This is a genomic window from Rhizobium sp. Leaf311, from assembly GCF_001423445.1.
GTDB lineage: Bacteria > Pseudomonadota > Alphaproteobacteria > Rhizobiales > Rhizobiaceae > Agrobacterium.
Map to the genome: position 1 here is coordinate 1 of NZ_LMNZ01000017.1, position 57,671 is coordinate 57,671.

A 57,671-nucleotide genomic window follows, 5' to 3' on the forward strand; every position below is an offset into this window, starting at 1 on the left:
GCAAGTCATCATTGTTTACGACCGCTTTCAATTTGAACCCACTCCGCATCGTAACGCCTTGAAAGGGCTCGAACCAGCGACCCCGTTAATAGGTAATTTTGCGGGATCAAATTTTCTAAACAGGCCGTAAACTTAGCTTCTCGCGAGCGATTGAATTTGAGAATGCAGGCGGAGCTTCCGCTATTGAGGCGGTTATCGGTTTGCAAACTCAGGATTATAAAGCGCCCTTTTCGCAGGGGCCAATTCTATGAGATCTTCCTACAACTCGGTGTTGAATCTGACATTGCAATAGTGATTAAATGTGAAGAACAACGCGAGTGTAAACATGAACCCGATATGGCATATTGAGCAGCTCCAGCACATTGAGCGTATTGCCCGCCGCTACAACGTATCGATACGCCTGCGGGGTGGCGTCGTTTTCAGATACCTTCTCTCCAACCGGCGACCATCATACAAAGGCGAACACGTTGATCTGTTTGGTCTGACGCCATTTACCGCCGATGTGGATCTGACGCATTCCGGCCATCCTGACCTAACGCAACGCTTGTTGGACGCGATTCTGGACGAAGGGCAAGCCTCTGAATGTTTTCGTTGGGAACTAAGAGCGGATAGCGCTCCACCGACCATTTCGGCAGTCTCCGCCACAAACGTCATTCCGGCACGCTCAATTCAAATCTCTCAGTCACCCCATGATGGCATCATCGACCTCGCGGGCGGGGTGCGAGATATCAATGAGGGCCGCTTCCGCTACATCAGGAATCCATTGTTCAAGCAGTCTCCGCTCTATCTCCAGAGACGCGACCTGGAGTTGTTTTCCGCACTTCTGTATCTTCAGACCCTAGCGGAAGCAGGCGTTTCTGACCCTCGGCAGCAGCCTGGATGGCAAATGGCACGGCAGGTGTTTGCCGAAGCACAAACTGACTTCGATCTGCCCCTACTTTTGCAGGAGCATACCTACCTACGTAGTCGGCTGAGGCACTTGTTGCAGGCACTCAGTTCCGTGTTCTTCGGTCGAGAAGATTATGAAGGTATTGCGCAAGACGTGGGGCTCCTCGCCTTGGTGGCAGGACTCCACTTAAGCTCAAACAACACTGCCCTTGATAAAAGCGTTCTCGCATTTCTAAGCCTTGACCGACCGGACGCCGCGGGCTCTCTATTCACGAGCGAGCGTGTTGGCGGCGATACCCATCGACTCGGGAAGTCGGGTTCAAACTGGACGCGTTCGCTACCGGTAGGAGTTCCTCAATTGAGCTTCGAAGAATCGGAAGAAATCGTACTTGTTTCGCCTAAAATCCCGGTAAACCGCGGCTCTAGCGAAAACACCTACTTCACATCGCTTGGTCAGTTGGAGCTAAAACCATTCCGCCTCAACCAGAACTTCATTTATGCCAGCATCGATGCAGCTTTATTTAAGCAAGATCAAAATAGTGCGTCTTACATCGAAAAAATAAAGGACGAAGACATAAGCGCTATTGTCCTAATTTGCGACCTGAATGAGAAATGGTCACACTTCTCATTTCCCGTTTCTGCCACAACAAAACGCGACAAAAACAACAAAATTGTCCGTCTCCTTCTCAGGATAAACTGCCTTGGAGTTCTTGATTCTGACAATTCCACGGCTATCCACATTGCTATAGTTATTTATAAGGACATACGCTCGTGATCGAACGCTCGGCTAGGCTCGTAGAATGGCCACAAAGTGGCAAGGTGCGCGCGTCGGAGAACGATACTGACCATGGCGGCGTAGCGCATCGTCGTCAAAAGGTTCGACGGCCTCGTCAGGCTGTTGTCTTCATCCATGGGATTTTCTCTTCCCACTGCACGTTCAAGACGGCGCGCGCTCTAATGGGAAAAAATGCAGACTTGGGGAATATCGACTACTACTACTTCGATTATCCGTTCAACGATTCCATTGAAAGGAATGGACGCCTGCTCGCTGAGTCTCTCGAAGACGAGGGGTTCGGCGCTGACGATCGTGTTGCTCTCGTTGCCCACAGTATGGGCGGCCTCGTTTCCCGTTTTGCAATACTCACTAAGCCATTGAAATTCATTCGAATTTTGTTTCTTCTTGGGACCCCAAACGCCGGTGCAATGCGGTTGTCGCAATTGAGCGTCCTGACCCAATTGGCTCACCAGAGCACGAACTACGCCTTCGCACTCTTCCCTCGCCGATCAGGAATCGTAAGCCTGAGCAAGGTCGCTTCCCTCATTGAGGAACAGCGCGCGAGTTTCAAAAATGCTATTGATGTCGACTACGTCTCGATCCCAGGACGCTTCTACCATGAGGACAGAAGCGTGTGGGAATTGCCTCGCCGCGTTGATGGGGCATCGTTTAGCGTGCTTGAAGGCGCTCTACTGCGAACATCCTTAGCAAGGATCAAAAGACCGCACGACGGCATAGTCGAGGAATCCAGTAACAGCCTGATGCAATGCCCAAGAGGGACAGAGAAGCAGGATAGTTATGGTGGGCCGAAAGGTTCGCGGCGAGCAACCTATGCGCATGTTGGCCTCGCAGTATGTTCTGATTTGAACCACGTTGAAATTCACAAAGATGACGTAGTAATCGACGTTGTAAGCGACCTAATTAGTAGGAAATTCGCCGACAAGACAAATTCCGCGCCTGTCCTTGAGAACTGGTATGATAATATTCCACCCGATACGCGGCTGGACTATGGTGTCGAGATAGCGTTTCGAAAATAGTCAACACGGTGACCCCGATGATGGGAGGCCCGAGCAATGGTACACAGCAGCGCATATCGGGGATATCTCCGTCGGTAATTCTTGACGCTCGAACGCAAGTGCTCTTGAAAGGCTTAGAACCAGTAGTCCCAAGCGCGATTGATAATTAGTCAACAATTAGGAGATGCGATGGTCTACTGCTCAATCCAAATGCAACTTCGATCTGCGATATCAGGCTATGTGTCCACTATGGAGTGCGCTCACGCCCAAGTCTGACAAAATGTACATAAAAGAAATTTGCTGAGAAAAGCAAAAGGTGGATGCGGGGGTAATCTGACCAAATCCGCCGCTTTGAGCAGTGTTAATCATGTCGGACGAATTTTGTTCCCGGCGACGATGGCTTTGAGTTGCTCAATCGTAAGCGCGCTGACAGTCCGGTGTGCGAAATCATTGACAGAGGTGCGACGGCTCTTACCCGCCCTAAGATGCAGTGGATCGATGTGATGAGCATCGACGAAACCCCGCCCAATTTCGCCATAAACCTCTCCAAAATCAAAACTGCAAACCTGACATATGCTGCCAAACTGCCTCTTTGCTTTTGCTACAATTCTGGCATCCCGTTTTGTCGTTTCTTTTTGTATGAGGAGCCTTTCACCCTCCAAAACATATTCATCAATAATGCTGTCAAAGATGGGCTTTCGCTTAACTGTCTTGTGCTTATTGCTGTCGTTCCCATGAAGATCGCTGTTTTGTGCATGTTGTTTATTATCACGCTTGGTAGAAGCGGATTTGCCAGTGAGCCATAAGATGAAACGGGCTGTGTTCTTCCACGAGCGGGGCGATATCCGCGACCGGTCGTTCGAGAGCCAAGCATTCCGCGCCTCAGGGCTCAATCTCGTCGTCAGTGCAATCGTGCACTGGAATATGGTCTATCTTGATCGCGCGGTCACACAGCTGAAACGAGTGGGACGAGACTTTCCGATACTCTGTTGAAGCACATCTCGCCGCTGAGTTGGGAACATATCAACCTTACAGGCATCTACACCTGGGATGCCGAACATCAGATGAGCAACGGATTTCGACCGCTCCGCCTGCCAATTGGGCTACGGCGGGTAGCATAAGTTCTCAGTCCGTTCGCCCCTAGCGGACGATTTTGCACTGCTCTTGTTCTGACTCCAAGTTCACCACCTTAGCTCGGACGGAATTATTCCTCGCGGAATGCCCTGTTGAATTGATCCGTGAGCGGTTTGGCCAGGAACGATATGGCGGTTCGCTCCTCCGTGGAAACGAAAACCTCAACCGGCATGCCGGGAAGTAGTTTGTTGACGCCGAGTTTGGCGATCTCGGTAGCGGGGACGGCAACGTCGGCGAGATAGAATATCTGGCCCGTCGCAGGATCGGTGCTGGTGGCAGCGGAGATGTAAGCGATATTGCCGTCAAGCTCCGGCGTCGCGCGCTGGTTGAAGGCGGAAAATCGCATCCTAGCTTCCTGACCGATGGAGACCTGGTCGATGTCGGTGGGAGACAGTCTGGCTTCTATCTTCAGTGCAGCGTCAGCCGGCACAAGCGTCACCAGTTTCTCCGCAGGCGTAATGACTCCGCCGATGGTGTGTACGAAAAGCTCGTTCACAGTTCCCGATAGTGGTGCCCGGATATCGGTTCGCGCCAGCCGATCCTCGACAGCTATGCGCCGCTCGCGCAATTCGGATAGTTTCGGTTCGACGACACTGAGCTCGCGCTGAGCCTCGGTGCGCGCGGCTTCGTCGATGGCGATAATCTGAACCTGGATCTCGCTCATCCGGGCTCTCGACCGGGCGATATTAGCGTGAATCTCTCCGCTCTCGCCCGTCAGTTTCGCCAGTTCGCGGTCAATAATATATTTGCGCGAGGTATCGATGAGCTTCTTTTCCGCGAGGCCCTTAATCTTGTGATGCTCGGTTCGCACGAGGTCCAGTTCGTCGTCCTTTGCATCATACTGTGCGATGAGGCCTTTCAGCTCTTCTTCGAGCTGAGATATGCCATACTGGAGCTGTTGTTTCTGGTTTTGCCTGTTGCGGCGGTTCCCATCAAAAAGGCGGCGCTCACCGGATGAGATGAGCGCAAACTCGGTGGAGAAATTAGGCTCAAAGGTGATTTCGTCCTGATTTTCCCGCTCGGCGATCAGCCTTGCCTGCCGTCCCGCCAGCTCGACGAGTTGCGTTTTGACGATCGAGAGTTCGGCGCGCGTCTGCGCATCGTCAAGGCGCAGCATGATCTGCCCCTTGGTGACGATGTCACCTTCCTTAACGGCGATCTCGCTGACGATGCCGCCATCGCGATGCTGGATCGACTTCAGGTTGCGATCGACCTTGATGACGCCGGACGCAATGATTGCGCCGCGCAACTGTGTCGTCGCTGCCCATCCGCCGGCTCCCGCAAAGAGCAGGAAGCCAAGCGCAACGCCTGCAAGAACACGCGTTCCGACAGGAAACATATTGTTCGTCTCGGACGATTGCCCAAGCTTAGTGTCCGGTTCTTTTTGAAGCACGCCTTTTCTCCCCCCAGCCATCAGGTATTCTCTACGATCACGAGGAGATGGTGTCCTGTCAGATTGATCGTCATTTCGTAATATTCATCCCTGTCCATATCGACTTCGATGAAGGTACGGCTCATCTCGTCCGTTCCCTCATGGCGAACGCGGATCGGCAATGGATCAGCATCGGCTTTGTCGCCGTAGACCTCCTCGAAGTGATCCTCCAGTCCGTCCATAACCTCTTCGAAGATCTTGTATTTGGACACGTCGATGCGGTCCCCGACCATGAAATCCAGGATCTGATGGACCACGGCAGCGCTGCTCTCGCCGGCAGGGACGCTGAACTCGAACGTGTCCTCGCCCGCGCCTCCTTCGACGACAGCAGCCACCGGACCGGCACGGATGACGTCGTTACCGGCTCCGCCAAGGACCTTTTCAAAACCATCGATGGCATCATGCCCTACATCGAAGCCCGTGGCCGTGCCCGTGTTCAAGTCGATGAGCACGGCATGGGCGGCCTGCGAATAGTCGATCGTATCGACACCATCACCTCCCTGGAAATCATCATCCGACGCATCGGCCGCCGCGACGATGATGTCATCGCCATCGCCGGCCGAGAGGCATTCGGCGGCGTCTCCGTCGCGCAGGATATCCTCACCGTCGCCGGTCTTGATGATTTCGAAATTGCTGATCGCGTCGGTTCCAATCTCCTGACCAGTTGCATTAGCAGCATTGAGATCCACGACAATGGACATGACAGCGGCGGAATAATCCAGCGTGTCTATGCCGCTTCCACCGTCATAGCTGTCAGCCACGCAATCGAGGTCGCCGGCAACGACGTCATCACCATCACCGGCTTTCACAATATCCGTACCGTCACCGCCGCGAAGATAATCATCGCCGGCGTTGCCATGCATTTCCTCGGCCTCTGCACTGCCGGTCACCGAATCGTCGCTCGCACCGGCGCGAACGATTTCGAAATTCAAGATCTTATCCGTGCCGATCTCGATGCCGGAGGCGCTGGCAGCAGCCAGATTGATTTCTACCGCCTCGGCAAGCCCTGAATAGTCGAGGGTATCTGTCCCCGTTCCACCGTCATAGGCGTCGTCGAAGCGGTCGGCATCACCGGCAACCGTGTCGTTACCATCGTCTCCCTTGACGACGTCCCGGTCGTCGCCGCCGCTCAGAAAGTCGTTACCCATACCGCCATTGAGGTTGTCGGCGCCTGTTTGTCCAAGAAGAATGTCGGCGCCGTCGCCGCCAAAGAGGCTGTCATCACCAGCTTCGCCTTCCAGAACGTCATTGCCGGCGTCGCCGTTCAGGGCGTCATCGCCGTCACCGCCATGGAGGATGTCGCTATCGCCGCCGCCGCTCAGCAGATCGTCGCCAGCTTCACCGAAGAGGCTGTCGCGGCCGTCTTCGCCGTAAAGGCTATCGTTGCCAGTGCCTCCAAAAATGTGGTCGTCGCCCAGGCCGCCGAGAACGATATCATTGCCGCTACCCGCAAAGACCGTGTCGTTGCCGTTGCCGGCGACGATGTTATCATTTCCATCGCCGCCATTGACGGTATCGCTGCCATCTCTCGCGTCGATATTGTCATTGCCGGACAGGCCGTCGATATCATCGCCGCAACTGGTGCCAACCAATAGGTCGTCGCCATTTGTGCCTACAACAGGCGCAGCCTTGACGACAGAGAAACTGGCAGTCTGGCCGACGGAGGCCATGCCATCGGAGATCTGATAATTGATGGTTACGGGGCCAAACCCCTCGGCTTGATATGTCCATCCGCCGGCCGTCTGTACAAGCTTGCCGGAAGAAACAGTAATATTCTTGACCGACATCACATCGCCATCGGGATCCACCGAGCCGCGCAAGAGATCGGTAAGACCGATCAGGGCGATGGCGCAACCGGAAACGTCGGCGAGTGTGACCGAACTGCCGGCACGCGGTGCGCGGTTAGGCGCCTTTTCCGGGACCGGCGCTGATGGAGGCTTGAAGTCACCTGGGTCAGGAGCCGAAGTTCGACTCGGGCCTGTCCAGGCATTGTCATCTGACATGTGGAAGCGGGCGGGCGATATTGGCTTTGAAACCGTCCAGGCATTATCGTTTGAGGCGTGGAAGGACACCGAAACTCCAACCGATGTTTTCAGGAATGCCAGACTGGGCAGGTTGAGCCTGTTGAATTCGATCGGCGGAGAATCCTCCAGAGGATGACTTATGGCGTTCTTGTAGTTGGAGAGGTGAATACCACCCTTCTTTGCGGGTTGCGCCTTCTCTCCCTCTTCGGCCTCTGTTTGCATTATGGTGCCGGTGGTGACGGGATCGATCGACGGCAGCTTTTCTGCAGGATCCGTGGGTGGCTTAGGTTCCGTCTCTTCTAGGGGCAAACCCTCTTGCTGGTGCGAAAGTGCACTCTTCAGATAGACTGCAAATCCCGTCAGAAAGAGTGTCATGAACATCGGCACTTTGGAGAGCTTGTCCTCATTCCTGAAGACATAGCGATCGTGCGGATCATCACTTTCCTTTGCGGTTTTTGTTCCCTTTACCTCGATCATTCCGACATCCTCGCTATGATACGCGAGCCGACCTGTGTTGCGGCCGCAGGTTTGCTGCTAGTGTCCGCTACCGATGGTCTGAGGATGTCGTCCTTGGGTCCGAACGCCACCATCTTTCCATTCTGGATAACGGCAACCATGTCAACGGCCGCAAGCGCACTCGGCCGGTGAGCGATGACGATCGCGATGCCGCCGCGGGCGCGAACCGCTTTGATCGTCTGGGTGAGCGCCATTTCGCCCTCGCCATCTAGGTTCGAATTGGGCTCATCCATGACGACGATGAAGGGATTGCGATAGAGCGCTCTCGCAAGACCGATGCGCTGCCGTTGTCCGGCCGAAAGCGAAATGCCTTGAGGCCCGAGCGCCGTACGGTAACCATCGGGCATACGTACGACCATTTCATGAATGCCCGTCGTCTGGGCGGCTTCAACGATCGCGCGGGGATCGACCTGAGGCTCGAGGCGCGAGATGTTTTCTTCGATCGTCGCATCCAGGAGCGCCACATCCTGTGGCAGATATCCGACATGCTGCCCGAGATCCGCATCACACCATTGCGTAAGTTCGGCATCGTCAAGCCTGACACTGCCGCGCAGGGTCGGCCAGACGCCGGTCAAGGCGCGTGCGAGCGTCGTCTTGCCGCCGCCGCTTGGGCCGATGATACCGAGCGCCTGTCCTGCGGCGATCTCGAAACTGACTTCGCTCAAAAGAACCCGTCCGGAACCGGGAGCAGCAACAGTTATCTTCTCAACCTTCAGCGAGTAAGCGGGTGCCGGCAATGTCATTGGCGGAGCGGTGCCCGACAATGCAATCACAGTCTCCTTCAGTCTGTTGAAGGCCGTGCGCGCTGCGACGAAGCCCTTCCAGTTTCCAATGGCGAGATCGACAGGCGCAAGGGCACGTGCCGAGGCAACCGATGCTGCAATGATTGCGCCTGCCGAAAGCTCTCCCTGGATCGTCAACCAAGCGCCAAGGCCGAGCACGGCCGATTGCAGGATCATGCGAAGCACACGGGATATCGCTCCGAACGTACCGCTGATGTCGTTCGTACGTGTCTGCAGCTCAAGATGGTCCTGATTGGCGCGGTTGAAGCGATCGACCGCGCGCCCTGCAAAACCCATTGCCTTCAGGATGTCGGCGTTGCGAGCATTGGAATCGGCAATCGCGTTGCGTTCTATCCCCGACTTGTGGGTGGCACTCGCGAGGCGGCGGGTCATGAGTTCTGTGACGATCGTCAGTATCGACAGGATGAAAGCTCCGGCGAAGGTGAGAGCGCCCAGATAGGGGTGCAGAATATAGACGAAGACTAGGTAGAGAGGCACCCAGGGCAGGTCGAACAGGGCGACCGGCCCCTGGCTCCCGAGAAAGGATCGCACCGTATCGACATCGCGTCCGCGCTCGAGAGCCTCGGCTGTCGAAAAGCCGAAGCGGGGCATGTCGATTGCGACCTGATGCGCCATGGGCGCGATCCGGCTGTCGAGCCTCGCCCCCATGCGCACCAGAATTTGCGATCGGATGATGTCAAAAAATCCCTGGAAGAGGTAGAGGCCAATAGCCAGTGCCGATAAGCCAAGCAGGGTCGGAACGCTGCCGCTGGTCAGCGCGCGATCATAGATCTGCAGCATGTAGAAGGAACCGGTCAGCGCGAGAACGTTGATCACACCCGACGTGATGAAGAGGAATACGAAAATTCCTCTCAGTCCGTGGGTGAGTTTCTCGATCTGTTTGCGCTTCGTGCCGGTCAACGGAGTTTTAGGACGCATGTCATTCACCACTTCTTGCTGATATTGGACTATGCGGCGTGCCGGAGAGGCCGGCACGCCGCATTTCGCGCTTTACAGGTTGAAGTCCGTAGTGGTGAGGTTGTGGTTCCCCTTGATGCTGAGGCGTAGTTCGGCGCTGCTGTCGCCGTCGACGCTTCCCTGGACGACGGTATAATCACCATCGTCACGCGTCTCGTGCGTGACGATCAGTTGCGCCGAACCACTGAGTGTGGAACCGGCCACAAGCGTGAACGCCTGATTCCCGGAGACACCATTGTTGGCGTCCGTGCCGCTCAGGTCGATCTTGTCTCCTGGCTGGAAGCCGAGGATGGTATCGCCATCTGCATCCTTTTCGGAGTTGAACAGGAACTTGTCGTTCCCGGCTCCGCCGTCGATGATGTTAACTGAGGCATTGGCCGTGATCGTGTCGTTTCCGGAACCCGTGACGACATTCTCGATGCTCCACAGCGTATCGTTGCCCGATTGGCTGCTTGATGCATTGCCTCTGCCCATGAAGCCGCTTCCGAGATCGACAGTCAGGTTTGCAGTTATCGCCGCCATGTCCAGCGTGTCGTTTCCGGCATCACCGTAGTAGACGTCATCGCCGTCGCTGGCTTCGGCGATGAACATATCGTTGCCGCTGCCACCATGGGCTGTGTCGTTGCCGAGACCGGTCTGGATCATGTCGTCACCGGCGTCACCGAAGACGCGGTCGGATCCCGCATCGCCGTAGAGCATGTCGTTGCCAGCGCCGCCCAGCAGGTCGTCGTTGCCGGCACCGCCGAAGACCATGTCGTTGCCCGCCTCCCCACTGAGAAGGTCGTCGCCGTCATCGCCACGCATAATGTCGTTGCCGGCACCGCCGGTCGCCACATCGTTGCCGGCGAATGCGACGATCATTTCTCCGCTTGCCGTGCCGACGAGCACATCAGCGTTGGCCGTACCGGCGATAGGAGCGCCGGCTGACGGGTCGGCAGCTGGCGTATCGTCTTCACCATTGGCGGTGTCGCTGAACTGCGGCAGGCCGCCCTCACTCGTGAAATGAATGCTGTGCTGGCTGCTTGTCATTGTCGTCACGCCGTTCGCGTCGGTCGTGACCACATAATCGTCGGCAGTTGCGCCGGCGGGCAGTTCAATGACGTCCTGCGGCCGCAAGGTGCCGACGATCGTGTCGTTGCCGCCATTCGAGCGGAACACGATGCGATGCGCAGAGGTCAGGGCCGAGATGTCAACCGTATCGTCACCGGCATTGCCGTCGATGGTGATCGTATTAAAATTCAGGCTGGTCAATGGCGCATTGAAATTGCCGATGACCTGGATCGTATCACCGTTGTTCAGCCCACCGTCCGGTGTATTCGGATTGTTGTTGTTGTTAGCGGTCGTATTGAGCGTATTGACGCTGATCTCCTCGATATTGTCGAGCTCGGCGATGATGGTGGTCGTCAGTCCGACGGTGCGGGTAATGACGATCTCTGTGAGGGCTCCAGACACCGCAATGCCGGCCGCGATGGCTGCTGACTTTTCATAGATGCGGAATATTTCGGCTGTTCCGGCCACCCCGTTTACGATGAACGTGTCTATGCCACCGGCCTCGCCATTGACCATGTCGAAACCATCTGTCGCGCCCGCTGCATTCCAGGTGATGGTGTCATTGCCGGTGCCCGCGAGAATGATGTCGTCGCCGGTACCGCCGCTGATCGTGTCGTTGCCATCGCCAGCATTGATGTTGTCGTTACCGCCGCCACCGGTGATCGTATTGACCGCGCCGTTTCCAATGATGATGTCGTTGGCGCCGGTGCCGGCAATGTTGGCGGTCGCGACGCGGGTGATGTTAACCGTTGCAGGGTCGGTCAGGGTTCCGTCGCTGCCTGTATAGAAGAAGGAGCCTCCGGCCGTTGCATTGTCGGAGAGGGTAATGATGCCTGCTCCCGATGTCGGACCCGTTGCCAGGCCGTTGGCGCCACCCACAGCTGTGATGGTGACCGGTGAACCTTCCGGGTCGGTATCGTTGGCGAGCAGAGCCGCATGCGAGATCGTGAAGCTGGTATTCTGGGCCACGTTCGTGATGATAGTGTCGTTATTGGCGACCGGCGCATCGTTGGTAGCAGTGACATGGATTGTCGTCGTCGAAACCGGGCTGTCGAGCAGACCGTCATTGACGGTGACTTGCAGTGCACGATCACCTGCTAGAGGGTTTTCAGAACTGTTGGCGTACCGCACCTGCTGGATCGCCGTTTGATAGGCGGCCAGCGAGGCATTGCCCGTCAGCGTCAGGGTGATCCGCCCCGCGACACTATTGTCGGCCGACGATGTGATGCCGCCCGGTAGGATACCAAGCACCGACAGGACATCGCCTGCGCTGGCATTGGTGAGGACGACACGGGCCGAAGCGATGCTTGCGCCGTCATCGGTGATCAGAGCGCCCAGCGCTATTGCGACGGGCGCGCCGTTTTCAGCATAATTCGTCTCGTAATTGTTGCCAGGCGCCCCCGGGACAGGCGTGACCGTATCGATCTCCGTGCGTATATTGACATTATCAACGAAGAAGTTTTCGCCGCCTTCGAAAGTGCCTGCGGTCAGGAAGCGGATCTGCGTATTCGCTCCGATCATGCCTGCGGGGAGGGCCAACGAGAAGGTGTCGGTCGCGTTGCCGCCAATCGTCTGCAGGTTCGTCCATGCACCGTTTGGATTTGTTGTATTACGCACCTGGATTGACACCGTTTCGCCAGCGTCGAGGCCAACGGCTTGCCAGTCGAACGTCAGGGTGGCTCTGGTGACACCTGTAAGATTTACCGAGCGGGCCAGAGCCTCGCCACCATCTATGCCTGCAACAAATTGCAGCCTGCCGCCGCCGACATTCACGTCACCGCCTGCCGCGCTCGCATTGTCGCCGGTCTCGGTCCAGGCGCCTCCCCAGGCCGAAACGCCGTTATTGTTATTATAGGCGTTGGCGGTAAACGTGTCCCGGTAGGCCTGTGCCACTGTAGCCGTGGCCGTAGACGCCGTCGGTCCATGCAGGTCGAGCGTCGGCGCCAAAAGCGAGATGTCCTGATCGGTGAAATCCAGGATTTCGACGTTGCGGACTGTGTCCGTACCGTCAGTGGCCAGCCCACCGGTATGGGCCACGGTCACGGTGCCGTTGGGATTGAAGGTGATGTCATATTCGGCCCTGGCACCGGAGAATACGGCTCTGTCGACATCGGCAATGTTGTCGCTGTCCGGCTGATCATTGTTGTTGCGGATCGTCCGAACGATTGACAGTTGGCCGGGGTTGATCGTGCCGTTGAACATGGCGGCTGCGAGCGTCGTCATGCTGTTGTGCAGCGCGATCGGCTGACCGGTGTGCTCCGTGTCACCTGCTGCAAAGACACCGATCTGCACGTCGAGCCACTTGTCGCCGTCGATGATGTCATCGCCGGCCTGACCGGTGATGACGTCGCTGCCGTCGCCGCCAAGAATGATGTCGCCAGCGCTATATTCAGTGACCCCAGCTCCGAGGACTTCCTGCAGGCCAGCGATCAGGGCGATGCCTTCAGCGTCGAGGGCGCTACCCTGATAACCTTCGGTACCCCCTTGAAGCGTGGGAAGCCGATCTGCAGCGAGCAGGTTGGTACCCGTCAGGACGTCGTTGAACCGCGTGCCCGACAGACCTTCGACCGATTCATATTCGTCGAGCGCAGCGTTCTGAGGCAGTGTCGGGGCCTCGTCGAAGACGATCGGGATCGACAAGTCGGCGTTCACGAAGTTCGGCTTGTCCTTATAGGTTGCCCAGTCGAAGCCGGACATGCCCACCATCTTGCCGCGACCGGCGCTGCCGACGAAGATTTCGTCGCCGCCTTCGCCGATGAACTCGTCGAAGCCGCCATCGCCCAGGAACACGTCGTGCCCATCGATTTCGTCATGCGAAAATACTTCGTCGAAGTTATCGCCAGGGGCGCCGTCAAAGGTGCCGGTTTCGATCCAGTCATTACCCTCGTTGCCGAGGATGCGTTCGGCGTTTTTGTTGCCGTATATGAAGTCGTTGCCGGTGCCGGCGAAGACTTCCGAGCCCATGTCCGTGCCGAGGAAGATGAAGTCCTGGCCGTCATTGCCCATTACAAGGTCGAGACCAGGCCCGGCATGGACGACGTCATTGCCCTTGCCTGCCTTGATGTTGTCGTCACCGCCGCTGTCGACGATGATGTCGTCGCCGTCACCACCATTGATGATGTCGTTGCCGAACCCGCCTTCGAGACGGTCGTTGCCGCCATCGCCAAACAGCGTGTCGTCGCCGATACCCGCAATTATGGTATCGTTGGCTTCGGTACCGCCCATGACCACATGGTCGCCTCCGGTATAGCGCAGATAGTTGGTGTCTGGGCCTACAGTTGCCGGATTGTTGCGGATGACAAGCTGCGTGAGAATGCCATCGCCGAGCGGATCGGTGCTCTCCAGAGTGCCGTCGCCATCGAGATCGTTAAACTGGCGGGCCTGGTTGACCTCGAGAATGAGGCCGGGGGTCGAGAACACGTCCGACGGCAGATGGGTGGCATCGGTATTGCGCATGATCATCGCGGCGAAGGAGTTGTTCTCCATCTCGCCGAAGAGATGCAGACCGTCAAGACGCTGCAGATAGTAGAAGCGGTCGCCGCTCTGCAGCTTTTCCATCTGCATTTCGAAGACGAAGTTGAAGGTCGAGCCAAGCATGCCACCGAATGGCATGATCGCTTCGGCCAGTCCGCCGATCCAGAGATCGACATTGTTGAGACCGCCAAGCGTTCCGCCGGCATAGGCTCCGGTCGCGTTCAGGAAGTCGAGGCGATCTGCAGGGATTGCAAGTCCGCCGACCGACACACCTGTAATAATGGTAAGCGCCGCATTACGCTTTTCTTCGAGTGTCGTCTGGCCGTCAATCAGTGCATGTGTGCCGTAGGCTGCGACGAAATTGATGATCGAGGCCTCGTGCTTCAGATGACCGGCGAAATCGACCCAGCTCTCATAGGGCTTGAGCAAAACATCCTGATTGGTGGCGTTGAAGAACTGCGTGCGTGCCGCATTCAGTGATGGCACGCCGGTATCGCGGCCACGCGCCAGGTTGATGGTCGCAAGATCGAGCGGCAGGCCGAGCAGATTGTTGCGCAACGCACTTGTGACGAACTCGTCGATCTCGTTGCCTGCCTGCCGCGTCATGCCGCGAACGATTGCGCCTGCTGAGATATCCGCATCAACGGTCGCTGTCCCGCCATTGTTCTCGAACTGGAGCGGATTGAGAAAACCCTCGATCAGGCCAATATGGTCGGGGTTGAAGTTTGGATCGAAGCGGTCGATCGACTCCGTCAGCATCGAGTGGCCGAAGCGATATACTACGTGGGCGAACTCGGCGACAATCGACGGATCGATGGTGACGTCAAACCCGTCTGGAACCAGGAACACGTTGATGTTCGGCTGGATCTTGCGGGCGAACTCTTCAAACACCAGGTGCTGATACTGCATCTCGGTGCCGAACTTGGCAGCCTGGAAGAGGCGCTCGCCATCCCAGACGAGGCTATCCGCGTTGGCGGGAACCTCGGTAACATCGCTAACGAGCCATTCGTTCAGGAAGGCAACAGCCTCGGCCTGCGACGCGCCGCCGTCCAGCATCGCAACGGCATCTGCAAACACCACTTCCTGGGTATGCTCGACTAGCCGGTTATGTTCCGAATGGAACACGTGGTGTACCGCTGTCAGACCAATATTCTCGTTGGCGCGGCCATCGCCGGCAACATAGTGCGCATCGAGCAATTCGTTGTCGTAGACACCAGGCTCATTGCCGGGGTTTTCCAGCCCGATTTCGATATCGCCGTCGGCCAGGCCGTCCGGTACCGCATTATGCGCGATGTCGGCCAGGAAGGCATGACCGGTAAAGATAGCATTCTCCGGAACGAGGACGCCCAATCCTCCATTGGCCGTGGGGTCGCCTTCTACGAGGCCCGTTGCTGTCACCATCTGCGGGTAGCCATTGGCGCCGCGGATGAATTCGCCATAGGGATCGGTGGCGAGCAACGGAACGTTGCCGACATTGGCATCGACAAGCTGGATGCCCAGCAGGTCGGCTGCCTGCGCCTTGAGATCAGCCCAGGTGGCCATGCCACCATTGCCGCCTTCGATAAGCTTGCCCGTCGAGACCGGATCGCCAGCAGGGTTTAGCACATAGGCGCGGAGGAAAACCTGATGAGACGGATGGGAGGTATAAGTCTGGTTCTGGTCAACGAATGAGGTGGTCGTGTTGACCGGACGATCGGTATTATCAGCGGCTTCGTTGACCGCCGTTGTCGGATCGTCGTTCATGATGCCATCGGCGCCGGGACCAGCCAGGGTAGCGCGTGTCAGAACCATGAAGTTGGTATCGCTGCCTTCGACATAAAGCGGATCATCGGGCATCAGCGGGATGAAAACGGTGCCGTTGCCACCTTTGGCGACGAGGTCGAGACCGTGATCGAAGAATTGGCCGAACAAGGTGAACCAGGAATTGAACGGTGCCGACAGTCCTTCGTCAGGCGCCGCATTGGTGATGACGACATTGACGCCATCGAGCTCGACGCCGTTGGCATCCAGCAGCGCGACCAGTGCGTCATCCTGGGCATCGAGAGCGGCCCGTGCGGTGGCTAGGTTGGCTGCGGTCGCTGCTGCGGCAGCCTGCAGAGACTGATTACCGGGACTCGCGGATGCCGCTGCCTGGGCTTCGGCGTTCAGCCGCTCGGCTGTCCCCACGTCATTGAACAGTGGCTTGAGCGGCTGATAGGCGGCGGTAATCTGCGCCGTTACAGTCATCTGCTGGGCTGCGGGAACGATGCCCGCACGCTGCAGCGCCGTCAATATCGCTGAGGGATTGCCGAGCGTCTGATCGACGATCAGGTTTGAGACCGTACGGACATAGGGGTCGAAGACATCACCAGCACCTGCGGAGCCAGGCCCGTCATTGTCGACGCCGGGCTGATAGGTGACGGGAACCAAGGCCCCACCAGGCCCGGCAGGCACCATGATCGTCTTGAACTGGGTGCCGAGGGGTTCGGGGAATTCGTTATCGGCAGCACCCCATTCCGGATGCAGAGGGTTGTTGTAGGTCCCGTCAACGGTGCGCAGGCCCCAAGAGAGATTATAGGTCGGGATCGAGCCACCGACCCCGAACAACGGCTTTGCGACGTTGTTCGGATCGCCGGTCGATGTGCCTTGCCGGAAGGCGGCGTCCGCTTCCGCGATTTTGATCTGTTTCAAGATGAAATCGAGATCCGACCGAATATAGGTGACCATTTTACTCTCCCCTCGGATTGTCCGGAAAACACTATTGTTCCGGCGATGCTTTTCCCCACCCTGCATTCGCAGGCATCGTCTGCTTTGCTGCAGTTTTTGGACTGGGGTTCTGGAGATGAGATTGCGAACGCCAATAGAAAATCTTCAGCATTGTCTGCGATGATCAGATAATGTCTTGAGGCAAGGCTAGGAGATAGTTCCAAAGGTCCACTGACATTCATGGACTTTGGTCTTCAGGAGGCCGGGACTTTAGGCCCGGAAACAAATGTGACTTACGTCCCTTTCAAGAAGAGCTCTGTCTACATGAGAACCGGGTTCTTAAATTATTGGCATACTCTTGATCTGAAACAGCAATTTTTGATAGTTGCCGGGCTGGTCATCTGCAGTTCGATGGCAATTCTTGGCGAGTGGCTTAATGGCCAGATTGCCGAAAATCAGCTGAGAAGCAGGACCGAGTCCGGCGCCCTTTACATGGAGGGTTTCCTTGCCCGCCATGTCGAGGGGTCTGCACAAGATCCACAGGTTTCCCAAACCCGCAGCAAGGAACTTGACGACCTGCTAATCGGCACTGACCTCGCACGCCGGGTCGAAGGATTCAAGATCTGGCGCAATGATGGGATGGTCATCTACAGCACCAACAAGTCCCTGATTGGAAGGGTGTTTCCATCGCCCGATCTGAAGCGGGCCTTCGCCGGTCAAGTCGTCGCGCAACTTGAATACGGCCACGACGACGGTGAAGGCGATGGAGAGAAGGCTGATAGATCTCTCATCGAAATCTATGCACCGATCTACCGTGCCGGTACGCACGACATCATCGCAGTCGGAGAGCTCTACGAGGATGCTGACGAATTCATCGTTCAGCGCGATATGGTTCAGCGTCAGACATGGGCGATCGTAGGTGCAACAACACTCGCCATCATGGCGTTGTTGTACCTCATCGTCCAGCGGGCGAGCAATATCATCGCTCATCAAAGGACGACGTTGAAGATGCAGCTTGCTCAGGCCCAGACCTTGGCAGAGCAGAATACCGAGCTTCGTAAGGCAGCCGACAGGGCGCGAATGGATGCAACGAAGTCCAATGAGCAGATCCTGAACCGGATCGGTGCTGATCTGCACGATGGTCCCGTTCAACTGCTCAGCCTGTTGATCCTCAAGCTTGGAGGTTTTTCAGAGGCACCCATCCAATGTACGACGACGATTGACAGCGCGCCCGTCGTCTCGGAGGTCGATCTTACTCCCTCGCATATTGCAGGTCAGGTCTTGACGGAGTTACGAGAGCTTTCAACCGGACTGGTAATGCCGGAAATCGAACACATGACGTTGGAGTCGGCCCTAGGCATGGCGGTCGATCAACACGAATATACAACCGGCTCGAAGGTCACACAGCACTATGACGGCCTGCCCGAGCGTGTCGTGCACCCGCTGAAGATCTGTCTTTATCGCGTCGTACAGGAAGGGCTCAACAATGCTTTCCAGCATGGCGGCGGACGCGACCAGCGGGTATCGGCCTCAGCAGACCCATTGACCATCACCGTCGTCATTGCCGACGATGGACCTGGTTTTGGATTGAACCTCGCCCAAGGCCGTCGCAGGCCGCTCGGCCTGCAGGGTATTCGCAACCGCGTCGAAGCCTTTGGCGGTAGAGTTGAAATCCGGAAGCGCCCGCGCTCTGGAACGGAGCTTCAGGTCGTGGTGCCGATGGAGGGGAATGGCATCTAGTGACGTATGACAGTATCAGAGCCGCCTTCAAGTTTCTGAGCAGCAAGTAATACTTCCAGACGATTTCTTACATTCAACTTCTGCATCAGGATAGTCATATAGTTTTTGACGGTTTTTTCGCCGATCTGCAGGTCGGCCGCAATTTGCCGATTTGTGAAACCTCGTAGAAGCATCCTAATGATCTGGCCTTCACGTATGCTCAGTTTTACTTCGGCCCCGGTGATTTTCTTGAGAGAGGCCAACTTAAGCTCTTCGATGACCTTGCAGGCAAATGCAGGAGTAATGAACATATCGCCCCTATGGACGGTTGCGATGGCTTGGAGGAGCTCCTGTGCACTGCTTCCTTTGAGAACGTAGCCGCTTGCGCCAGCATTAAGTGCCCGCACAGCGTAATCGCTACCCGTCATTGCGGTAAACACCAGAATTTTCGTTCGGACTTTTTCGACCAGTTTTGCGATTGCTTCGAAAATGTTTCCCGGCATCATCAGGTCGACGACAAAGACGTCTGGCGCCAATCTCAGGCCGATATCCAGTATATCATCAGCGCTCGACCCAGTTGCTGTGACTGAAAATGCTGGCTGTTTCCTGAGGATTTCAGTCAATCCAGCAAGCATTAAGGGGTGATCATCAACCAGCGCCACCGAGATCGGACTCATGATTACACCCCACATAGAGTAAACATGATTGATATTACTATAGTAATTTCAAGTCAATGTAGCACATTTTGAGTACTTATAAAATACACCTACATCAACGTAGCTATTTCGGATTACTCATAGAAGCGGGATTAAGATCAAGGTCACTTGAGACAAACGCGCGGTGCCCGATGTGAAACCTGGCGTCACGCCCACTTCAGGCATGAAAATCGACTACTCATCTCAACTATACACTCCCGCAACAGGACTGCGGCGGGCGAAGTTCCGTTACATTCCTATCGAGCAAAACCTTATAAAGACAGGGGTGATCGACAAAAGACCCGGCCACCGACCAGCACCTTGCAGGTGCAAGGCGACATCGCCAATATATTGGCCGCGATCGATGTAATTGCGGAGATGCAGCAAGTCGTCACCTTAACCCAAAACGCTCTGTTGGGCCGAATTGCGCCTTAGCGATATTGACATGGAGGTCAAACGCAAAAAGCTCCTCGAGGCATAGGCCGGAGCAGTTGTTGGTGATGTCTCGCGGGTGGCAAGCGTTTCGGGTAGTCCTCCTCGATTTGCTCTGTGTGCGACGATGTCGAACCGTAGCTGGCTATATAATCCCCCACACGCGAAACCTTCCCCTGCCCGTCATCTCGCGCAGGCCAAGTTCCTGAACAATGCGTCGCGCCGCTTGAGGGGTGACGTCGAGGGTTTTGGCAATCATGCCAGCCGACACCAACGGCTTTGCCATGACCAGTTCGATCAGTTCGGGCAGTTTGGACGAGGTGCGGCGCCCCAAAAGTTTGCGCTCCATCATCTGGCGGGCCATGCCAGCCGGTCATGTTCTTTTAAGCCAATCTCGGCTGTCGCGACGAGTGCTTCGGCGATTGCCAATACCCGGACTTCGCGGTTGCGATGGCGGCGCCGATCAACGGGGATGGTTTTCAGGCCGGTGTTTATGGCGGAGAGATGATTTTGCGTCGTAATGCCTGCCTGCCGAAAAAGCGCGGCCGACAAGGGGTCGGAACAAGAGCAGTGCAAAATCGTACGCTAAGTGCGAACGGAATGAGAACTTATGCGACCCGCCGTAGGCCGACTGGCAGACGGAGCGGTCGAAATCCGTTGGGCATCTGATGTTCGGCATCCCAGGTGTAGATGCCTGTAAGGTTGATATGTTCCCAACTCAGCGGCGAGATGTGCTTCAACAGAGTATCAGGAATGTCTCGTCCCGCTCGTTTCAGCTGTGTGACCGCGCGATCAAGATAGACCGTATTCCAGTGCACGATTGCACTGACGACGAGATTGAGCCCTGAGGCGCGGAATGCTTGGCTCTCGAACGACCGGTCGCGGATCTCGCCCCGCTCGTGGAAGAACACAGCCCGTTTCATCTTATGGGCGGCCTCGCCCTTGTTGAGACCGGCTTGGCATCTCCGCCGTAGTGCCGGACTTGAGTACCATTCGATCATGAAGAGCGACCTTTCGATACGGCCGAGCTCGCGGAGCGCCCTCGAAAGATGGCTTTGCTTAGGCGACGCAGACAGCCTCTTGAGTATCGTAGACGGCACCACGGACCGCGTCGTGATCGACGCAGCGAGATGGAGCAGATCGTCCCAATGATCGAGAATCAGACTGGTATTGATCGGCGCCCCGATGTGGTTCGACAGTGCCGGATATGCACCGCTCTTTTCTAGCGTGTGGAACTTCCGGTCTTTGAGATTGCGCAGTCGCGGTGAGAACCGCTTTCCGATCAAGGCGAAGAGCCCGAAGATATGATCACTCGCGCCGCCTGTATCGGTAAAGTGTTCATGGATATCGAGGACAGTGTCCTGATCGAATAGCCCATCGAGCACATAGGCCGCCTCGCTCTCGGTGGGACTGATGGGCAAAATGCTGAAGTAGCCGTATTGATCTGACAGATGGCTATAGAATTTCGATCCGGGCTCGCTACCGTAATGCAAATTGATGTCGCCGCGCTTTGCAGCCCGGTCGCTCGCACGGAAAAATTGCCCATCGGACGATGACGTCGTGCCATTGCCCCAAAGGCGCGAATGCGGATGTGAGCCGTGCGGTATGTCTCCGATCGGGCGTGGAATGTGCGCATCCACCCAATCTGGTGAGCGCTAATGCCCTTAGAGGCGCCCGCCATTCGTTTAGGGCCAAGGTTCGTAGCATCGGCCAGTACACCAGCGAGCATTGCAGAAACGTTTTTTGGGACGTCGCCGGTCCGAACATGCGTGAAGTGATCCGCAAAGCCGGTCCATTCATGCACTTCCCTTAACAGGTCGGGAACCTCGACCAACGGATACATATCGCTGATCTCGGCATTCAGTGCCTCAGCGGCCACAGGGATTTCGCTGGCAGTTGGTGTGATTATCAAGGTTCCGGCTTCAAGACGAACTCCTTCGAGCTTTCCGGATCGTGCCCTGTGCGCCAGACGCTGCAGGTTGAACTCGAGCATCTGACTCGCTTCGGCAAGCCACTGCGCGCTGTCGCTCTGGACCCCCAAACCGAGACGATCTTCTTCCTTCATCGTGATGAATGTTGTTCGCGGCATCAGATGCTCATCAATGGGCCGGAAAGATCGGCTGCCATCGACCCAGATCTCCGCAGATCGAAGCCGGTCTCGCAAAGAAGCGAGCGTTGCAATCTCGTAGAGACGGCGATCGGGTTTTTCCCGTTCGAAGATGAGCCGTCGATCAGTTTGGCTGAGGTGGGTGAGCGGGACGCGATCGGGGAGTGGCCGCCGCTTTTCGGCATAAAGCCGTTTAAGCAGTCCAATTGCCGCTAAAAGTGGATCGTGGCGACGCGCCGAGCGGAACGTGAAGGCCTGAAGGAACGCACCAGTGTATTTGTGGACGGCCGCATATTGTTCGGCTGCTACGGTCAACGCAGGTGCTTCGTTGTCATCGACCATCGACTCCAGTTCAGGCCTCATCCGAAGCAGTCGGTCCCAGCCGACTCTTTGGTCGAGAACAGCCAATGCATTCCGACCATGGTCGTTGGCGGACTGCAGCGCGGAGATGGTATCGAGGAACATGCGCAGCGCTTTGGCGGTGTTCGCTCTGCAGTCCATCTGTCGCTGCTTCCTTCGGTTGTTGGCTTGCGAGAACAACTTACCCATCAGCTTGATAAACATCGTCACCGCATCGTCCGTGAGCTTCTGGCTAAGCTTGATGATTTGAGCCACGATCAGAGCGTGGCGACGGCTGGCATTGAAGTCGTTGGCAAGCCAGGCTGGGGTTGCGTTACCCTCCCGGATCATCTGGTCCCACCGTTCCGCGGCTATGCGCGCTTGCAACGTCGGATCGATCTCCAGCCGCCGCAAAAAGGCTATCCGCTCGGTCAACCCGACCAGATTCGATGCACCAGGCGCTTCTGGCGCCGAGCGTAGCCAGTGAAAGCGCGTCTGGCCGATAGACGGGTCAACTTCTAACAGCCTATCCAACGATCGGAGCGTATCGTGCGGAACGTCTTTAATCAGAGTTGTCTCTGCCCGTCGGCGAGCTATCGCTCGGCCGGCAAGGCCAATCCGTTCGATCGTGTCGATCGCCGGGAGAAGAGCTCCGCGTTCACGAAACGCGGCGACAATTGAACTGACTATCGCAGCACCGTCGTCGGACGTGGTCGACGCATGAATTGCCGCCAACAACGCGGCGCGGCGATCTTGTAGCGTCGCGCTTCTCGTATCCAGATACATCATTAGCCGTGCTGTGTGATCGCGCCGGGTTTCTTCACGACGTGCGTAGAGCGCAAATGCTTCCGGGGCGACGCCGATCTGATCAGCAACAAATCTCAGCATGGCGCGAGGCGGAGTTTCTTCTGCCCCCAGCACTCGACCCGGGTATCGCATCAGACATAGCTGAATGGCAAAGCCGAGGCGGTTGTGATTACGTCTCCGCAGTTCGATCTCGAGGCGATCCGTCAATGACAACGAATAGTGTCGGATCAGGCTGTCCTCGTCGACTGGTACGTCGATAAGCTTTCGACGATCTTGATCTTTGAGAAGCTTGCGCTTTGCCATTGCCTGACTCCATCCATGACCAACCTGCGCTGAGCGTTGTTGAGTCGGGCGGAACAGAGAAATCAAAACTTGCGCATGTCGATGGCAATCCACAGAGATCGAACGCCCCAAATCCGAGCTATGGCATTGTTCATGCTTCGTTCGGCCTTAGCGTACGATTTCGGACTGCTCTTGTTCTGACCCCAGCCAGCTCTAGAGCGTTTCCGTGTTTTTCTGAATCGCGGTGGATTCCCAAATCAGTTTTGTTCTGATTCACTGATGCTGGCTGGATGGAGGCCAGCATCACATGACCGCACCATTATCGAACGATCTTCGTGAGCGTGTTGTAGCCGCCGTGTCGGACGGCGAGAGTGTCCGGGCCGTTGCTGCACGCTTCGACGTGGCGGCGTCTTCGGTGGTGAAGTGGTCGCAACGCCATCGCGCGACGGGATCGGTTGATCCCGACAAGATGGGTGGTTACCGCAAGCGCATTCTGGAGCCGCACCGTGGCTTCATTGTCGAGCGGCTTGCTCAAAATCCGCACCTGACACTGCACGGACTGAAGGCTGAACTTGCCTCGCGAGGCATAACCGTCTCCCACAATACGATTTGGAAGTTCATTCGCAGCGAGGGGCTGCGCTTCAAAAAAAACGCTGTTCGCCCTTGAGCAGGCGCGTGCCGATGTGGCTCGCAGAAGACAAAGGTGGATGACGTTGCAGCATCACCTTGACCCCGAACGGCTGGTCTTTATCGATGAGACCTGGATCAAGACCAACATGACACCCATCAGAGGCTGGGGACTAAAAGGCAAGCGTCTGCGGGCGTTTTCCCCGCACGGGCACTGGCGCACTATGACATTCCTCGGGGCCTTGAGAAACGACCGGCTGACAGCACCTTGCGTCTTTGACGGGCCGATCAACGGTCAGTGCTTTCGTGCCTATGTCGAACAACAGTTGGTGCCCGTTCTCAAGCCCGGCGACATCGTCATCATGGACAATCTCGGCAGCCACAAGACGGCCGCCATCCGAAGTGCCATCAAAGCCGCCGGTGCTCGGCTCTGGTTCCTGCCGCCCTATTCGCCGGACCTCAATCCCATAGAACAGGCCTTCTCGAAAATAAAGCACTGGATGCGTCATGCGCAGAAACCGACCATGGAAGAGACATGGCGACATATCGGCGCGCTCGTCCAAACAATCCAACCAGACGAATGCGCCAAATATCTCGAAAACCCCGGCTACGTTTCCGTCAAAAGGTGAAAGGCTCTAGATAACGTTCAGTCGACTTTATTGCCCTACAACTCAATAACCCCAGCAATCGCGATTTTCACGCATGAACGCATCCGCCGAATTTGGATGTTGTCCAGTTAGCGTATGTACTCCGTCAGTGACGCGATCCTCATTCCCGTTTTCGATCCGCGCATCCATTAAGGCCAAGGTCTCAGCATAGGTCCTATCCAAACCACCATTGCAGTATCGATCAACGAGTTGACCGACGTCCAGATTCACATGCTGGATGGTTCGACCCAGAACGTTCGTGAGCTTGGATGCAACGTCCGAATAGGACAATGTTTCAGGACCGGTCAGAATGAAATCTCGGTTCCATGAATGGTCCGCGACCAATGCGCTGACCGCTGCTCTGGCAATATCGCTTGCGTCGATGAAGCCCACCCGGCCAGACCCTGTGGCGGAATAGATAGCGTCCTCTTCGCAGATCGTAATTAGATGATGCTTCTGGGAAAAGTTTTGCAGGAACCAGGTTGGACGCAAAACTGTCCATTCCGAAGCATTGTCCTTTAGATAGGAATGGATCTGCCCCATCATCGGTCCACCCGCCTCCAGCGATGATGCGCTGAGGAGAACAAAACGCCGAACGCCACATGATCGCGCAATTTCGAGGACTGGTAGAACCACTGAGCCATGGTCACTGGTGTTCGTTGGCGCAACGGCATAAACGGCGTTCATACCAGCAAAAGCCGCCCGTGCACTTTCCGGCTTCTGCCAGTCAAATAGAACCTCGTCCCCGTTCGAAGGACTGCGCGTGCCGACTTTCGTTGCAACGCCTCGCTTTTTCAGGCCTTGAACCACCATCCGTCCCGTTGTGCCGGTACCACCGGTCACCAGAACATTCATCGTGTCAGCTTTTTCCATTATCGAGCCTCCTCTGTAGACGAAGATGAAGCCGAAGACGTGGCGTTGAGAAGGGTTATTGGGTTCCAGTAATCGCGGTAACGCGTGATCAGGCCGTCCTTTAAATCGATCACCGAGACGTAGTCCTGATCGTAACGCGTTCCTGTCTCATCCGAATATCCCTTGCAGCTGAATTCGACCGTAGCTGCATCGGAATTGGAAGAAATGAGAACCCGGCCAAGACTCATGGACTCGATCGTCAGCAAATCTCCGACCGTTGGAAGATATTCTTCAAGTGCTGCCTTACCAACAAGACTCTCTGTGAACCCCTGTGGCGCATAGGGAAACTCGAAGACGATTGTGTCAGCGCACATGTCGAGAAAAGATGTTGCGTCAGGTGATAACAGATCGCCCAACGCCTCTCTCAAGAGAGAAGACAGGCTTGGGAACAGGTCAACATTCTCGGTCATCATGCTTTACTCCCATTGAGTGGAACGCTATCGTTCCGTCCATATATGGAGCACAAACGATGGAACGCAAGAGTATCGACCAGGAAAAACGCAGCCCGAGCGGTGCAGCGGTTATCCGCACTGACCTGACCGACGCATTGGTTCGCGCGTTTTTTGAGGAATGGGCCTCCCATGGCTATGGCGGAATAAGCCTTGAGCGTGTGGCGGCGCGCGCAAGCGCAGGTAAAGCCGCCATTTATCGCCGCTGGCCATCGAAACTCGCGATTGCTACCGAAGCGATAGAGAAGCTGGGGATGGACCTAACCGATGTCTCGGAAAGAGAGAGCCTGATCGAAGAGCTGGAGGGATACCTGTTCATGATGCGGCGTGCACTTCGGCATCGGCTTGTGCGCAGAATCTTGCCGGACCTGTATGCCGAAGCCGCCCGTCAGGGTGAGCTCGTCTCGGCGCTAACGAGTCTTGCGCGCGCCCGTCGATCCGCAGGCTCCGCTATACTGCAGCGCGCCATAGCGCGCGGCGAGCTCAACGCAAATGTGGATATTGAGATGGCTCTGGATATGATCCCTTCAGCACTCTACTGGCGTATGGTGGTGACGGGCCGTTCGCTAACGAGAGATCAGATCAAGCGGCAAGCCAAGGCTCTGGCTGCGGCCATCAAAATTCTGTAGCAGCCAAAGACTTTACACGCAAAGCGCGCGTTAAACGCAAAGCAATCGGAACCGGAATTGACTTCTTCGTGTTGCCCGGCAAAAGAGGAGACCTTGTATGCCCCATGTCGATACCGAAAATCTGCGGATCAGCTTCATTGAAGCAGGTGCAAAACATGGCAAGCCCCTTCTGCTTCTTCATGGCTGGCCCGATGATGCTTCTACGTGGGATAACGTGACATCGCGACTTGCCAAATACGATCTCCGATTGATCGCCCCTTACCTGCGTGGGTTCGGCGGGAGTATTTTCCGCACCAAGGACGCGTTGAGAACTGCCAATAGCGAGATCCTGGCAATGGACGCGATCGCTCTGATGGACGGTCTGGGAATCGACACCTTTTCCGTCGTTGGACATGATTGGGGCGCTGGCGTAACTGAGGCGATGGCAATCGGCTGGCCTGATCGTGTGGAGCGAATGGCGCTTCTCTCCTCTTTGCCGCGAATGGGCGGACTGAAAACTCCATCATTTCGGCAAGCTCAGAGGTATTGGTACCATTGGTTCATGGCAACGAAGCGCGGCGCGGAGGCAATTGCAGAAAATCCACACGGTTTTGCTCGCATCCATTGGGAAAACTGGGGTCCCGATGGCTGGTTCGATGAGGCGACATTTGATGCGGTGTCGCAATCCTTCGATAACCCAGATTGGGTGGCGGTTACCCTTCACAGCTATCAGGCGCGATGGGGAGAGGCAGATGTCGATCCGGCGAGCAAGTGGTTGGAAGATCAGATCAGGGAAACGAAATCCTTATCGCTGCCCACGATCTACTTCCAAGGTCTAGAAGACGGCGTCAACCCGCCTGAGCTGTCCGAAACTTTGCACGAAAAATTCTCCGGTCCATTCCAGCGTATCGCTCTTCAGAATGTCGGCCATTTTCCACAGCGCGAGGACCCGGACACGGTCGCGCGGGAACTTGCAATCTTTCTCGGCAGTTGACGCACGCATCTCGCGATAGATCGCAGGCATAGGCGAGCAACGAATTGATCGCCGCTCATAGCTCAAGCTGCAAATCCGCGCGCGCTTGAGCCGGCACTGAACAGCAGATCAGCGCCTCGCCATCCGCTACTGCATAGCTGGGCTCGGAGATGTAGCTGACGTGACCCTTGACGATCTTCGTTCGGCAATCCCCGCAATTGCCCGCCCGGCAGCCATAGGCCGGGCTGATGCCACTTTGCTCTGCAAGTTCCAGTAAAGAGCCTCCGTCCGGCTTCCATTCCATTTCTTTTTTCGATTGTGTGAAGACGACGCGCGTCGGAGCTGAAGCTGCGGGCTTCGAAGGCTCCGTGAACAACTGGACAGCGCGATCGCGCTTCAGGCCGGAGGGACCGAATGCCTCCGCATGGATACGATTGTCTACAATATTCAATCCGCGCAGCCCATCATACATCGCTTGCATGAAGGACGATGGTCCGCAGATATAGAAGTCATAGTCGCCGAAGGGCAGATGTGCCTTCAGCAGCGTCATATCGATGCGACCGGCTGAATCAAAAAGTCCGGCATCATCGACATCGGGCGCACCCAGCACTCTGATATCGCGAACAGTCCCTTCGCTGCGGACAACCAGTCCGCCAATTTCGCGGTCGAACGCCCTTTCGGCAACTTTGCTTGTCGACCGGAACAACCAGACGGGCCGACGATAGCGCGTTCTGTCACCCGTCTGAACCACATGGCGCAGCATCGACAACAATGGTGTGATGCCGATGCCTGCCGCAAGAAGAACCGCCGGACGGCTGCGTTCCATCGCGTCGATGGTAAAATCTCCCACCGGCGCCAGCGCCTCGATCTCGTCGCCTTCCTGCATTGCATGTAAAAGCGTGGATGCCCTGCCCTCACGTTTAACACTCAGCCTGTAGAAGCCGTCCGCCGGTCCACTGGATATCGTATAGCTCCGGCGGATCGTTTCTTTGCCGTCCCTGATGAGGATCGGTAGATGCTGGCCTGCGAGGTGCGGAATAAGCGGCTGTTCATCGATGGGCGCAAGGTGTAGCGAGCGGATCGTCGAGCTTTCCTCGACAATTCGCCCAATACGAAAGCGCCTCCAAGCCTTTGCCTGAGCCGCAATCTTCAAGCGGCTTGCCGCCTCCTGCCAGTCTCCCGTCATCAGGCTGCTTGGTGACATGCCGTCTTCGAGGAAGCGCCATCTGAGCGGCAGTGCATCTCTGCGTAGCACCACCTTCTCTGGTGTAACGCGCCAGAGACGCTCGGCGCCTTCGAAGGCCGCAATCTCGGGTGAATCCAGTATCACCTCGACGCTGCCAGCAATCTGCAGCATGTCACCGGTCTCATGATCAACGAACAGAAGCCCAGCACGCGGATTGACGACAAAATTGCCAAGAGTGTTGAAGAACAGGTTTCCGTTGAAATCAGGCACAGTCAGGCTGCCATCGGCATCGATGCGAACGAAACCGGGCCGGCCGCCCCGGTGGGAAACATCGACCTGCCGTCCTTCACTGTCGCGGTCCACATAGGACGCGACGAAGAAAGTATCGGCAGATTCGATGATGCGCCGCTCATATGCATTAAGCCGATCTGAAACAACCTTTTCGAAACGCGGAGGCATTGCAGGATCGCGCACAAAGCTGAACTGCCGATTCTGGATGTAGCGTGGACAGTTGCCGAAGCTCTGTTCGACGGCGACGGAAAAGCGGTCGTTGCTATCCCGGATGACCGTACCATTCATTCTGTTTCGCCGTCGCGTGATGAGATCGACGCCGACCAGACCAATCGGATCGCCGTCGTTCATACCAGCCTCCGCAGGATCATCGGCATCGCCGGTGGCGTCGACATCAAGTGTATGGGGATCAGGCGAATGCAGAAAGCCAGGCCGTCCACTGCGGATCGTCGCCCACGGTGTACCATCGCCATCGACAGAGCCGATGACGATGAACGGTAACAGCGGATAAAACTCCCGGTGCTGATCAAGCAGGAAGGTTCGAAAGACCCTGCGCCCCACTGGGTCCATCTGCTCGATCACACCGGCGTGCCGCTGCATTTCAAGTTCGCCCGCATGCCAGGGTGACGATGGTGAGAGTGTTTCAGCAGGCATTGGCACCTCCTATGAGGGACGGTGTCCCGAACGAGAGACCGTGTCAGGCAGCCAGGCCAACTGCCGTTTTCGGGAGGGCGACGAAACCGGGCAAAGCTTCAATCCTCGCGAGCCAGTGTCGGACCTCTGGATGAGGCGTGAGATCGACATTGCCCTCCGGCGCGCCAGCGATGTAGCTGTAGAGCGCGACATCCGCGATGGTCGGCGTAGTACCGATGATGAAGGGTTGATTTTCGAGTTCGGCATTGATGAGGCCAAGAACCCGATGAGCTCGGGCAATGACTTCCTCGGCCCGGAAATCTGCTCCAAACACGGTAATCAGTCGGGCCGCGCACGGGCCGTAGGCAATTTCTCCGGCGGCGACGGAAAGCCACTTCTGTATCTTAGCAACAGAAGCAAGATCGTCGGGCAGCCAGTCCTTCCGGCCAAGCTTCGTGGCGACATAGACGAGGATCGCATTGGAATCGTTGACGACGATATCACCATCTTCCAGCACTGGCACCTGACCAAAGGGGTTGAGCTTGAGGAATTCGGGCGTCTTGTGCTCGCCGTTCGCCAGATCGAGATCGACGATCTCGGCTTTGACGTTAAGCAGAGAAAGGAAGAGGCGAGCGCGATGCGCATGTCCCGAAAGCGGAAAGTGATAGAGTTTCATGACTGGCTCCCTTGAGGACCGGACACCATAATCCGGTACGCAAGGAACCTATCGGCATCCATATTTCTGTAGTAGAGCGTTAATTCTGTAACCATCCTCTCGTTTTATAGAAGGAAAGTATGGATCGTCTCGAGGCTATGTCGGTCCTGTTGTCCGTGGTGGAACATGGCAGCCTGTCCGCCGCATCGCGCGCCCTGCACTCGCCGCTGCCAACGGTCAGCCGCAAGATCACCGAGCTGGAGGCTCATCTCGGCGTTCGCCTGATCACCCGCACAAGCCGCCGGATTTTAATCACAGAGGCCGGGGAGAGCTATGTCGCTGCGGCGCGCGAAATTCTCGAGCGAGTAGAAGAAGCCGAACGCCGCGCCACCGGAGAATACGCCGCGCCAAAGGGAGACCTCACGATGACGGCGCCGATAGTCTTCGGTCGCCTGCATCTTCTTCCAATCATCACGGACTTTCTGAAAGCATTTCCAGACATCAATATTCATCTGACGATGAGTGACCGAACGATCAGTCTTGCTGACGAACATATCGATGTTGCTTTGCGCATCAGCGAGCTTTCGGACAGCAGCCTGATCGCGATACGTCTGGGTTCCATCCGCACAACGACCTATGCTAATCCCGACTATCTGAAGCGACACTCCCTCCTGTCACATCCTGACGAACTCAAGAACCACGATTGCATCGCATTCGAAGGCGTGCTGTCGACACGGTTCTGGACGTTCCAGGACGGCGCGAAAGATGTCGCGGTACCGATCCGTAAGCGCCTGTCCGTCAACACGGCGGAAGCTGCGGTCGATGCAGCTGCGGCCGGCCTCGGCATAGCGCGTGTCATGGCCTACCAAGCAAAGAGCGCAGTGGACGCCGGCTTGCTGGTGCCGTTGCTGGAGGACTTTGAACGAGAGGCATCGCCGGTTCACCTGGTCCATCTATCGCAGGGCCTGATGCCGCTGAAACTCAGAACGTTTCTCGATTTTGCCACGCCACGACTGAGGACTTTGTTGAAATAGGGCGCGACTGGGCTATTTGATGAAATTCAAACAGAAAATCGGAGTCCAACGCCTTGATGGGTATCGAACGCCCGCCCCCTCGTTTCAGTGACTATATCTGTATAGTTTCCAGTCCAGCCAAATACTTGTTCTTCGTATTTCCGGTACAGGACCGCAAGCGACCGTACCATGTTAGGAACGGGGATGGGAAAGCCGACGCAGAGTACGGGCAGCCTCAACTGCGGGTCGAATTTCTTCTTATGCACCCGCTGGGGCGTGTTCTGATCCACAACAATCCCCATCATCACAGCTAATTTGAGTTTTTGATAAAGCGATCTTTATGCTTGCGCATTTCTCAACCGCGATCGTGAGCCATGAGGCCGGGAACCTCTCCTTCGAAGAACTTCGAGAAGGACGCAATTCGGGGCGGGAGCGATTGATAAGGCGGATAGTAGAGCGTCAGCCATAGGTCTGGCGGTGCCCATCCGGGCAAAACATTGACGAGTTTCCCCGAGTGTAGATGTTCCGCAACATGAAACGTCGGAAGCAAAGCCACACCGATGCCGTCGGCGGCCATTCTCGCCAGCACCTCGCCACTATTAGCGCTGAACGCCCTGCCCGCTGAGATGCTGGTGCTTCCGCCGCCATCGAAGAGCACCCAGTTTTCCCGCCTGCTTTCGCCGCTATAGGCAAGGCAGTCGTCCGGCGTCAGTTCGCTGGGATGCTGCATATCCGCAAATCGACTGCCCGGAGCAGCGACCAGAATGCGCTTCACCACGCTAATTTTACGCCAAATCGTGAATTTGTCCGATGGTGCTGCGGAAATACGGATCGCCAGATCGAAATCGTCATCGATAATGTTGATCAAACCATCGCCGAGAGACACTTCGAAGCTGATCTTTGGATAGCGCTTCTGGAAACCTGCGAGGACAGACGGCAGGACCTGCTGGCCGAACCACGTGGGCGCGCTGATCCGCAGGCGGCCATAGTCGGCCTTGTGAGTGTTCATCACGTCTTTTCGTGCGTTCTCCAACGCCTCAAAGGCGGGCTGTATCTGTGCCGCGTAGACTGCCCCGTCGGTCGTCAGAGATACCTGCCGGGTCGTGCGCACGAAGAGTTGCACGCCGAGATCGTCCTCAAGTGCCGCAATCGCGCGCGTCACAGCCGCTGGCGTCATATCCAGTTCCCGCGCGACCTGAGCGAAGTTGCGCTTTTCCGCAGCCATCAAAAAGGTTCGCAGCGCCTTGTAGTCGTTCATTGATTGTTTCACCCAGCGCAATTCATTGACAATTATTATTGCAATTCCGGCGCGGAATCAACTGGCTTAGATTTCAAATCACACCATACAACGAACTCAAAAAAAGAAGGCCAAAAGCACAATGTCACTTTTAGACAATCGGTCGGCATAACCTTCAAGACTTAGCGCCTCCCCTCCTCCATTCCCTTACACAACCCATCAAAGGAAATACGACATGTCCAACAAGCTTCAGGTTCTCACACCCCAGAACAGCCAGATCATCTTCATCGACCAGCAGCGCAGATGGCCTTCGGCGTTCAGTCCATCGATCGTCAGGTGTTGAAGAATAATGTCGTCGGTCTTGCCAAGGCTGCGCAGATTTTCAACATTCCGACCACCATCACTACCGTCGAGACAGACAGCTTCTCAGGCAACACCTTCCCAGAATTGCTAGCCGTCGTTCCCAACAATGACATCCTCGAGCGTACATCCATGAATTCCTGGGACGACCAGAACGTTCGCGACGCGCTTGGCAAACACGCAGCCGAAGGCCGTAAGAAGATCGTTGTTTCCGGCCTATGGACCGAAGTTTGCAACACGACCTTCGCGCTGTCTTGCATGCATGACACCGATTATGAAATCTACATGGTTGCCGACGCCTCCGGCGGCACTTCCGTGGATGCGCACAAATATGCCATGGACCGTATGGTTCAGGCTGGTGTGGTTCCCGTCACCTGGCAGCAGGTTCTTCTGGAATGGCAGCGCGATTGGGCGCGCAAAGAAACCTACGACGCCGTGACCACCTTGGTCAAAGAGCATTCCGGCGCTTACGGAATGGGCATCGATTATGCCGTGACCCACGTCCACGGCGGTTCCGAGCGCGTCAGCCATGGCAAGCGCATCGGCCCCAACCCGGCCGCCATCTGATTTGAAGCAGCCCCGCCTGAATTGCCGGGCGGGGCAATCATTTTGGAAAAGGAACGCTTCGATGAAAATCTACCTCCTTTCGCTCGCCGTCGGACTTCTCGTCGGGATTATTTACGGGCTTCTCAATGTGCGGTCACCGGCACCCCCTGTCATTGCTTTGGTCGGCTTGCTTGGCATTCTCGTCGGCGAACAGATCGTGCCACTGGCAAAGACCATATGGGCAAAGGAGCCCGCTGCCGTCTCTTGGCTCACACACATCAAGCCGCATATGTTTGGCCATATGCCGAAGGGCGGGCAAGCCCCGGTTGCTGTCGTATCCCGAGATGACGCTACGGATGGGCAAAGCTGATGGCGACGCGCCGTACGTTCCTTGGCGGGGCTTCAAGCCTTGCTCTGTCCAATCTCTTCTCCACGGCCAAAGCCGCAGATCCAAACAAGACCGGAGCAGACACGATGCATCCCGATATCATCCTGCACAATGGACGCGTCACAACGCTTGACCGCGCCAACCCTGAGGCAGGGGCAATCGCCATCAAGGACGGCATTTTCACTGACGTGGGCAGCGATGCCGATGTCATGGCGCTTGCCGGACCGGACACGAAGATCATCAATCTCAAAGGTAAGCGCGTTCTACCCGGCCTGATCGACAACCACACCCATGTCGTGCGCGGTGGGTTGAACTTCAACATGGAACTGCGTTGGGACGGCGTCCGCTCGCTTGCCGATGCCATGGATATGCTCAAACGGCAGGTGGCGATAACCCCCGCACCGCAATGGGTGCGTGTCGTTGGCGGTTTCACCGAGCACCAGTTTGCAGAAAACCGCCTGCCGACCATCGAAGAAATCAACGCTGTGGCGCCCGATACACCCGTTTTCCTGCTGCACCTCTATGACAGGGCGCTTCTGAATGGCGCGGCCCTTCGTGCCGTTGGCTACACCAAGGATACACCTGAACCGCACGGTGGTGAGATCACGCGCGATCTCAATGGCAATCCGACCGGGTTGCTGCTGGCCAAGCCGAATGCAGCCATTCTCTATTCCACCCTTGCCAAGGGGCCGAAACTGCCGCTGGATTATCAGGTCAATTCGACCCGTCATTTCATGCGCGAACTGAACCGGTTGGGCATTACCGGCGTGATTGATGCCGGTGGCGGTTTTCAGAACTACCCGGACGATTACGAAGTCATCCAGAAACTCTCTGACGAAAACCAGATGACCGTTCGTCTCGCCTACAACCTGTTCACCCAAAAGCCGAAGGAAGAGAAAGAAGACTTTCTCAAATGGACGCAGTCGGTCAAATACAAGCAGGGCAATGATTACTTCCGCCACAATGGCGCAGGCGAGATGCTCGTCTTCTCCGCAGCCGATTTCGAGGACTTCCGCCAGCCGAGGCCCGAAATGGCGCCGGAAATGGAAGGTGAATTGGAAGAGGTGGTGCGGGTTCTGGCCGAGAACCGCTGGCCATGGCGACTGCACGCCACCTACGACGAGACGATCACCCGTGCGCTGGACGTGTTCGAAAAGGTCAACAAGGATATTCCGCTCGAAGGTCTCAACTGGTTCTTCGACCATGCCGAGACGATTTCGGATCGCTCTATTGACCGTATCGCGGCACTTGGCGGTGGCATCGCCACCCAGCATCGCATGGCCTATCAAGGTGAATATTTCGTCGAGCGCTACGGCCATGGCGTAGCCGAAGCCACCCCGCCGATCGCCAAAATGCTGGACAAGGGCGTCCATGTTTCAGCCGGCACCGATGCCACCCGCGTCGCCTCCTATAATCCGTGGGTATCGCTATCGTGGATGGTCACCGGCAAGACGGTCGGCGGCATGCAGCTTTATCCACGTGCCAACTGCCTTGACCGTGAAACTGCACTTCGCATGTGGACGGAAAAGGTCACGTGGTTCTCCAACGAGGAGGGCAAGAAGGGCCGCATCGAAAAGGGCCAGTTCGCTGACCTCATTGTGCCAGACAAGGACTTTTTCTCCTGCTCCGAAGGCGAAATTTCGTTCCTGACCTCGGAGCTCACCATGGTCGGCGGCAAGATCGTCTATGGTTCGGGTGACTTCAAGGCGCTGGATGAAAACGACGTACCGCCCGCCATGCCGGATTGGTCTCCCGTTCGTACCTTCGGCGGTTATGCCGCCTGGGGCGAGCCGGAGGGTGCAGGTGCGCGTTCATTGCGGCGCACCGCGATTTCCAACTGCGGCTGCGCCAGCGATTGTGGTGTTCACGGTCACGACCATGCAGGCGCATGGACGTCGAAACTGCCGATTGCTGATCTTAAAGGCTTCTTCGGGGCGCTGGGCTGCTCGTGCTGGGCAGTGTGATTGCACCTCATCTGACGGACGGGCCTCGTGGCTCGTCCGCATTTCACTGTTGTAAAAATTGCAATTAAATCGAAACTATTGATGCAATTGTTAGCGGCAATGTTTCGGCCCAAAATCACTCCATCGCAACAGCTCATCAACATGGGCAAACCTGCAGGAGCAGCCATGACCTACCATTCATCGACCACCACTAAACTGAAAACAGGTCTGGCGGGCATCGTCGCAACTCCAGCGGTCCGGAAAGTCTCGCTGCTTGCGCTCTGCGCGGCTTATATCCAGGGACCTTTGACAAAGATTGTCGATTTCAATGGTGCCATGGCTGAGATGGACCATTTCGGTCTGCATCCAGCGGCCGTCTTTGCGGTCATCGTCATTATATTTGAGTTGACGGCCTCTGCCATGGTGGTCTCAGGGTTTCTTCGCTGGGCGGGTGCGATGGCCCTGGCGGGCTTCACTGTTATCGCAACGCTCATCGCGCTCCGGTTCTGGGAAATGGCTCCCGGCATGGACCGCATGATGGCAACCAACGCTTTCTTCGAACATCTCGGCCTTGCCGGTGCGTTCGTCTTCGTTTCTGCGTACGACCTCACCAAGGGAGCGAAGTGATGACCGCCCGCACATCCACGGGCGGAAGCTTTGCCCCGCTTCGCCAGCCTGTCTTTGCGGTCCTTTGGGCCGCAACGGTTCTGGGCAACACCGGCAGCTTTATGCGCGATGTCGCCAGTTCCTGGCTGATGACCGATCTTTCCGCCGCACCGGCAGCCGTTGCCCTTGTGCAAGCCGCAGGTACATTGCCAATCTTCCTTCTGGCGATCCCGGCGGGCGTGCTCTCGGACATTCTCGACCGCCGCAAATTCCTGATCGCCATCCAGCTTCTGCTTGCCAGCGTCAGCATATCGCTGATGACGCTGTCCTATTTCGGCATGCTATCGGTCAGCGCATTGATCGGCCTGACGTTTCTGGGCGGCATCGGAGCGGCACTGATGGGGCCGACATGGCAGGCCATCGTCCCTGAACTGGTGCCGCGCGAAGATGTGAAAGGCGCGGTTGCGCTCAACTCGCTCGGCATTAACATTGCCCGGTCGATAGGCCCTGCGGCTGGGGGCCTTCTGCTGGCGGCCTTCGGTGCAGCCGTCACCTATGGTGCCGACGTCGCCAGCTATATCCTCGTCATCGCGGCGCTCCTCTGGTGGCCACGTGCTAAAAATGCGGATGACGCTTTGTCCGAAGGTTTCTTGGGCGCGTTCCGTGCAGGCTTGAGATATACCCGCGCAAGCAAACCGCTCCATGTCGTGCTGTTGCGAGCCGCTATTTTCTTCGCCTTTGCCAGTGCAGTCTGGGCACTGCTGCCCCTCGTCGCCCGCCAGCTTCTCGGCGGTGATGCCAGCTTTTACGGCCTTCTGTTGGGCTCCGTCGGTGCGGGTGCCATTGGCGGCGCGCTGGTGATGCCAAAACTGCGCGAGCGTTTTGACCCAAATGGCCTGCTTCTCGGCTCTGCCATCGTGACAGCCCTCGTCATGGGCATTCTCTCACTAGCCCCGCCGCAATGGCTGGCCATCGTCATCCTCCTGTTTCTCGGCGCATCTTGGATAACGGCGCTGACGACTTTGAACGGTGCAGCGCAGGCCGTCCTGCCCAACTGGGTTAGAGGTCGTGGACTTGCGGTTTATCTGACGGTCTTCAATGGTGCGATGACGGCGGGCAGCCTTGGATGGGGTGCCGTGGGTGAAGCGGTTGGCGTTCCAGCAACACTGCTGATCGGGGCTGCCGGATTGCTGGTGGCAGGCTTTATCATGCACCGCGTCAGGCTTCCCATGGGTGAAGCGGATCTCGTATCGTCCAATCATTGGCCGGAACCACTGGTGGCCGAGCCTGTCGCGCATGATCGCGGTCCCGTTCTGATCTTGATCGACTACCACGTCGAGAGACACAACCGCACCAAGTTCCTGCATGCGCTTGATGAGATGTCATCGGAACGACGACGCGATGGTGCCTATGGTTGGGGTGTTACCGAGGACTCCGCCGACCCCGAGAAAATCACCGAATGGTTCATGGTGGAATCCTGGGCCGAGCATTTGCGCCAGCACAAGCGCGTGTCCAAGGCGGACGCGGATGTTCAGAGCAAGGTCATCGCATTCCATACCGGTCCGGCTCAGCCCGTGGTTCGGCACCTTCTGACAATCAACAAGCCGGGCAAAGCAACATGACGGCATTATTGCAATTATCGAAACATATTCGAGATTTTTGTTGCAATTGTTAGCCGTTCGTTTTCGGCGCATTCTCTCCAAATAGACAATGGCACTGCACACGAAAACACTTCGAACCAACAGGGAGCCATCATGGCAAACCACAATTTTTCTCTGAGTCGCCGTGATGCACTTCTTGTCGGCGCTACCATGACTGCGGGAGCGCTACTTCCGACGCGCCCGGTCCATGCTGCACCGGCTGGCACTCACCCAAATCCAACCACAGGAGACACGACAATGAGCTTCGTTAAAACCACAGACGGCACCGACATCTTCTACAAGGACTGGGGTCCGAAGGACGCACAGCCAATCGTGTTCCATCACGGCTGGCCCTTGTCTTCTGATGACTGGGACGCGCAGATGCTGTTCTTCCTCGCAAACGGCTACCGCGTGGTTGCCCACGACCGTCGCGGTCATGGTCGCTCTGCCCAAGTTTCCGAGGGTCACGACATGGATCACTATGCGTCCGACGCTTTTGCCGTCGTTGAAGCACTGGACCTGAAGAACGCTGTTCACATCGGCCACTCGACAGGCGGCGGCGAAGTTGCACGCTATGTAGCAAAGCACGGCCAGCCTGCCGGTCGCGTTGCAAAGGCCGTCCTCGTGTCCGCCGTTCCACCACTGATGCTGAAAACAGAAGCCAACCCAGAAGGCCTGCCCATGGAAGTCTTCGACGGCTTTCGGTCAGCCACTGCTGCCAACCGCGCTCAGTTCTTCCGCGATGTTCCTGCCGGCCCATTCTACGGCTTCAACCGGGAAGGCGCGACTGTCCACGAAGGCGTGATACAGAATTGGTGGCGTCAGGGCATGATGGGCAGCGCGAAGGCGCATTATGATGGCATCAAGGCGTTCTCGGAAACCGATCAGACGGAAGACCTGAAAGCCATCACCGTGCCAACGCTGGTTCTCCACGGCGAAGACGACCAGATCGTACCTATCGCGGATGCGGCTCACAAAGCCATCAAACTGCTGAAGAACGGCACCATCAAGACTTACCCCGGCTTCTCGCACGGCATGCTGACCGTGAATGCCGACGTGCTGAACGCCGATCTGCTCGCCTTCATCAAGGCTTGATCCAACCCAACACGATGCCGACGGCCAGGTGTCGTCGGCATTAGCAGCCTAGTGACGATTGCGCGAGCGCCATTCGTCCGGTGTGACACCTACGGAATGCGTGAAATTTTCAATGAAGGTCGCTTGGTCGCTAAAGCCACAGGCCTCTGCAACCTGATCGATACTCTCGCCGGTCTTGGTGAGGTAGGCCTTTGCCCTGGCAATCCGGCTTGCCAACAGCCACTCGCTAATGGACTGTCCTGTGGTCTCTTCAAAGCCGGAGGACAGCTCTTCCACCGAAAACCCGCTGGCCACGGAAATATCCTTAAGACCGATATCGCGGGAAAGATTGGTGTTGATATAGGTCTTGATCCGCTTTTCTTGCATGGAGGTGAACTGCCCGGACGCCGAAAGATGTTGGGCGGGAGACCGGCCATATTTGTGGGCAAGATGCGCAATGAAGGCGAGACCGATGTGGGGAACGAGCGTATCCCTCACCTCATCCGGCATGTCGAACATGGGCATAAGGGCTGCGCCCATATTGCGGATCACCTGGTCATGCAAACCGCGACAGATCAGGAAATCATCGATCCGTGGCTCACCTGCCTCCTCGGTGAGTTCGGCAAGATGCGCAATGGGCACGTGGAATGCGAGGACATCCAGCTGACCATTGATGGAAATCGCCGCACCCTGTTTCAGGCTCACCAGACAGATGGAGGCCTTGGGATAGATCTTGATCGGCTCCAACCGCTCGTCCAACCCAATATCGGAATGCTCGGCGTCCTCCAGATAGAGCATGACGAGGAATGCGTTATCAGGCTCTAGAATGACGCGGCTGTTGCCATGCTCATAACATTGCTGAAGATGAACGACGGTGAGGTGGGCATCCCGTAATGGCCTGATGACCAATGCTCTTGCTGCTTTTGCACCAAAGCTCGCTGCAATTTTTTCACTGACTGCCAACCATTCACTCACATTCGTATCGTTCTTGCATAAACTACGTTGCAGGCCTGATTGCGGATCATCTAAGGCAGTTTCCTACACATAATTTGTCACGCTATCTTGTATAAAAGCATTCTTGTAGAGTGGTTACAGTCCGTGAACGGATTGCAATGCGGGAACCCATTTGACCCGTCAACGAACACCGTTGCTGTAATAAAAAGGAAGGTGGGTTTCATGAGTGCCAGTTCAGACGATAGAGGCCTCCCCATCAACGGCAAAACCTCCGACAGGTTCGGCTGTACATTGACGCAACTGTCGATCAACCAAAGCCTGTCATCCTCGAACATAGAAATTTTTCGAAAGGCGACAAAGTCCACTGCGCTTGATCAGGTGAAGACATCGGCCAGTGATCAGGGGTTCGTCGTCGGGGTGTCGTTACTCGCCGGTCACGAGCGGAGGATCTTTCACGGAAATCATGCGACCAGCCATGATTTTTCCGAGAACGCGATCTACATCCGCGACCTCTCCGACAATTACAAAGCCGATCTCAGCACGCCTTTCGATTTCATGCTGTTTCAGATTTCGCCATCCTCGCTCGCGAAGATAGCCGAAGATGCGGATGTGAGCGGCGTAAGCCTGTTGACGACGGAGACCGCGTCCAGAGACATCGTCCTTGCCAACCTCGCCCGCGCCCTGCTCCCTGCGCTTCAGCGTCCGGAAGAGGCAAGTGTTTTGTTCGTCGATCAGATGACGACGGCTATCGGCACCTATCTGGTTCAGCGTTACGGTGGGCGACCAGTACCGTCTGTTACACGAACACCGCTGCTCTCACGCGCACACGAACAAATGGCGAAATCCATTTTGCTTGAGCATCTTGAAGGTGATGTCTCAATTGCTGATGTGGCGGAAGCCTGCAACCTGTCACGGGGTTATTTCATCCGTGCTTTCCGTGAATCCACCGGGATGACGCCCTATCAATGGCTCCTTGACCAACGCATTGATCGCGCTCGACAGTTGATCAGAACGTCCAGCGCGCCTCTCGCCGAAATCGCTGTGGCTTGTGGGTTCGCAGATCAGAGCCATTTCACACGCGTGTTTTCTGCTCTCGTTGGAACAACTCCCGGGACTTGGCGACGCAGCTTTTGATTTTGTTGCCCTGACGGAGTTCCGCTATTTGATGAACTCTCGGCGTCCAACCAGTTCCGGCCTTAATATTTCATCTCACCGCGAGGTCTCACTGACCGCGAGAACCAACTGGCTGAACCTCGACGACCCAGATACCGTTGAACACATCAGCCCTATAGCTGGGACATGGGCGGTCACAACGTCCGACATTTCTACATCATACCCTCTCTTGCTTGCCCGGACATCGAGATTATACCGTTATGGTGGGCGGTCAACTTGGACCAACAGTCCCTAAAAGCAATCCTGTGTTGAAAAACGAAAAGATGACAAACCTGTCGCTCTTGATAGGAATCGACCTGGCGACCAATATCGAAACGCAATACGGGATCCCACTGTTGAAGACATCATTTGCTCCGGCAGGCTAAACTTAGCGCTCAATAAGATGATCAAAACGCTCTTAATGGGGAGCGAACCGGCGTAACGTTTCCTAGCAGTTTGGAAACGACGCTTGTTCCAATCCTACATACGAATCGCTACGCCTTCTGTTTTGAGTCGCAGCCAGTAAATCCGGTCCTCAACAGTGCTCATTATCGTAAATTGAAAGATCGGGAGCTTCCTGTTCGCCCGCAAGAAGCTTTGAAGCAATCTTGTTGATACCGGGCTTGCTCACCAGATTGAGAGCGCCATGAAGCAAGGTGATGCCGAGCTTGCTGTGCGGATTCATCAGTCGAGGCGCAATTTTTGGCACGCCCTGCCCTTTTTCGACCATTGGCCGCATGGCATTTTCATACGCTTCAAGAGCGCTTTGAATGTCAGAATGCCTGTGAAGTTCACTTGCCAGAACATAAGCGCCGGTGACAGCTAGCGTTGCACCGATACCTGCAATTGGTGTCGCACACCACGCAGCGTCTCCCGTCAGAACGACGCGGCCCTTCGACCACCTCGGCATTCTGACCTGACGAAGCACATCGAAATAGAAGTCTTCTGTCCGTTGCAATCCTTCGAGCACGCGATCAGCCTGCCATCCGGCATCGTGGAAGCGTTCCCTCAGATATCTCTTCTGTTCTTCCAAGCTCCATTCATGTTCGCCGCCAGGTGGCTGCTGCACGGAAAGCATGGCGCGGGTAGTACCAACCATATCGGGGCGTAAAGAGATACTTCGTCCATCCGTTGCATTATACCAACGCCAACGCTGATCATCATCGGCATCTTTAGAAATAGTGAAATATGCAATCGTCAAATCCATCCAGCGCGGATCGTTCTCGTTTGGAAAAATCAACTCACGAGTGGATGATCCAACACCCTCGGCGACGATTACAACATCGTAATCTTCCATTGGTCCGGTTGAAAAAGTGACTCGGACCGCGTTGTCTATCTCATCTACGCCCTCGACTGAGTCACCAAAACGAAACGTCGCTTTTTCGCGAGCAGCTTCGTAAACCAGTCGCGCTAGGTCGCCCCGAAGGATTTCCATTTCAGCGGTTGGTCCATCCTGACTCAGATCATCAGTGATAAACTCGGCGACGGTTTCACCGTCCTCATCGACCCAGGCCGTACCGACCTCCCCGGTTCCGTGTTCGAGCGCTGTCTGCTCGAGATTCATCCTCCGAAGGACTTCACGGCCCACGCCGCGAATGTCGACATTCTGCCCTCCATCTCGAAACTCCGGAGCCTTTTCGACAACAGTGACATCGAAGCCGTGATGGGCAAGCCACCAGGCGGTCGTATTGCCTGCGATGCTGGCACCTGTGATAAGAACGCGTACGGACATAAAAATGATCTCCTATTCGCAAAAGAACATCACTTCTGATATATTTGCTCCGTTTTTATTTCTCGAAATTTGCGATGAGCCGCTGAAACAAGGTGATCATCAAATTCGCTTCATCCTCCGAGAAACCTTCCAGACCTTGCCGGTTGGTCTCAATCAAAGCGCTGCGCCCGATCGCAGCGGCTTCGCTGCCCTTCACCGTCAGGTGAACCATAGCGGCGCGACGGTCGCTTTCTGAAGGCGTCCGGAAAATCAACTCCATCGCATCAAGCTTATCGAGGAGAGCAACCATTGCGGGCTGCTTGATCGCAGATGAGCGCACGATGTCGCGCTGGAGCATCGGCCCTTTCCAAGATAGTAAGAGAACGGGGCCGATCAGAGCCATTGACAAACCATGCGGGCGAAGAGCGTTGTCCACCAGCCTGTTGAAAACTTTGGCAGCATGGTTTGCTAAGTATCCCGGTGCTACGGCTGCTTCTGGATGGATTTCTTCGTCTTGGTGCGGCATGATCCTTCTTACGCCACCCCCACATATACAGCTAGACAAAAATCACGGAATAGAGGGGTACCGAGGCCACCGCATTTCCTTCATTCGAAGCCTCATCCGAACATTTTCAGGCACGAAAGGTCAAGATCGCCGACAATGTGGTAAACTGGCCGGCTTCCCCGACGGACCTGATCCCGGCGTTCAAGCGCCGTTCTGGCAGTCTGTTCGACCAGCTTACTAGAGATCCCAAGTCGGACCTATCGGAAGTTCGGTCATACGTTCGGAGACCTCCCAAAGTCGCTTACAGGCGACACGATCGAGAGCCTGTGGCGGGATGCGTGCCGGTTGCGGATGTCCGCGTGTCTCGCCAAGGCGATCGGGGCCATAATAACCGCCAGACTTCGCATCCTTCGATGTGGCGGCGAATAGCTGCGGCAAGGCACCTTGTGCGACGGGCTGAAACAGAAACCAAAGGAAGGTTCGCGCCAAACCGTGCACGCTATTTCGACCGGGCGCGTTGTGCAGCAGATCGGTTCGGGAGATTCCCGGGTGCGCCGCTATGCTTGAGACACCCCACCCTGCAGCTCGGCTTCGATCTTGAAGCTCGAGCGCAAACATCAAGCATGCAAGCTTCGACTGGCTGTAGGCCTCCATTGGACGATAGTGCGTCTTAGAGTTGATATCGTCGAAATTTATCTTCCCAGCGCGAGCTGCGACGCTGGACACGGTGACGACACGGGCGTCCGTGCCCTTTGACAGCAGTGGCATCAGTTGAGCGGTCAATGCGAAATGGCCGAGGTAGTTTGTACCGAACTGCAACTCGAAGCCGTCCTGCGTTTCCTGCCGCTCCGGCGGCACCATGATGCCGGCATTGTTCACCAGAACATCTAGACTCTCCCCATCGCTGTTCATCCGCCGTGCGAACGAGAAGACCGAAGAAAGATCCGCAAGATCAAGTTTCTCAAACCGCATAGCGGCATGGGGAACGGCGCGTTGAACGCGCGATACGGCGTCGGCACCTTTTTGAGGATTGCGACCGGCTATGGTCACGTTGCATCCTGCGCGGGCGAGCAACAGCGCGGTTTCGAGCCCTAGTCCCCCCGTTCCTGTCACCACGGCGGACCGTCCGCGCTGATCGGATATGTCGGTCTCGTTCCACTTTGTCATCTCACGCCTCTTTCATCATTTTTGCACTTGGTGTAAAATAAATATCGCACTGAGTGTAATTATACAAGAGGCTGTAGTGGAGAAATTTGAGCATGACGTTGAAGCAGGCGGCGGCCTGCGGGAACGAAAGAAGCGCGAGACAAAAAAACGCATTACCGAACAAGGGATCGCGCTTTTCCTCCAGAAAGGATTCGACCACACGACGCTCGATGAAATCGCTGCGGCCGCGGGAATTTCACGCAGAACCTTCTTCTACTATTTCACGTCGAAGGACGAGATTTTGCTGTCGCTGCAAAGTGGAATTGGCGAAATGCTGGCCGATGCCGTGCGAAAGGCTCCCGCAACCGCGACGCCGATCGGCGCGGTACGGGACGCGGTGGTAAGCGTCTGTAATGCAATCCCGACGAATGACATGATCGAGATGGATCGGTTGATGCGAACAAGTCCAAGCATTCAAGCACGCAAACAGGCATCATACGTCCAGCAGGAAGGTGAGATCTACGAAGCACTCAAAGAGCGGTGGCCCGAGCCCGAGCGATCAACGGCATTACGTGTCGTCGCCATGCTCTCCGTTGGAGCGATGCGCATTGCTGGAGACATCTTCAACCTGGAGAAAGGCGCGCGGCCAATGGCCGAGCTTCTTCAGGAAGCATTCGGCAGCGTTGTCCGGGAGGTCCAATCAGGCGACACGCATGCGTGATCGCGGCGTCGTTTTGAAGGCTTGCCGATAAGCGTTCGAGAAGGCGCTCTGCGATGTATAGCCGACGCGTCTGGCAATCTCGTCGACGGAGTTCGAGTCTTTGCGCAATAGGGCTCTCGCGAGAGTGAGCCGCCAGTAGCGAAGATAGGCGAGTGGCGGTCTCCCGACCTGTTGGCTGAACTGCGCAGAAAACGCTGCTCGTGACATTCCGGCTACCTCTGCTAGCGCAGCAACTGTCCACGGTGATGCGACTTCGCGGTGGACGGCGCGTAACGCGCGTCCGAGACGTGGATCGGAGATGGCCCCGAGCCACCCCGTCAGACCTCGATCACCGTCATGCGACAGCGTCCGCAACGCTTCCACCACAAGGACGTCTGCGAGGCGGGCGGCGAAGATACCGGTGCCCATGGCACCTCGCAGGATTTCTTTGCTAATCATGTCGAGAACAGCTGCGATAGCCCCCGCCCCGCTGGCCTCCCGCCCTACGAGCAAGAACCCAGGGAGCATGTCGAGAAGGAAATCGCCATTCTCGTCAGGGAAAACTATTGAACCGCCAATCGCAACGACCCCGTCTCTGGATCCCACTCTGGCAAAGTCTGAACCCCTTTCCGGAAAAAGAAACGTTCCATTTTGCGGTTCCAGTTCAGGATCGCTCGCAACAACGTATGACGTTCGACCCAATAGGCAGACATCACCTTTCTTCATAAGGCAGCGTGGCTCGTTCTCCGTGAGGATCCACTGTTCGCCCTCGAGGACCGCGACAAACTTGAGGCGGTTTGCGGCCGGGAATGCGAATGCCCACGGTCCACCTGCCTCCATGCGGGTGCGCCTCACCACCTGAGCGCCCAGTACCTCGAGGACGTCAGACAGCGGATCCCGCTCCATCGTAGACGATCGCAACAAAAATATGGACCTCTTCGCATAGATGCTCTCGAAGCATTGATCTAGATTCCGCTAACCAAAGTCCAGAGGAGAACGATCATGAGCATCGAAAATAAAGTCGTGGTCATAACCGGAGCGAGCAGCGGCATCGGCCGGGCAACGGCAAAGCTGCTGGCGGAAAATGGCGCATTCGTGGTGCTTGGCGCGAGAAGACTGGAGCCGCTGAAGGTTGTAGCCGATGAGATCTTAGCCTCAAACGGCAGGGTCGCTTTCAAGGCGACGGACGTTTGCAAGCGAGCCGACCTGGAAGCCTTGGTTTCGCTCGCCGTCCAGAAAGGCGGCAAGCTTGACGCGATCGTCAACAATGCGGGCGTCGGCCCGATTTCACGCTTCGATGACCTGCGAGTCGAAGACTGGGATCTGATGATCGACGTGAACCTGAGAGGAACGCTTTATGGGATTGCCGCATCGCTACCGGTTTTCGCTCGGCAAGGCTTCGGGCACGTCATCAACGTGATATCGACGGCCGGGCTGAAGATCGTGCCGACCATGGGTGTCTATGCGGCGACAAAGAATGCCGTCCGGACCGCTACGGAGGCCTTGCGCCAGGAGGCGGGACCGAACCTTCGCGTCACCGAAATCTCGCCTGGAATGACCGCGACCAACTTTGGCGAGAGCATTACGGACTCGGTCATGAGGAAAAAGATCCAGGATGATCTAGGTGCGATTGCGATGCCGGCGGACGCTATCGCCCGCGGTATTCTGTTTGCTATCGAACAGCCGCCCGAGGTCGACGTCGGCAGCATCGTTATCCGCCCGACAGCACAGGGATGATGGTGCAGGCTATTTATGCGAGATTGTTTTGGTACCAAACCGCACGATGCGCCGCAGCGGGCCGATGTAGCCTGCTACCCGCGCCTTGCGCTGTACCCGTTTGCCCCGCCATCAGAGGTCCCTCTGAGATTCGAAGAGGCTGCATGACTATGCCGGCAAGCTCTTCTGCTTGAGGGCCCCGAAATTTGGCAAGACTTTACGTCCTATCGGACCTCCAAGCGGGCCCGTTGATCCTTGTCCGCAACGGTTAGATCTTTCACACGCACAGATTATGGCAACGGACCATGTTGCGGCGAGACAACGGTCAGCGACCAGAGGAAGAAAAGCTTCTCACTTCAGCGGCACTGGAAGAGGTAGTCCAAAGCGTTGATCGAAAAGCTGTCTGCAATGTCCGTGCAAGGCGACAACAGACGGTCAACGACAAACGTGATCACAACTCATGTTTAGAAGGTCGTGGATATGTCCCATCAATGCAACTCAGAGATGAAATAAGGGTTCTTGCTCGAAAAGGGAGACGGCCCAATGTTGTCATCAGAGACATGGGTTGGAGGCAAGCCCAAAAAAGCTTGTTTACTGGTTTGAGCCTCAAAGGCAAGGCAGTATGAAGTAGTGACTTTTCGTTGCATTGCATGCGGTTAACTCGACTCTTATGCATTGAGCAAGCAATAGACCAAAGACAATCGACGCTTCAGCTCTTCTCCCTGTAGAAGATCATTCCGCCGTGGTGCAGCGTGTCGCTGTCGACGAAGGTGCCGTCGGCGGTGAAGCCCGTGTCGTCCCAGTAGTCGATCTGCGTGCCGGTCACACGATAGCGGCCCTGATAAGCGCTGCGGCGGGCTCCGCGAGCTTCGTCGTAGCGGCCGCTGGGAAGCAGCTCTTGACGGATGCGACCGTCACTTGTCACCCACATGCCGAGATAGGGATGCCTCTGCGGCTGGGCCTCGGTGCTGATGTCGGTGTTTGTTGCTGTGTTGAGTTGGGTGGGCATGGTGTCCTCTGCCTTTACGCTGTGGACCACCGCGCCGACAGACACGGCGGTGACGATGATGGTGGCGGCGATGAAGAGAAGGGGATTTCTCATCGACGCTTCTCTTCGGGTTGTGTCGCTGGGCGTTCCCCGGCGGGCTGACCCCCGTTTGATTCTCGCCGCTCGCGGAAGAGATCCGACAAGGCCTGGGAGGCCGCGATCGCTTTCGGAAAGCCGGCCGGCACGGTTACCATGTAGATGACCTCTTTGAGCTCTTCCTCCGGCACGCCGATGTTAAGCGCATAGCCGGCATGAACCCTCATGAAAGCCGTCTCGCCGATGGCGGCGAAGGCTGCCACTGCGGCGAGCTGGCGTGTCCGATTGTCGAGACCCGGCCGTGACCAGACGTCGCCGAGGGCATAGGCTTCAGTCGCATCGGCCAGGAACGGGAACTCCGTCCGCATGCGCTCGAGCGTCGGCTGAGTTGTCCCGTTGTTAAGACTACGGATGACCGCAGACCCGCGATCGCGCCTTTCCTCCGTCGTCTCGGCGAAAGCGGCTTCAGGAAAGAGGCCGAGAAGCGGGAGGGCGGCGGCCGCTGCGACATGGGATCCAATCTGCTTGAACATGATATTCTCCTTTTGCTGCCTTATTGCGTCGTGGCCGGTCAGAATGCCGCCCTGGTCGGACGAACGACGATTTCGTTGATGTCGACATCCTCGGGTTGCTCGATAGCAAAGCGAACCGCGCGACCGATCGCATCGGGTGTGAGTGCAATCGCGCGGTATGCCTTCATGCCTTCAATCGCTGTTGGGTCGGTGATCGTGCTGGCCAGCTCGCTTTCCACGACGCCGGGATGGATGCAGGTGACGCGCAGCTTGTCGTTTTCCTGGCGCAGACCATCGGAGATCGCCCGGACCGCATATTTCGTGGCGCAATAGACGGCCGCGGTCGGTACTACCTGAAGCGCGCCGATCGAGGCGATGTTGATGATCTGGCCCGAGCCGCGCTCGGTCATCTCCTGCAGAACGGCGGCGATACCGTAGAGCACGCCCTTGATATTGACGTCGATCATCGTGTTCCACTCGTCAACCTTCACCGAGGCCATCGGCGAAAGCGGCATGACGCCCGCATTGTTGACGATGACGTCGATCCGCCCAAATTCCTGCCGGGCAGCCTCGGCGAATGCCGCGACGTCGGAACGATCGGTCACATCGACCTTCCGCGTCATGACCTTTCCGCCGGCCGCACGGATATCTAGGGCGACGGCTTCCAGACGATCGGTGCGACGTGCGCCGAGAACGACGGTAGCACCAGCCTTGGCCAGTTCGTGGGCGATGCCGACCCCAATGCCGCTGGAGGCGCCGGTGATAAGAACAACCTTGTCCATAACTTTCTCCTCTTGCATCCGCTTGATGCGGTAGCCAGAAGAATACGCATTCGGCATTGTCGCGATAAGCCATCTAAGTGCTCATGCGGAAGTAAGGAGAACTAACCAATGCAGCCGGACATCAATGCACTCTCCGTCTTTGCTCTCGTTGCAGAGGAGAAAAGCTTTCGCGCTGCAGCCGAACGAATGGGCGTCACCCGTTCGGCCGTCAGCCAGACGATCCGTAGGCTCGAAGAGACGATCGGCATCGCGCTCGTCAGCCGGACGACACGCAGCGTGGCGTTGACGGAGGCCGGCAAACGGCTCTACGCTAATGCCGCGCCCGCGCTGCGGGAAATGCGGGGCGCGATCGAGGCGGTCGCCAACATTCATGGCCAAGCACGTGGAAAGCTGACACTTGCGGTTTCATCGATTGCCGAGAGCTTCCTGTCCGGGCCGCTGCTCGCCGCGTTCCTTGAGGAAAACCCGGAGGTGACGCTGCATGTCACCGTCACTGACGAGGAGTTCGACATCGTCGCGGAAGGTTTTGATGCTGGGGTGCGGCTCGGCGAAGTGATTGCCCAGGACATGATCGCCGTGGCTGTTTCGGGCGAGCAGCGCCAGCTGGCGGTGGCGTCGCCGGACTATCTCGAGAGGTTCGGGACGCCCAATCACCCGAGCGAACTTGCAAGCCGCCGCTGCATCGGTTGGCGCCGAGACGCGAACGTCGCGCCTTATCGCTGGGAGTTCGAAGAAAAGGGTCGCGCTTTCTCCGTGGCCGTGGCCGACACGGTCACGACGACGGACATGGCGTTGATGATCAAGCTCGCCTCCGCAGGCGCCGGCATCAGCTTCGGAATGGAGGACAGTTTCCGGACGTCGATCGCACGCGGCGAACTGGTGCCGATCCTCCAGGACTTCTGCCCCCGCTTTCCAGGCTTCTTCCTCTACTACCCCAGCCGCCGCAACATGGCGCCGAAACTCAGAGCGCTGGTCGAGCATTTGCGCCGAGTGGCCGGTTAGCTGAGGTTATGACATTCCACCTTTCAACCGATAGGCGCGCTTAAACGACGGCGTATATGAGGATCGAACGGTAGTCGCACCTCGGAAGTGAGAATAATCTCAGCGTTGAACACCTTTAGCTCGCACCGTCGACTTGAGGGGAATCGAACAGTCGTTCAGCCAGATAATGACGTTGGTTGAATTGATGAGACTAGCAGCAGTTTATTTCTGCAATGAAAGTGAGTACCGGGTATACCGGCGTTCGCCGGTCCGCGTAAGTGCGCCGATCTCCACAAGCTGCTGAAGGTCGCGTGTTGCTGTAGCGCGGGATGTATCTGTGATCGAAATGTAGTTTTCCGCACTTAGCCCCCCCTTGAAGCCTGCCGTACCTTCCTTGAATATACGCGCGACTACCTTTTCCTGCCGCGCGTTCAACCGGTCTCGAAAACGATCATAGAACTTTGCTTTTTGAATGAAGAACTCTATGCGCTCAAGCGTCGCCCGTTGAGCATCCAGGATCGTTTCTGAAAAGAAAATGATCCAATCGGTGATATCGAGCGTACGTTGGTGCCGCTCAAGCTCGGAGTAGTAGGCCTTCCGGCTCTTCTCGATCGTAAAGGCGAGTAAAATGAGGCTTGGCTGCCCTATGTTCTGCGCCAGGGATTTTTCAGCGAGAGCGCGCCCGAGCCGGCCATTGCCATCCTCAAATGGATGTATGCTTTCAAAATAAAGATGGCCTACTGCAGCGCGCGTCAAAGCTTGGAGCGACGTTTGACCATCTGGCCCGGATTGATTGAACCATCCGATGAAGGTCTCCATCTCAGCGGCAACCTGGCGAGACGGGGGGGCCTCGAAGTGGATTGTGGGCTTGTCCAATCGACCTGACACGATCTGCATGGCGTCTTCATGCGTCCGGTAAGCACCAACCGTTTCAATGTATCGGTTTCCCGCCATCAGCATTGAGTGCCAGTGGAACAGTCCTTCATGACGCAGCGGCATATGCCAGCTTCGATAGACATCCGCCATCATCTCGGCGATCCCCCGCTCTTGTGGGCTGATCTGTCTATCATCAGTGCTTAGGCCGAACTGCCGACGGAGCGATGACTGAACACTCACGCGCTCCAGAAATTCCCCCTCAATCTCTGAGGTCTTGACCGCCTCGTCGCTCAGCAATTCAATGCGAAGTTGGTTGCTGTCCTCCTCGTTGAAATGCCGGACAGCACCGATAACCTCGCCGGCGGATTGCAAGAATTTCTGCTCCAACGGTACCAGGCTTGCGGTGTCATACCTGAAGTTTGGCCAATCGGCGTTCTGCCAGTTCCATTTCATGAGTTATAGCCGCCTTCTCTATAACTCACAATTATTCGAAGAAATGAGCTATTGCAAGCCCATCTATTGCTCAGCACCACAATCTGTAGCTCTCCATTCAAAAGAGAGCCTATTTCCGCTCGCCCTCGGCATTGGTGCCGAAAGGAATGGAATGAGCATGACGAAACACGACTTTTCATCAAGACATTTTCAGCGGAAATTTCGGAGTTCTGCGAGCTTCGTTTCGCTCCGATCGCATCCAGGCGAGTGTTGAAGACTATACGGCCTTATCTGGCCAGTTTGATTATCTACCGGAAATCGCCTCCGTGTATGAATGGTCATATCGACTGGACGATGGTCGGTCAGGCCTGTGGGATCGTGCTAAGGCTGCTTCCTCGACTGACTTCCGTCTACCCCCACTATCCATCCCAAGAATTCACCGGATCGGTGTTCCAAAACCAGGCACAATACGGTCGGTCATCCTAAATTGACATTAGCGACCCAAAACGCGCGCGATTCTCTCGACTGAAGATGTGTAGCGACACCGGCCGGGAAAGAAGGTAGCCTTGTAGATCTGTGCAACCAAGTGCGATCAAGAAATCTCTTTGACCCACTGTCTCGACACCTTCAGCGGTGACGGCTTTACCGAGCGATCTGCTCAAAGCTATGATTGCTGAAACGATCGCTGTGCCCTCTGCTCTCGTCCCAATTAAGTCGACGAAGGATTTATCTATTTTAATTCGGTCCACATCGAAGTTGATCAGGTGGCTTAGCGATGAGAAACCAGTACCAAAATCGTCAAGAGCTATCTTAACACCGATTGATCGGAGCGATCGCAGATTAGCCCTGGTGATTTCCTCAGAACTAAGGAGAGCGGCTTCGGTGACCTCTAGTTCCAGTCGATGAGGAGGCAAACCAGCCTCAATCAGGACTTTTTCCACTTGAGAGGCGAAGTCCGGCTTCCGCAGTTGCGAGGGCGATATGTTAACTGCAATTGAGATTGGCGAGGACCACGTCGCTGCGGCGCTGATCGCCTCCTGCAGAACCCTAGCGCCGAGGGTGTTGATCAATCCACTGTCTTCAGCGATCTGAATGAACCTATCAGGCGTCAGAAGGCCGTGTTGCGGATGCCGCCAACGTACCAAGGCTTCAGCACAAGTCAAAGCTCCAAAACTATCAGCTGCATGTACTCCCTGCAGATAAACCTCCAGCTGCCCCACATCTTTTAAGGCGACCGGCTGATGTTGAAGTCCAGGTTCTTGCAGCAAAAGCTCGAGATCACTGCGCAGTGACTCTCTTTCCTGAACCTGAAGATCCATGCGTAGGTCATAAGCTATCAACCGGCCCCGTCCCTGAGACTTTGCTTCATAGAGAGCCAGGTCCGCGCATCGAAGCATTTCAATCTGATCGAACCCGGCATCTTTCCCATGGACTATGCCGATTGAACATCCGATGGTCGCTTTGACGCTATCCTGCTTGAGGGCGAACGGCTTACTCAGCGCCTCAATAATCGCTTGGCAGATGTCAGGTCCCGCACTGCCATCAAGCGCGCAGGATGGAAACAGCAACGCGAATTCGTCTCCGCCTAAACGGGCTAACGTGTGGTCGGTACTTATAATGCCTTCTATCCGCTGGACGACTTTAATAAGGAGTTCGTCTCCAACAGGATGGCCATGTTCATCATTCACCTGTTTGAATTTATCCAGGTCAATGAGGGCAAGTGAAGTCTCGTTGCTCGTAAGCTTTTCTCCATTGCTGAGGCAATGTTTCAGACGCTCATTGAACATTGCTCTGTTAGCCAGTCCCGTGAGAACGTCATGATTTGCGAGATGACGCGCATATAGCTCGCTTTCAGTGAGTTTCTTCATGCTTCGGCGAATGCCGATAATTAGTGCGAAGAAAAGTGCGAGAAATGTTATCGCGGCCAAAGAAAGCATTGGCGTTAAACGGCCAATGACCCGCGTTCCAGGTAGGTCAGGTTCCCAGATTATAAAACCAATTGGCTCACGCGTTGACGTGGACTCAATCTGAAATGCAACTTCATTCAATTCCTGATCTGCTGCCCTGGCGTATCGCGCACCAATCAATCCTTGCTCACGACTGAGCGCATCAAGGGCCTTTCCATCCAGGAAGCGAAACGCAATAAGATAGAGTCTGGTAGGTGCTTTGGATTGGGAAGATGTATAGGGCTTGACCGGCACAACTCCGGCTACGGCCGGGCGTCCTTCAATCCGAAGCAATGAGGCTCGGTTTGGCACATCTCCCAGAAGTCCCCAGTTCGACGATACCCCAACATCGAGTTGTTTCTGTAGACCCTCTATCATCGGCTGGATGAGCGGACGTATCCATTTGAAACGCTTGACGATTGAAGGGTCTGTGTCGAAGGGCATGGAGCCGTCAGATGCAACGATGAACGCCGCGTCATAGCCAAATAGATTGGTAGCTAATTCTCTAAACGATGCAACAGCTGTTGGCTTGGTAGATTCTTGGTATCTGAACTCGACCGGCGGCATATCTAAGCTTGATATGTCATTGACACGCAGCAACGTGTCGAGACCGGCCTTCATCAGGCGGACTTCGTTAGATACACGTTCAACCTGATCGAGTAAGCGGGTGTTCACGAGCTGGCGCTGACGATCTAGTGCAGCTGCATCACTTTCGGTGCCGGCCCAGATAGCTGCTATTACTACGAGCGCAACAATTCCAAGCCCGCTTGTTGTGAGAAGTAGGAGAATGAGCCCAGGAGATACCGGTGCTTTACGGAAAATCCTAGAGATGCGGTTATCAGCAGTCACGTAGTGTTCCTCACAACGTAAGGAGCTTACTGGGAATAGATTACAAAATTCTTTTTGAAGATAGTCTAAATTAGCGAAAAACTTTAGGGGCTCTGTAATTTTTAAAGTGTTCAATGCGGCATCTACCGGTTCATTTTGTTGGAGATCGCAATGAACAAGTTGCAACAGGCGTTTGGTATCGTAATCATGTGCTCAGTTGGTGCTGCTCTACCAACACCTGCGACATCAACGCAAACGGGGTCAGTTGTCAAAATCGCCGTAGAAGGTGCGTTTCCGCCGTTCAACTATCTCGACTCCAACAAACAGCTTCAAGGTTTTGATGTAGATCTGGCGGGTGCCCTGTGCGAGGCGGCTAAGCTCAAATGCGAGTTCGTGATACAGGAGTGGACCGAAATGATCCCGAACCTTCTGGCCAAGCGTTATGATGCAATCGTTTCGTCGATGTCTATGAGCTTGGAACGAAAACAGAAGGTCGCATTCACGCGCAAATACTATGATAGCCCCTCGGTGTTCATAGCCAAAAAAGATGTTGGTCTTGATGGGACGAAACTGAAAAATGTTCGTTTAGGCGTCACCGCCGGGACCTCACAAGAGGCCTATACCAAAAAGTTCTTCTCGGACGCTTCAATTAGGATTTTTGCTGCGTCCCCAGAGCTCTATAAAGGACTGGCCGACGGGGAGGTCGACCTCATCTTGGAGGACAAACTGGCTGTTTACGATTGGTTGGCGAACACTAAGGCGGGTACCTGCTGCGAATTCAAAGGCGCAGATATCAAAGACGCTGAGTTTTTCGGTGAAGGCGCAGGCATCGCCGTTAGACCAGACGATAAAGAGTTGCTGACAAAACTGAACGCTGCGCTCGATAAGATACAAGCCAATGGCGCGTATGATGCAATGAACGCTAAATACTTCCCCTTCAGTATTCAGTAATCTCAAGTTCACTGCAATTGAAAAAGAAATTGAGGATGGGCAGCTAGACCTGAGCTGAGCATTCCTAGCCATCGCCTTGAAAGGACCTGAACCAACGCTCTCTTGTACCAGTCGCGCTCATCTGACCAATATAGCTCTGAAATCATTTACATTCACGTTGGTTGGCCCGCAGACAAACAGATCCCCAATAGCAGAAAAGGCAGGGTAGCTATCATTAGCCAACAGCCGCGCATCGCCGTTGACTTGCTTCTCTAAGAGCCGTTTGACGCTCGTGCCATCAGCGAAGGCGCCCGCATTGTCTCCAGAGCCGTCTATGCCATCGGTGTCGGCGGCGAGTGCATGGACATCAAGTCCATTGATCGCCATCGCAAGAGACAGCGCGAATTCTCCATTGCGTCCACCTTTACCACCTCTCTCCCGAAGCGTCACTGTCGTTTCGCCTCCAGACAACACTACGCAGGGTCGGATGAAAGGACTGTCGTGCAACGCGATCTCACGTGCTATGGCCGCGTGTACAAGGCCAACATCTCGCGCTTCGCCCTCCATGCAATCAGATAGTATAACTGGCGTGACACCTGAAACTCGCGCAAGCGCCGCCGCTGCTTCAAGCGCAATTCTTGAAGACGAAACAATGTGGTGGCTGTGTCCGGCAAAGATTGGATCCGCTGGGCTCGGTGCATCGGATGCATCCGATGCTATAAAACTCAGTATCGGTGCCGGTAGTTTCAGCCGATACCGTGCAATAATTTCCCCGGCATCATCGCGGGTGCTCAGGTTGGGGATCGTCGGACCGGACGACACCAGCGCCGTGTCATCTCCAGGAATATCGGATACTACGAAGCTAATCACCCTCGCCTTCGTTAATGCCGCCAACCGCCCACCTTTAATTGTTGAGAAACGCTTGCGGACGGCGTTCATGGCCAAAATCGGAGCACCCGATGCTAGTAGTTCCTCATTTAGAGCTATTTCGTCGGCAAGAGCAAACCCTACCGGCGGTGCTGGTAAGAGCGCAGATCCCCCACCGCAAATCAAGGCGATCACAATATCATTGCTAGATAGGTTGCATACAGAGGTCTTTAGACGTTCGGCCGCCTTAAGACCGGCACTGTCTGGCACAGGATGAGCGGCACTGATGACCTCGATTCTGTCTGTGTCACACTCGTAACCATAAGGGGTAACGACCAAACCTGTCAGCGGGACGTCCCAAAGACTTTCCAGCGATTGCGCCATTTGCGCCGCCCCTTTGCCCGCGCCTACGACTACGACGCGTCCGCCATAAGGCGGGCGCGGGAGAAGATCTTTAATCCTGTTTAAAGGACTGGCGGCCTCGATTGCTGCTTCGTATAAAGATGTAAGGAACAGGCGGGGACTTGTGATCATGATCAATCGCTCCCGTACTTGGACCAATGGCCGGAATACCTCATATTGCGTTGATCAGGGCAGAGTGATCTTTGTCACCCAAGCCTTTGTCCAATGCGCCGTTCATCACCTGATGAACCATCGCGGTGTTGGGCAGCATAAGCTCAAGCAGCCGTGCAGATTCGAGCGCGAGCGAAATGTCCTTATGGTGCAGGCTCATCCGAAAGCCGGGCTCGAACGTTCCATTGATCATACGTTCGCCGTGGACCTCCAGTACGCGGGACGACGCAAAGCCGCCCATTAATGCCTTGCGCACGATGGAGGGGTCTGCACCAGATTTCTTTGAGAAGCGAAGGGCCTCTGAAACGGCCTGAATATTGAGAGCAACCACAATCTGGTTGGCGACCTTGGCAACCTGACCGTTCCCGACAGCACCGATCAGGGTGATGTTCTTGCCCATCTTTTCGAACAGTTCCTTTGCGCGCTCGAAAACATCCGGTTTGCCGCCGACCATAATGGTCAGCGATGCGGCCTTGGCGCCAACTTCACCACCTGACACCGGCGCGTCGAGGTAATCGCATCCCAGCGCTTCAATACGGGCGGCAAAATCCTTTGTCGCAATCGGTGAAATAGAGCTCATGTCGATGACGAGCTTTCCCGTATCAAGACCGTGTGCGACGCCATCGTCATCGAAGAGAACGCTTTCCACATCGGGCGTGTCAGGCAGCATCAAAATCACGATGTCGGCGCTGCGCGCCACCTCCGCAGCCGAAGTGCAGGCCGTCGCACCGCTTTCAACGAGGTGGTTCGACACGGGTTTGACCCTGTGAAGATAAAGCTCATGTCCGGCATCGATCAAATGCTGCGCCATCGGGCGGCCCATGACTCCCAGGCCGATAAATCCTATCTTCATAGCTCAGTCCTCCTGTTGATATGCTTTCAACCAGCCAAGGCCTGCACTGGTAGTCGACGCCGGTCGGTATTCGCAGCCGACCCATCCGTCGTAACCAAGTTCATCCAGCCGCTTGAAAATAAAGTCGTGGTTGATCTCGCCCGTCCCCGGCTCATGCCTTCCGGGATTATCGGCGATCTGAACGTGGCCGACCTTGTCGA

Annotated in this window: 41 protein-coding genes and 5 pseudogenes (1 of these 46 running past the window's edge); 20 read left to right on the forward strand and 26 right to left on the reverse strand. The window is 56.1% G+C overall.

Annotated elements, in window-relative coordinates; genetic code table 11:
* The first annotated feature begins 325 nt into the window (after positions 1–325).
* Positions 326–1,663, forward strand: coding sequence for a hypothetical protein (locus ASF69_RS15425; RefSeq protein WP_062588986.1), 1,338 nt, complete (start codon positions 326–328; stop codon positions 1,661–1,663).
* Complete coding sequence (locus ASF69_RS15430) at positions 1,660–2,700, forward strand: alpha/beta hydrolase (protein ID WP_156462080.1); 1,041 nt, start codon at positions 1,660–1,662, stop codon at positions 2,698–2,700. Before ASF69_RS15425 ends, ASF69_RS15430 begins: the two co-directional genes overlap by 4 nt.
* Before the next feature lie 344 nt (positions 2,701–3,044).
* Here ASF69_RS15430 and ASF69_RS23265 read toward each other — a convergent pair whose 3' ends face one another.
* On the reverse strand, positions 3,045–3,572 hold the full coding sequence (locus tag ASF69_RS23265) for a hypothetical protein (protein ID WP_162238089.1): 528 nt from the start codon (positions 3,570–3,572) through the stop codon (positions 3,045–3,047).
* On the opposite strand from ASF69_RS23265, the pseudogene ASF69_RS22800 reads away from it, so the two are divergent.
* Positions 3,478–3,800: pseudogene (locus tag ASF69_RS22800) on the forward strand (Tn3 family transposase); the annotation flags it as partial. The gene ASF69_RS23265 and the pseudogene ASF69_RS22800 sit on opposite strands and share 95 nt — an antisense overlap.
* An 83-nt stretch (positions 3,801–3,883) precedes the next feature.
* Here the strand turns inward: ASF69_RS22800 and ASF69_RS15445 are convergent.
* The 4 genes from ASF69_RS15445 to ASF69_RS15460 form a co-directional block, all read right to left on the reverse strand.
* Positions 3,884–5,206, reverse strand: a complete 1,323-nt coding sequence (locus ASF69_RS15445; RefSeq protein ID WP_244475494.1) for an HlyD family type I secretion periplasmic adaptor subunit — start codon at positions 5,204–5,206, stop codon at positions 3,884–3,886.
* Between the two features lie 20 nt (positions 5,207–5,226).
* Positions 5,227–7,746 carry a cadherin-like domain-containing protein gene (locus ASF69_RS23130; protein WP_062588994.1) on the reverse strand — a complete coding sequence of 840 codons (2,520 nt, stop codon included), beginning with the start codon at positions 7,744–7,746 and terminating at the stop codon, positions 5,227–5,229.
* Positions 7,743–9,506, reverse strand: coding sequence for a type I secretion system permease/ATPase (locus tag ASF69_RS15455; protein ID WP_062588996.1), 1,764 nt, complete (start codon positions 9,504–9,506; stop codon positions 7,743–7,745). The genes ASF69_RS23130 and ASF69_RS15455 overlap by 4 nt, the downstream gene beginning before the upstream one ends.
* Before the next feature lie 72 nt (positions 9,507–9,578).
* Positions 9,579–16,775, reverse strand: a complete 7,197-nt coding sequence (locus ASF69_RS15460; protein ID WP_062588998.1) for a peroxidase family protein — start codon at positions 16,773–16,775, stop codon at positions 9,579–9,581.
* A gap of 390 nt (positions 16,776–17,165) precedes the next feature.
* On the opposite strand from ASF69_RS15460, the gene ASF69_RS15465 reads away from it, so the two are divergent.
* A complete protein-coding gene (locus ASF69_RS15465) occupies positions 17,166–18,494 on the forward strand; it encodes an ATP-binding protein (protein ID WP_156462082.1) in 1,329 nt (442 codons plus the stop codon).
* On the opposite strand, the gene ASF69_RS15470 is transcribed toward ASF69_RS15465, so the two are convergent.
* From ASF69_RS15470 to ASF69_RS15480, 3 genes and pseudogenes are all read right to left on the reverse strand, one after another.
* Entirely contained in the window at positions 18,491–19,150 is a 660-nt protein-coding gene (locus ASF69_RS15470) for a response regulator transcription factor (RefSeq protein WP_062589101.1), read from the reverse strand. The two genes, ASF69_RS15465 and ASF69_RS15470, sit on opposite strands and share 4 nt — an antisense overlap.
* Positions 19,151–19,745: 595 nt before the next feature.
* A pseudogene (locus ASF69_RS23135) lies at positions 19,746–20,152 on the reverse strand (helix-turn-helix domain-containing protein); the annotation flags it as partial.
* Between the two features lie 184 nt (positions 20,153–20,336).
* Positions 20,337–23,156, reverse strand: a pseudogene (locus tag ASF69_RS15480) (DUF4158 domain-containing protein).
* A gap of 286 nt (positions 23,157–23,442) precedes the next feature.
* On the opposite strand from ASF69_RS15480, the gene ASF69_RS15490 reads away from it, so the two are divergent.
* Positions 23,443–24,391 (forward strand): IS630 family transposase gene (locus tag ASF69_RS15490; protein ID WP_156462083.1). Its coding sequence is split into 2 segments (ribosomal slippage): positions 23,443–23,778 and positions 23,780–24,391, totalling 948 coding nucleotides; the frame shifts between segments, so codons are not numbered across the junction.
* A 42-nt stretch (positions 24,392–24,433) separates the two neighbouring features.
* On the opposite strand, the gene ASF69_RS15495 is transcribed toward ASF69_RS15490, so the two are convergent.
* The gene (locus tag ASF69_RS15495) at positions 24,434–25,264 is read right to left on the reverse strand and encodes an NAD(P)H-binding protein (RefSeq protein ID WP_062589103.1); all 831 of its coding nucleotides are present in this window, start codon (positions 25,262–25,264) and stop codon (positions 24,434–24,436) included.
* 17 nt (positions 25,265–25,281) lie between these two features.
* Entirely contained in the window at positions 25,282–25,734 is a 453-nt protein-coding gene (locus tag ASF69_RS15500) for a nuclear transport factor 2 family protein (RefSeq protein ID WP_244475495.1), read from the reverse strand.
* Between the two features lie 56 nt (positions 25,735–25,790).
* On the opposite strand from ASF69_RS15500, the gene ASF69_RS15505 reads away from it, so the two are divergent.
* Positions 25,791–26,399 (forward strand): TetR-like C-terminal domain-containing protein, encoded by a 609-nt coding sequence (locus ASF69_RS15505; RefSeq protein WP_062589006.1) that lies wholly within the window; start codon positions 25,791–25,793, stop codon positions 26,397–26,399.
* 97 nt (positions 26,400–26,496) lie between these two features.
* Positions 26,497–27,372 carry an alpha/beta hydrolase gene (locus ASF69_RS15510; protein ID WP_062589008.1) on the forward strand — a complete coding sequence of 292 codons (876 nt, stop codon included), beginning with the start codon at positions 26,497–26,499 and terminating at the stop codon, positions 27,370–27,372.
* Between the two features lie 55 nt (positions 27,373–27,427).
* On the opposite strand, the gene ASF69_RS15515 is transcribed toward ASF69_RS15510, so the two are convergent.
* Together ASF69_RS15515 and ASF69_RS15520 are read right to left on the reverse strand one after the other, a co-directional pair.
* Positions 27,428–29,482, reverse strand: coding sequence for a pyridoxamine 5'-phosphate oxidase family protein (locus tag ASF69_RS15515; protein WP_062589010.1), 2,055 nt, complete (start codon positions 29,480–29,482; stop codon positions 27,428–27,430).
* Positions 29,483–29,525: 43 nt separating this feature from the next.
* The gene (locus ASF69_RS15520) at positions 29,526–30,137 is read right to left on the reverse strand and encodes a glutathione S-transferase (protein ID WP_062589016.1); all 612 of its coding nucleotides are present in this window, start codon (positions 30,135–30,137) and stop codon (positions 29,526–29,528) included.
* Between the two features lie 119 nt (positions 30,138–30,256).
* Here ASF69_RS15520 and ASF69_RS15525 point away from each other — a divergent pair, with 119 nt between their 5' ends.
* Complete coding sequence (locus ASF69_RS15525) at positions 30,257–31,150, forward strand: LysR family transcriptional regulator (protein WP_062589017.1); 894 nt, start codon at positions 30,257–30,259, stop codon at positions 31,148–31,150.
* A 334-nt stretch (positions 31,151–31,484) separates the two neighbouring features.
* Here the strand turns inward: ASF69_RS15525 and ASF69_RS15535 are convergent, their stop codons facing one another.
* Positions 31,485–32,387 carry a LysR family transcriptional regulator gene (locus ASF69_RS15535; protein ID WP_062589023.1) on the reverse strand — a complete coding sequence of 301 codons (903 nt, stop codon included), beginning with the start codon at positions 32,385–32,387 and terminating at the stop codon, positions 31,485–31,487.
* Between the two features lie 214 nt (positions 32,388–32,601).
* Here ASF69_RS15535 and ASF69_RS15540 point away from each other — a divergent pair.
* The 6 genes and pseudogenes from ASF69_RS15540 (at position 32,602) to ASF69_RS15565 (ending at position 38,944) form a co-directional block, all read left to right on the forward strand.
* Positions 32,602–33,293: pseudogene (locus ASF69_RS15540) on the forward strand (hydrolase).
* 61 nt (positions 33,294–33,354) lie between these two features.
* Complete coding sequence (locus tag ASF69_RS15545; protein ID WP_062589025.1) at positions 33,355–33,642, forward strand: XapX domain-containing protein; 288 nt, start codon at positions 33,355–33,357, stop codon at positions 33,640–33,642.
* The gene (locus ASF69_RS15550; RefSeq protein WP_062589027.1) at positions 33,642–35,624 is read left to right on the forward strand and encodes an amidohydrolase; all 1,983 of its coding nucleotides are present in this window, start codon (positions 33,642–33,644) and stop codon (positions 35,622–35,624) included. The genes ASF69_RS15545 and ASF69_RS15550 overlap by 1 nt, the downstream gene beginning before the upstream one ends.
* Positions 35,625–35,789: 165 nt before the next feature.
* Entirely contained in the window at positions 35,790–36,230 is a 441-nt protein-coding gene (locus tag ASF69_RS15555; RefSeq protein ID WP_062589106.1) for a DoxX family protein, read from the forward strand.
* A complete protein-coding gene (locus tag ASF69_RS15560) occupies positions 36,230–37,831 on the forward strand; it encodes an MFS transporter (RefSeq protein ID WP_062589028.1) in 1,602 nt (533 codons plus the stop codon). Before ASF69_RS15555 ends, ASF69_RS15560 begins: the two co-directional genes overlap by 1 nt.
* A 276-nt stretch (positions 37,832–38,107) precedes the next feature.
* The gene (locus tag ASF69_RS15565; RefSeq protein WP_062589030.1) at positions 38,108–38,944 is read left to right on the forward strand and encodes an alpha/beta hydrolase; all 837 of its coding nucleotides are present in this window, start codon (positions 38,108–38,110) and stop codon (positions 38,942–38,944) included.
* Positions 38,945–38,992: 48 nt separating this feature from the next.
* Here the strand turns inward: ASF69_RS15565 and ASF69_RS15570 are convergent, their stop codons facing one another.
* A complete protein-coding gene (locus tag ASF69_RS15570; RefSeq protein ID WP_244475496.1) occupies positions 38,993–39,898 on the reverse strand; it encodes an AraC family transcriptional regulator in 906 nt (301 codons plus the stop codon).
* A 279-nt stretch (positions 39,899–40,177) separates the two neighbouring features.
* Here ASF69_RS15570 and ASF69_RS15575 point away from each other — a divergent pair, with 279 nt between their 5' ends.
* On the forward strand, positions 40,178–41,011 hold the full coding sequence (locus tag ASF69_RS15575; protein ID WP_062589108.1) for an AraC family transcriptional regulator: 834 nt from the start codon (positions 40,178–40,180) through the stop codon (positions 41,009–41,011).
* Between the two features lie 553 nt (positions 41,012–41,564).
* Here the strand turns inward: ASF69_RS15575 and ASF69_RS15580 are convergent.
* The 3 genes from ASF69_RS15580 to ASF69_RS15590 all read right to left on the reverse strand — a co-directional run bounded on the left by ASF69_RS15580 (position 41,565) and on the right by ASF69_RS15590 (position 44,412).
* Positions 41,565–42,761: an FAD-dependent monooxygenase gene (locus ASF69_RS15580; RefSeq protein ID WP_062589034.1), complete on the reverse strand. Its 1,197-nt coding sequence runs from the start codon at positions 42,759–42,761 to the stop codon at positions 41,565–41,567.
* 55 nt (positions 42,762–42,816) lie between these two features.
* A complete protein-coding gene (locus tag ASF69_RS15585; protein WP_062589036.1) occupies positions 42,817–43,266 on the reverse strand; it encodes a MarR family transcriptional regulator in 450 nt (149 codons plus the stop codon).
* Between the two features lie 216 nt (positions 43,267–43,482).
* Positions 43,483–44,412: an SDR family oxidoreductase gene (locus ASF69_RS15590; protein ID WP_062589038.1), complete on the reverse strand. Its 930-nt coding sequence runs from the start codon at positions 44,410–44,412 to the stop codon at positions 43,483–43,485.
* 76 nt (positions 44,413–44,488) lie between these two features.
* Between ASF69_RS15590 and ASF69_RS15595 the strand changes: the two genes are divergently transcribed.
* Positions 44,489–45,112, forward strand: a complete 624-nt coding sequence (locus tag ASF69_RS15595) for a TetR family transcriptional regulator (RefSeq protein WP_062589040.1) — start codon at positions 44,489–44,491, stop codon at positions 45,110–45,112.
* Here the strand turns inward: ASF69_RS15595 and ASF69_RS15600 are convergent.
* A complete protein-coding gene (locus tag ASF69_RS15600; RefSeq protein WP_082469753.1) occupies positions 45,092–45,997 on the reverse strand; it encodes an AraC family transcriptional regulator in 906 nt (301 codons plus the stop codon). The two genes, ASF69_RS15595 and ASF69_RS15600, sit on opposite strands and share 21 nt — an antisense overlap.
* A 96-nt stretch (positions 45,998–46,093) precedes the next feature.
* On the opposite strand from ASF69_RS15600, the gene ASF69_RS15605 reads away from it, so the two are divergent.
* Positions 46,094–46,828 carry an SDR family oxidoreductase gene (locus tag ASF69_RS15605; RefSeq protein ID WP_062589044.1) on the forward strand — a complete coding sequence of 245 codons (735 nt, stop codon included), beginning with the start codon at positions 46,094–46,096 and terminating at the stop codon, positions 46,826–46,828.
* A 688-nt stretch (positions 46,829–47,516) separates the two neighbouring features.
* Here ASF69_RS15605 and ASF69_RS15610 read toward each other — a convergent pair.
* From ASF69_RS15610 to ASF69_RS15620, 3 genes are read right to left on the reverse strand one after another with little or no spacing between them, the layout of a single operon-like run.
* Positions 47,517–47,909, reverse strand: coding sequence for an Atu4866 domain-containing protein (locus tag ASF69_RS15610; protein ID WP_062589046.1), 393 nt, complete (start codon positions 47,907–47,909; stop codon positions 47,517–47,519).
* Positions 47,906–48,424: a carboxymuconolactone decarboxylase family protein gene (locus ASF69_RS15615; protein ID WP_062589048.1), complete on the reverse strand. Its 519-nt coding sequence runs from the start codon at positions 48,422–48,424 to the stop codon at positions 47,906–47,908. Before ASF69_RS15615 ends, ASF69_RS15610 begins: the two co-directional genes overlap by 4 nt.
* 38 nt (positions 48,425–48,462) lie before the next feature.
* Positions 48,463–49,185, reverse strand: a complete 723-nt coding sequence (locus ASF69_RS15620; protein WP_062589050.1) for an SDR family oxidoreductase — start codon at positions 49,183–49,185, stop codon at positions 48,463–48,465.
* A 108-nt stretch (positions 49,186–49,293) separates the two neighbouring features.
* On the opposite strand from ASF69_RS15620, the gene ASF69_RS15625 reads away from it, so the two are divergent.
* Positions 49,294–50,187: a LysR family transcriptional regulator gene (locus ASF69_RS15625; RefSeq protein ID WP_062589052.1), complete on the forward strand. Its 894-nt coding sequence runs from the start codon at positions 49,294–49,296 to the stop codon at positions 50,185–50,187.
* Between the two features lie 201 nt (positions 50,188–50,388).
* On the opposite strand, the gene ASF69_RS15630 is transcribed toward ASF69_RS15625, so the two are convergent.
* On the reverse strand, positions 50,389–51,495 hold the full coding sequence (locus ASF69_RS15630; protein WP_062589054.1) for a Fic family protein: 1,107 nt from the start codon (positions 51,493–51,495) through the stop codon (positions 50,389–50,391).
* Positions 51,496–51,646: 151 nt separating this feature from the next.
* Here ASF69_RS15630 and ASF69_RS23805 point away from each other — a divergent pair.
* Positions 51,647–51,852: pseudogene (locus ASF69_RS23805) on the forward strand (hypothetical protein); the annotation flags it as partial.
* Positions 51,853–51,956: 104 nt separating this feature from the next.
* On the opposite strand, the gene ASF69_RS15635 reads toward ASF69_RS23805, so the two are convergent.
* Positions 51,957–54,269, reverse strand: a complete 2,313-nt coding sequence (locus tag ASF69_RS15635; RefSeq protein WP_062589056.1) for an EAL domain-containing protein — start codon at positions 54,267–54,269, stop codon at positions 51,957–51,959.
* Positions 54,270–54,455: 186 nt separating this feature from the next.
* Between ASF69_RS15635 and ASF69_RS15640 the strand changes: the two genes are divergently transcribed.
* On the forward strand, positions 54,456–55,199 hold the full coding sequence (locus tag ASF69_RS15640; protein ID WP_244475499.1) for a transporter substrate-binding domain-containing protein: 744 nt from the start codon (positions 54,456–54,458) through the stop codon (positions 55,197–55,199).
* Positions 55,200–55,316: 117 nt separating this feature from the next.
* On the opposite strand, the gene ASF69_RS15645 is transcribed toward ASF69_RS15640, so the two are convergent.
* The 3 genes in view from ASF69_RS15645 to otnI are tightly spaced (at most 37 nt apart) and all read right to left on the reverse strand, a layout consistent with a single transcriptional unit that may run on beyond the window.
* Positions 55,317–56,582 (reverse strand): glycerate kinase, encoded by a 1,266-nt coding sequence (locus tag ASF69_RS15645; protein WP_062589109.1) that lies wholly within the window; start codon positions 56,580–56,582, stop codon positions 55,317–55,319.
* A gap of 37 nt (positions 56,583–56,619) precedes the next feature.
* Positions 56,620–57,471, reverse strand: a complete 852-nt coding sequence (locus ASF69_RS15650) for a 2-hydroxy-3-oxopropionate reductase (protein WP_062589061.1) — start codon at positions 57,469–57,471, stop codon at positions 56,620–56,622.
* Between the two features lie 3 nt (positions 57,472–57,474).
* Positions 57,475–57,671: the final stretch of a 2-oxo-tetronate isomerase gene (otnI, locus tag ASF69_RS15655; RefSeq protein ID WP_062589066.1), read on the reverse strand. Its footprint extends 589 nt past the window's final position; 197 of the gene's 786 nt are visible here — the last part of the coding sequence; its start codon lies beyond the right edge, outside the window; the stop codon is at positions 57,475–57,477.

Coding starts and splice junctions, on each gene's coding strand:
- ASF69_RS15425 (WP_062588986.1), top strand. CDS start 326: ATGAACCCGATATGGCATATTGAGCAGCTCCAGCACATTGAGCGTATT.
- ASF69_RS23130 (WP_062588994.1), bottom strand. CDS start 7,746: ATGATCGAGGTAAAGGGAACAAAAACCGCAAAGGAAAGTGATGATCCG.
- ASF69_RS15455 (WP_062588996.1), bottom strand. CDS start 9,506: ATGCGTCCTAAAACTCCGTTGACCGGCACGAAGCGCAAACAGATCGAG.
- ASF69_RS15460 (WP_062588998.1), bottom strand. CDS start 16,775: ATGGTCACCTATATTCGGTCGGATCTCGATTTCATCTTGAAACAGATC.
- ASF69_RS15465 (WP_156462082.1), top strand. CDS start 17,166: ATGGCAATTCTTGGCGAGTGGCTTAATGGCCAGATTGCCGAAAATCAG.
- ASF69_RS15470 (WP_062589101.1), bottom strand. CDS start 19,150: ATGAGTCCGATCTCGGTGGCGCTGGTTGATGATCACCCCTTAATGCTT.
- ASF69_RS15495 (WP_062589103.1), bottom strand. CDS start 25,264: ATGAATGTTCTGGTGACCGGTGGTACCGGCACAACGGGACGGATGGTG.
- ASF69_RS15500 (WP_244475495.1), bottom strand. CDS start 25,734: ATGATGACCGAGAATGTTGACCTGTTCCCAAGCCTGTCTTCTCTCTTG.
- ASF69_RS15505 (WP_062589006.1), top strand. CDS start 25,791: ATGGAACGCAAGAGTATCGACCAGGAAAAACGCAGCCCGAGCGGTGCA.
- ASF69_RS15510 (WP_062589008.1), top strand. CDS start 26,497: ATGCCCCATGTCGATACCGAAAATCTGCGGATCAGCTTCATTGAAGCA.
- ASF69_RS15515 (WP_062589010.1), bottom strand. CDS start 29,482: ATGCCTGCTGAAACACTCTCACCATCGTCACCCTGGCATGCGGGCGAA.
- ASF69_RS15520 (WP_062589016.1), bottom strand. CDS start 30,137: ATGAAACTCTATCACTTTCCGCTTTCGGGACATGCGCATCGCGCTCGC.
- ASF69_RS15525 (WP_062589017.1), top strand. CDS start 30,257: ATGGATCGTCTCGAGGCTATGTCGGTCCTGTTGTCCGTGGTGGAACAT.
- ASF69_RS15535 (WP_062589023.1), bottom strand. CDS start 32,387: ATGAACGACTACAAGGCGCTGCGAACCTTTTTGATGGCTGCGGAAAAG.
- ASF69_RS15545 (WP_062589025.1), top strand. CDS start 33,355: ATGAAAATCTACCTCCTTTCGCTCGCCGTCGGACTTCTCGTCGGGATT.
- ASF69_RS15550 (WP_062589027.1), top strand. CDS start 33,642: ATGGCGACGCGCCGTACGTTCCTTGGCGGGGCTTCAAGCCTTGCTCTG.
- ASF69_RS15555 (WP_062589106.1), top strand. CDS start 35,790: ATGACCTACCATTCATCGACCACCACTAAACTGAAAACAGGTCTGGCG.
- ASF69_RS15560 (WP_062589028.1), top strand. CDS start 36,230: ATGACCGCCCGCACATCCACGGGCGGAAGCTTTGCCCCGCTTCGCCAG.
- ASF69_RS15565 (WP_062589030.1), top strand. CDS start 38,108: ATGAGCTTCGTTAAAACCACAGACGGCACCGACATCTTCTACAAGGAC.
- ASF69_RS15580 (WP_062589034.1), bottom strand. CDS start 42,761: ATGTCCGTACGCGTTCTTATCACAGGTGCCAGCATCGCAGGCAATACG.
- ASF69_RS15585 (WP_062589036.1), bottom strand. CDS start 43,266: ATGCCGCACCAAGACGAAGAAATCCATCCAGAAGCAGCCGTAGCACCG.
- ASF69_RS15590 (WP_062589038.1), bottom strand. CDS start 44,412: ATGACAAAGTGGAACGAGACCGACATATCCGATCAGCGCGGACGGTCC.
- ASF69_RS15600 (WP_082469753.1), bottom strand. CDS start 45,997: ATGGAGCGGGATCCGCTGTCTGACGTCCTCGAGGTACTGGGCGCTCAG.
- ASF69_RS15605 (WP_062589044.1), top strand. CDS start 46,094: ATGAGCATCGAAAATAAAGTCGTGGTCATAACCGGAGCGAGCAGCGGC.
- ASF69_RS15610 (WP_062589046.1), bottom strand. CDS start 47,909: ATGAGAAATCCCCTTCTCTTCATCGCCGCCACCATCATCGTCACCGCC.
- ASF69_RS15615 (WP_062589048.1), bottom strand. CDS start 48,424: ATGTTCAAGCAGATTGGATCCCATGTCGCAGCGGCCGCCGCCCTCCCG.
- ASF69_RS15620 (WP_062589050.1), bottom strand. CDS start 49,185: ATGGACAAGGTTGTTCTTATCACCGGCGCCTCCAGCGGCATTGGGGTC.
- ASF69_RS15625 (WP_062589052.1), top strand. CDS start 49,294: ATGCAGCCGGACATCAATGCACTCTCCGTCTTTGCTCTCGTTGCAGAG.
- ASF69_RS15630 (WP_062589054.1), bottom strand. CDS start 51,495: ATGAAATGGAACTGGCAGAACGCCGATTGGCCAAACTTCAGGTATGAC.
- ASF69_RS15640 (WP_244475499.1), top strand. CDS start 54,456: ATGTGCTCAGTTGGTGCTGCTCTACCAACACCTGCGACATCAACGCAA.
- ASF69_RS15650 (WP_062589061.1), bottom strand. CDS start 57,471: ATGAAGATAGGATTTATCGGCCTGGGAGTCATGGGCCGCCCGATGGCG.